Below are 57,671 nucleotides of genomic sequence, written 5' to 3' on the forward strand. Positions count from 1 at the left end.
ACCTATTTACCTTCAGTTGTAGCTTGCACTTCAAAACGATACACAGCTGGCTCAAATGGAGAATAAACTAATTGGCCATCTAATAAGTTGTAAATTTGGAATCCAACTTTGTTTGTACCAGCAAATTTTTCAATCAATTTTTGTAACTCCATAGCGCCAATTACATCTTGAATATGGAATGCTGAAATATCACCAAAATATAAAACCGGAACATCTGGTTTTCCTTTTACATCTGCCGCATCAGTAAAGTCCACAGGGTAGCCAATAAGCGTATTTCCAATACCACCTTCTACTTGTGTCATTGGACGTAGTAATGGGAATCCATCAGTTGTTTTCATTTTTTCAATTGCTGTTAATGCTGCGCGGTTAATAATCCAGCGCCCTTTTTTCATTACTTCCGTAACAGGTGTATTTTTCATTTCAACTAATGCATCATACATTAATTGTCCTGCATCTTTTGATTTTAAATCAACTGGATTAGAAGGCTTAAACGCTACCGCTTTTTTTGCTAACGCACCTGGGTTTTCATTACCTACATCATCGCCATTGAACATGTAGTTAATTTCTTTACGAACATAAGCCTTTTTCAGCTCGTCCACAACGATTTGCTCAATTGGAGCACCTGTCATTTTTAATAACTTTTTAGTAACAGTAGCAAGTGCATCAAACTCAGCTGGATCAAGTAACACTTCATCAAATTCAATATCTGTTGCTACGATTTCATCACTATCTTTACGTTCCTTCTTACGTACATTTGCATCTGCTTTCTTAACAAGAACAGGATATTTCATATCACCTGCTGTCTTATGAACTGAACCATATTTACGTAGTAAGTTCTCTTCTTGAGCATAAGTAATGATTTCGCTCGCAATAACTTCTGGCACAGTTACTGAACCATTACCAGCTTCAATACCAAGAGAACGCGCTTCAGCTTCTGTAATTTTCCCAACTACAAAGTTAGCAAATGCCGAACGAATTTCTTTCTCTTTCTTTTTAGTAGATTTATGGCCTCGAGTAGAAAGACCTGTTGCAATAGCTGCCATTGCTGCACTTCTTTGTTCAGGCGTTAATCCATTTCTATTTTCTCCACCTTCAGTATTGCTAGCACGCCCTTCTCCGCCTTCTCCAGAACCTTCAGTACCAGATCCCTCATCACCTTCTTCATTATCTTCGTTTCCTTCTTCACCTCCACCATCATCTTCAAGATTTGCTAAAGCATCCGCAACTTCTTGCAATTGCTTGTTAATTTCATCGATTTCTTCTTGAATTGCTGGTAAGTCTTCAGCACGTAATTCAGGATTCTCAACCTGTGTACGTAATTCCACTAATCTTTCATTGCTTCGTTTTTGTAATGCTAATAATAATTGTTTGTTCATTTTACTTTTCCCCCAAGATTTGATTTATTTGTTTAATCATTTTCATTCGTTGTTCTATTTCTTTACCAATCTCTTTACTGCGAACTAAAGATACTTCCGTATCGTCATAAGCTGGTATTGAAACAACCGATATTTCATAAAGTTCTACTTCTTTAATGGTCCTTAATGCTGGTTCAACACTGTAATCCCAATTCTCTTCTGTTATCCAAAATCCAAATGAGCATTGGTTAATATCTCCCCTGGACATACTTTCAGCTAAATCTCGACCAACAGATGTATTTGGTAATTCAATTTCGAATTTAAGTCCTTTTTCATCCTCTTCTAGTCTCAATGTACCGCTTTTTGTTCTCCCTAGGACATTATCCCAATTGTGATTGAATAACGCTCTAATATCACCATTCTCAGAAAGAGAACGAGCAAATGCACCAGGTTCAATAACTTCATCAAACCAGCCACCAATAGTTGTCTTTGAATTAAATACGGCTGCATAACCCGTTATCTTGGAAGGTTGTTCTTCCGTAGCATCCCTGGTACTTAATTTGGTGATGTCAAATGTCCGTGTTTCCTTTGTCTTTGCCATTTCCATCACCTCCCTTCAGTGAATCATCTGTAGCTTGTTTCTCACCAATTTTTGATAAGTCGTTTGAAATATAAATTGCTTTTGACTCAGGTGTATTTTGCATAGGGAATCCAAGCATATCCGCAACATTATCTGGCGATGTAATTCCTGTCCGAACAATGTTGTAAGCAATGTTTGTTTTCATGCTATAAGTAACAAAATCAAGGATATTTATCTTGAATTTAATACGTTTATCCGAATTTTTCCCGAAAAAAAGAAGACTCAAATGGTCTTCAAAATTTTTCATTATCGGTCTAACTGCCTTGTTATGCAAATACATCATTGCTTGCTCAAGGTCTTCCTTAATCAAGGCCGTATATGTGTCCACATTTACGCCTAAAAACTTACCTAAATCCTTTTTGTATACGTTTAGATAGGCCAGGGTCTTTTCATCGTCTAACGGGCTTTTAAGCGTCTCTATTGAATATCCTTTTCCGAGTGGAATCATTTTAACTGACCTTGCATCATCGATGGATTCCAATTGATCTAAAATCTTTTTAATTAATTTGGACTGCGCTCCATTTTGTGGATTAATATGAGCATCTAGCTTAAGTAAGAATGCTAATAAACCACCTTTTTTATACTTATCAGTTAAAGTTTTCTCAGCTGACATAACACCTTCAAGTGTATCCTTACCTAAATCAAGAATGCCTGTACCTTTTAGATGATCGGCACCAATATTCTTCACATGTCGAATCATAAATGATGAAATTTCTTCTCCATTCACTTTGAAATGTTCTATCAATCTATCATCCAATTCTGTATAAACATTAGATGCTAAATGTAATTGGTCACCATCCAACACTGGAAAGACTTCACCTTGAAGTAAATAGGTATTAGTCATTAACTTAATGAATTCAGACTGTGTAAGATAATTGTTTGGATTCTTTAAAACCTTAAGAGCTGAATCATTTTTAATTTCCTTACCGTCTTTTTCTTCCACAACAATCTCAGCCAACATCATTTGATTACTTATATCTTGTAGTAATTCATAAACATCACTAGATTCCAAGATATTATCATCGCCTGCATATCTACCACCATAGCGAACAACATTATTGAAAATGTCTTCGAATAAACCACGCTTTTCAGCTTGTTTAAGTAAAAAACTTGAAAATCTATCCTTTAAACCCAATTCCTCACCGCCTTTCTATCGATAAATATCATCTAAATATTCATCATAATTTTCATCTGGAACAGCATCTTCCATCATATTCAACGTTTCTTTATGACCAATTAACATGGCCACAAACCCATCGATATGCTCCGGTGATTTACGTTTAGATGGTGTTTTTAAATTATTAATGTTTGTAATTATTTTCGCATTACTTGCACAGAAAATAAGTAAAGGATTATCTGTTTTAATTCGATCCTGGAGTAATAATATTTCAAAGTCATCAAACGGTTCATTCATATGAGTTGGATACTGTGGAACTTCTACACATTGAATCCCTAGCATTTCCCACTTTTCAACGAGTTTTTCAGCAAGTGCTGGATCATAGTTTATTTGACGTAAATCAAAGTTCTCGAATACCCATTCCACATACTGATTTACCATTTCTTCATCAACTGTTTTTCCGGGACAAATTGTCACAAATTCTTTTTCAGCTAACGCTCTATACGGAACGTTTCTTTGCTGCTCTTTGTCTTCGATTCCAAACTCCGGAATAAAATACATTTGCTTAACGATTAATATTGCATTCCCTTCATCATCGTATGTTGGAATATTTATTGATACACAAGTTAAATCCGTGCGTCTTGATAAATCCACACCGACAACACAAGTTAATCCTTCAATATCATCTAAATAGTCCACAAGCATTTTATCCAGTTGGTCTTTATCGAAATATGTTTCAGCATAATTAACGAATACATCCAAATGCTTCGATAAGAACTCGGCCTTATTAAAGCTATTGTTTTGGGCTTCTTTAAATGCATTCTCAAGAAACTCCATGTTAACCGATACATCCATATTCGGATTAACCATTCGCCAAACATCACGGTCTGTCCAATCAAACTTTTTGTTCGGCTCATAGATCATCATGAACCAGGAATCATCTTTATCATCCTTCAAAACTTCTTTTGCATAAGTGTAAATTTGAGTTCCAAGCGAGCCGGTATTCTTTCCTGCTGTGGAAGTGATGATGTTGAGTGGTTCTTCTTGAGCGATTTGCGCTGAACGTAAGTTATCATATTGTTCACGGTCCATTTGAGCATGAACTTCATCAAAATAATTGATATATGGGTTTTTACCTTCGTTACCAGCGTTGTCTTTTGTAAGAACCTTAATTACATTTGCATATTTAATATCATCTTCCACAAATGTGTATTTAATTGATTTAATCGTATCTTCTTTACCTTTATAGATACGTGTATCCGGCCTTAAATCCGGACTATTTTCGATAGTTAAAGCTATTGGTCCGGCTGCATTTTGACATTGTTCAAAAGTATTAGCGGAAATATAACAATCAGCACCTTTTACACCTTCACCGTACATCGCATAAATGACTGGTGAACCGCCCATGATTGTTTTTCCGTTTTTCTTTGGAACCTGCAAATAAGCCGTACGAATTACTCGCACCGCTTTACCATCTTCATTATATTTTTGCCAACCATAAATATTAGCGAAGTAGAACTTTTGCCAGGACTCTAAAATTAACGGCTGCCCTGCCCATTTTCCTTTTGCATGTTTTAAGAATGTTTCAGTGAAATAAATCATTGCATTCGCTTTTTCAACATCGAACCAAATATCTTTTCGTTTCTTCCATTTCTTATATCGTTTGGTTGCTAACTTAATAGAATCAGGATATAAGTGTGGAGCTGCATCTACTTCAGAAACGAATATATCAGCGTAATTTGTTTCAAAATCAATCATCTATTTAACCTCTGCCTAAATTGTAATAATTTATTGCTATCACTAGGCTCGGTGGGCTCTTTTTCTATTTTTCCTTTTTCGAGAAGAACCCCACTTTTTTTGATTAAATCTTTGTTCTTTCCGTCTAGTCCTAATTGCCCCAAATATTTCGCTTTTTGCTTAGACCAAACTTCGACTTGTTGAGCCAATGGATGCTTTGATTCTTTCACATCACCATTTACATTCTTTGTTTTTTGGACTGTTGGAAAGTTAGAATTCTTCCACAATCCATATTTGACGCTGTATATCTCAACTGCATCAAGATAAACCTCAATCAATGGATCAAGCGCTGGCGAATAAGTTCCGGCTTCAACCAAAACATCCATAATACGCTGCGCTTCTAATTCTTTTTTCTTTTCAGCTTCAATTACGACCTTCGATTTTCTGGCCATTCCTTAAATCACCACCTAAAAAAACGAATTTTTTTCAAAAAACCATTTTGAGGTGCGCGTTTGCACCCCCACTCCCTATCCCCCCATAAGGCCAGCTTTTCTTTTTTCGATAGGGGGGCTTATAGTTTCCAGTCGAACTTTTTCTTTTCCTGGTATTTTTCATTTGTTTCTCTTTCTACAATCGGATGACACTTAGAACAAAGTGTATCAATATTATCTGAATCTAATCTTAATGAAGGATTGATTTTAATTGGAACAATATGATGATGATGTGCTTGCTTACCAAACACAAACCTTCCACATCGTTGACACAATCCTTTGTCTCTTTGATAACAGAATGACTTTAAATCTTGCCAGGCTTTTGTACGATAGAATGATCTGTTCTTTGAATACACAACTGTCTTCTTCTGTTTACGTTTATGATTGAGACAGTATCGTCCTTTATCAATTAATGTCTTGCAGCCTTGCTCAGCACAGTACTTCATGATAGTAACTTAATGATGTCTTCTCTCTTTTTAACATCCGCTGGAATCTCAACGTTAATCGATGCAGCATGATCACGTAATTCTTTTACTGTCATATCATCTAATTCAATTACTTTAACATCGACTACTTTATCGTCAGCAAACTTAGCAATCATACTCTTTGGATTTTTAGTTACTTCGAATTCTGGTTCTTCACCTGTAGGTACAAACAAACTTCTCTTTTCTTTTGTATCCCAATACTCTGTACCAGATATTGTTTTTCTAATTTCAGTAATCATTTACTTGCACTCTCCTTATCTAATGGAACTATTGTTGTATTATGCGTAACAGAATGAATACAACACTTTCCTTCTAACAAAATCCTTTTCCCTGTAATCGATGTTCCACAATCATTGCAAACCAATTCAACTATTTCGTTACCATCAGATTGTTTATTAATGACATCTACTTCTTCAACATACCAAATGCTGACATAATATCTGTTAGCCATTGGTAAAGTTTCGTTTTGTTGTACTACCTTTGTAATCACATACTTCTTGTTTAATGTTTCTAGTGCATCAATGACTTGATGGAGTTTTTCTACAGATTCAATACGCTCTTTATATTTGCTCATTTCATCTTGCTCCTTCTCATCCTTTATTGCTTTCAATTGTGCCATTTCCTTTTCGACCATCTTGTCTATTGGATCATGCAATACAATTAAAGTAGGTTTAATTTTTTCGTGATTAGTACCTTTGAATACTTGAATGGTTTGTTGAAAAAGAACAATCACATCATTCATAAACATTTTAAATATCCTAAACACACGAAACACCACCTATATAATTTTCACATAATAAAAGAGCAACCGTGCACCAGTTGCCCTTTCGTCAATTTCTTATGTTATTACTATAATCGATATTTTCAATGGTTTATATAATGATTACTTACCTTAAGTAAATGTTAAGTTCTATTTGAGTACTCAACCTTATCTCTCATAGCAGCATGTTTATTGTAAATATACTGTGGACTGTAGTTAAGTTCTTCAGCAATCTTCTCCAATGTCATGCCCTCCACATACTTAAGATATGCAATTTTATGTTCCAATCCTTTGAACGTATTAATTAATTTTTTCAGTTTATACATATCATTCATTTTGTACGCTAATTCATATTCAATTGCTTCAATACGTTCTTCTACCTTTGCGCCTTCCGATTCAGCAGTTAAACGTACTTCTCGCAAATCACCACTGACCCAGCGTTTTAATTCAGCTTTTGTTTTGTCTAAGTTGTAATCTAGATACGCAATATCCTGTTCTAATTCTTGATATACCTTCAGCCAGTTAAACAAATGATGATTCACCTACTTTCTATAAAAAACAATACATCTCATAAAACAAGTTTATTTTCCTTTCTGAGACGCTTTAAAACTTGTACATCTATTTGTATTCAGAAAGAAATAAAACTTCAAATCACTATGATTCTGACGGTCATTTTCATGTCGGAACATGTCGAATGGGTTAGATTTTCTTAATGTGTTAAGTCTGGTTCACCTTTTGTCACTAGATTCAGTAATTCATTCAGATTGATACCTGTTTGTACTTCAATTGCCGTTTGATATAAAGCAGATATTGCTGTATTAAAAGCATTGTCGTCCACATCTAAAGCAGCCATGATTAATACAATCAATTTTGCTAAATCCTCCGAATCATATTTGATACCAACAAATTCCTTTACAGCTTCTATAAATTTTGTTCCTTCTTTTGTTAATTCACAATCATTCGTAATCGCTTCAAAATCCTTATCAAATTTGTTAGACATTTTTTACTCCCCTATTCTACAGAATAATTTTTTATTTATTTTGTTTCCTGCATAATATTTTGATATTCGTTTATACTATAGTTGTAACTTTTGGTTACAGCATATATTAGCTACTTCTAAAATTTTTACAACAAAGCAGTTAGTTATGTCCGCTAGCTGTTTTGTTGTGCTGAATGATTTTTTTATTAACCTGTCACCATTTGATTAGACAAGCATCTACATATTATTGACATTATATTACCTCACTTATAGAAATTCTCCTTTTAAAGAGCACTTGTATACAGTGCTCTTTTTATTTATCATCAAAAATTTATTCAGCAATTGTTTCTCCGTCTACAATCTTTAATTGACCAGGAGCAACATCCGTTGTTCCATCTGGATTAACGTTGTATTCCATACCTTCATGCCGTTCTTCATAGAACTCATCAATAGACATTTGTGAAGGTTCTAGAGTAATAGAGACATTTTCACCAGCGAATGGATAAAGTTTATTAATTTTATCTTTCGTATCGCCTTTTACATTGAATTTAAGAACCGTTTTTTTGCTATCACGTTGAATAGAAACAAATTCAGCACCAATTGCTTTAACATCGCTTTTTTCCACAGTTAGATGCACAATAGTACCTGGCATTTTTAATAATTCATCAGCATGTGGTAATTCATCACTTAATACATGGAACATCAAAACTTCCTTTTTATCGTCCTTTTGCATTTTCTTGAATAATACGTTCAATTTTACCTTTGTCATTGTTCTGGCTCCTTTTGTATTAGATTGATATTACAACTAAAGTTTCTCTGTTACTTCTGTACGTTTCTGACCTTAGAAAGCTCCTGTTTTCAAGTAATGTTTTGCATGGTAATAAAGGACATGATATATCCAATTCCCAACAAACTTTTTATCTAAAAAGACAATTTCAAAGTCATATTTCACTTTAAAAGTATTGAGCCTACCGAGTAATGCTTTCGGGTTATATCTTGATTTATACTCACCTGTAAGTATTTTTTCGTAACCACGTTGGTCCTCCACAATTAAAGTGAATGGAATGTCCTTCGAACGGATCAATTCGTTTTCAAATCTTGTTTGTGTATCTTTTTGTAGGTTACTTGTAATTTCATCTATACTCGCCTTTCTTTCTATCCGACGATCTAAATAGATATCACGAGGTATTCCAAGCTCTTCATTTTTTGGAATCATACAGCCGTAATCACCCGTATCTAATTTTTGAACTTTTACTGGTATATCTTTTTGATGTAAGTAATCACGAATATGTTGGTTTTGTTGTTCTCTTGTATCAATCACGATTGTGAGTGTTTTAAGGATTTTTTCTATTTCTTTATCTGTATAGTGAAAGCGAATCATTCTTACGCCCCTTTCCTTGCATATAAAACAGCACGTTCATATATCTTTCTAGCCATTGCGTTTGATTCATCATTTTCAAATGACCGATAATCCTCATACATGTCTGTCCATCCGTTCTTTGCAAGAATGATTGTCCATTCATAAAACATTTGTAATGAATCCTCATCAGCAAGCAGCCATTCATTTAATTTTTGATTATGCTGCCATCCGCAAAACTGATGAAAAGTCTTCATTAGCGTAATTTTTTCCGAACTTTCATCTTTCCAAGATTTAAACCAATCATAAATAGCTTGATAGTTTTGTTCAGCAGCCTTCATAACTTCCGTTGGAATTAAATTTTGTTTTTTTATCGCAACTTGATTATCTTTTTCATCAAGATAGATATTTGCACCTGACTTCCAAATTAAACTTAAAATTAGTAGTACTTTCATTTTTCGAAGAAACTCCCTTCGGGTTATTAAAAAATGAAAAAGTTACTTAAAAACCCTCAATTGTTACTAAAGAATCTCTTTAATAACCCACTTGCCCCCTACAGCCACAAGGGATTACGCCAAAACTGTTATTAAAGTTATTGGTGTTTGGGTATTACTGCTCCTAATATATATATTTTTATTTTTTATTTTTTTATTTATATAGAATCCCAATAACAAAAATAACAAAATAACTATAAGATATAACCTAAACCCTTGATATGAATGGTTTTCCAGAGGGTTATTAAAAAGTTTAAAGGGTTATTTAAATAACAAAAAAGTTACTGAGTGACCTTAAAATTGCTATTTTCGTTGTTTTCAGTAACACCTTTAGTAACCGGCTTGCGTTCATTTAAGGTAATTCCTGTAAGAAACATTCTATTTTTGGAACCTTTTGTTTTTCCAAATCCTTTTGTTTCTAACATGCGATAAAATGACCTATTCCCTAAAGCTCTTTCGCCAGAATTAAAGCACCATCTTTCATAAACGTTATATAACTCTTTCGCTTCAATCTTGATTGCTTCATTTTCCGGTTCATCTATATAACAAACTTCATCAAGGAATGGAGCTAAAATATCCATATCCTCTTTGTATTGTCCTGTTGCTTCTGCTACGACCTTCGGTTCTTTTAATCTTCCCTGCTGCCACTTCATGCAGCCTTCGATTGCCCAATTCAAGATACCTGGCATTTCTAGTGATAACTTTTCAGGTAATCTTTTATCACGTTTATGAGATGGTAGATTCAAATTAAAAGGAATTAATTTAACACGTCGCCAAATTCCTTCATCAAGGCCACCAATTACTGGTTTATGATTTGTTGTGAAGAATACTTTAAATTCCGGAACAAACTCAAAATACTCTTGTCTCAAGAATCGTGCTAATACTGGTTCGCCACCTGTAATTTGTTTAACAAATGACTCAGAAAGCTTTTCTCCTTCTTCACTTTCAATGGCACTTACGAACCGAGCCCCAACAAGTCGAGCAATATCATTATTAGCTCCAGTATCTTTTTTCTTAATAAATGTATCTGACTTGGCTTGCTTTCCATATTCGCCAAGTAAGTCTTTGATAGTATTGATAAATGTTGATTTACCATTCGAACCACCACCAACTAAGAACATCATGATTTGCTCTGAAATATCACCTGTTAAGCTATAACCTATAAGCCTTTGCATATACTCCACTAGATCCTGGTCACCTAAGAATATTTGATCTAAGAATGCCAACCATGTTGGACATTTTGCGTTTTCATCAAATGAAACATTAGTAATTTTAGTTAAACCAAGTTCACGATCATGTTGCTGCAGCTTCCCTGTTTTCAAATCAACAATTCCGTTCTCAACATTGAATAAATATTTATACTTATCAAATTCCTCACGTTCTCCTGGTACTAACGGCATAAGGTCCTTAATGCTATTCATACGAATATTTCTCCGTTCACACATTCGAGCCCATTTTGTTTCTAATTCATCTTCTGATTTATAAAGACTTCTAAGTACTTTTGCTGTAATTCTTTCAATCTCTTTTTTCGTGTCCAACTTCCAGCGTTTACCGTCCCATATGTACCAGCCAATATCGCTAACATATTTGATTACATGGCCATATTCATATGCGATACGTTCAGCGTTTCCTAATTCGGTTAAACGGAATTTCTTTTTCGGTTTGTCCTCCACAACTTCAACCGCATCTTCATTAATAAAATCAAATGAAAATTCTTCGAATTGTTGTTTGTTATCTAAAATAGTTGTGGATGTCGATGAAATAGCCGTTGCAATCGTTCTTTCACCGTACGTTTCGTTTGTATCACTAAAATGGATAACATCCCATTTATCACGAATTAAGCTAGTCTCACGAAACATCGTATCCATTCGAGTTGCTGATTTACCTGTCCAAAAAGCTAAGTGATTACATAAAGCAAGATCAGTTGCCGAATGGTCATTATTTATTAAGTTGCCATTGTATAACGAACGAATTTCATCACCATTCTTACTTCTAAACATTCTTTCCCATAGAGCATCATTCGAAATTTTGATTTCATCTTTTTCAAACTCTGCTAAATTTACACGACCTTGAATGTCGCTATCATCAAAATATTTTTCAAATACTTCAGCTAGTTCATCCGTTCGCTCGTATACATCATTGGAATTCTCACGATTTCCAGTAAAGGTAAAGAAACGGCCGTATGAATAAATTTCTAAACCATGTTTTGTATTTTTCCGTCCAGTACCTAAAACAGATTGTGGAAGACCACCTCTGATAATGATGTGAATCCCATTTCCTGACGGCGAAAATTCTGTATAGCTATCTAATGTATCGATAATCTCTGTTGCAAAAGCATTTGTTTTTCCATCCACAACACACTTATCAATATCTATTCCGATGTAATTGTCCTGCCTGCTGAACACGAAACCTATTCCGTCATAGTCACCTTCTAAGTAAAATTTGACCGCTGTTGCAAATGTTGACCAAGTACGCCTGTTATTCGCTTGGGCCATTTCGCCAGTGACCTGACACGGAACCTTGGTTTGCTTTCCATTTCGTGTTTCAAACTTCCACAATATCCACTGAGGAAGGGCCTTTAACTCGGCAGGAATTTCATTAAAATTGTATGGATTCTTTTTCATTTCGCCCTCCGATTAGCCTTTTAGGGTATAAAAAAGAGAAGTCGGTTAAAACCAACCTCTCTATTAAGTTTTATTTAGAATGGTAAATCATCGTCACCTACAGCAATTGGTTTTCCAACTTGTACTGGAGAATCTACTTTTGATACATCGAAATATTTTGCTTTAGCATATTTCTTGGTTTTATCTTTTTTGTCCTCTTGATGTTTAACAGTAATTAATAGCGACTTATTAAAGAGTTGCTTTGCCATATCATCAGCACTATTAAAATCCGTTCCATTTGGGAATCCACAAGCTGCAATTAAGCTATTAATTCTTTTAATATTGTTTTCCTGGTATTCCGGATTATCATTGTGGAAGTAAAATGTGTTATATAGTATCTTCGCTCCTTGATGTGGTTGCGGGACATCTGAACGAATTTCAAAATCTAATTCTAAAGTCGGATGACCTTGAAAATCTTTTGCTGTTGCATTAATAATACTTGCTTCATATTTACCTTCTGCTACTAGTTCAAAACCTGTACTTACGTTTGTTTCATCAAATTTAAAGAATGACATTATTTATTTCCCCCTATTTATTGGTGTGTGGATGGCAAAAGAAAGATTTCTTCCTGTTTGCAACCTTTTCTATCGTCTAGCTGATTTTTGGCATAAATGCTGTTTGTACCTTCTAAAACAAATCCTCTTTCACCTTCGGTATTAATCATTAATCGACCAACAACATCACATAGACCTAATACATTATTTATAATTTTCGTATTGATCTGCGGATAAGAACGATTGTATTGTTGCCCTTCTGCTGTGGTATATAAATCTGTTGTTTCCCAAGCATTAAATACAATAATGTCCGCTAAATTTTTCATCCATCTAAATGAGTTAACTATACGGAACTGCATTTTTTGATAATCACCTTGTGACGGAACACCTTGGTTACGTCCGATAAAGCCTAAATGCGATAACAAACAGCGTTCTAGTTCTGATACATTATCGATTGCAATATTGTTGTATTTCCCTTTGATATCCTTGAGATGGGTCAATAATGCTTCCCAATACTCCCAAGTGTTTTGATTATCCACATAAATAATATCTATGTTTTTTTCTCCTTTGAGCACCTGTGATGTACGGTCAATATCCAGTACTAATGTTTTGCCTGGTAGATGACGTAATGTGTGTGTTTTTCCCATACCAGGGTTGGCGTATAACAAATATGTTTTTCCTTGTTTTACAACATCAATTGCACTTTTAGGATTAAAATCGAATTGCTGACCCATTTTTACACCTCCGCCATTTGCTTCAGAACAAAGATTGAAGCTTCAAAATCCTTGATTTTACTTTCAATGTCCTGAATATTTTGTTCAAGAATTGGCTTTCTTTCTATTACCCGCTCTAATTTCCGTTTACAATCGTTTAAATTTCCTTGTTCCACACTTAATGACTTTTCTAATTCTTCAATAGCAGCTTTCATTTCGTGTCACCCCAATCTAATTTAGATCCACAACCTGGACAGTAATTAAAATCATCTTGGAGATACGTTTCACATTCATCACAAAACGGTTCAGCTTCATCGCCGGTCGAATGATAACTTTGGAATGCAGGTGTCCATTGAACTTTTACCGTCTCTTTCACTTTACTCACCTGCCACTTTCTTTATGGAATGAGACTCTACATATTGTTTGATGCAATCTGTTTCATCGTGTATGTAATCACCATCAATATCGCGGCACTCTTCACCAATGTATATTTCCTTACCGCAACTTTGACAATAACCCATCACGTTATTGAATGAGGAGTCCTGATGGTTCCCGATTACCATTGAATTTTCGACCATTTGGTATCCCTCCAATTTTCTTTTCCATTCTTTCTTGAGTGTAGAGAGAGAAATAAATTACATGTTCACTAATAAACGAAACTTCATAAGGATAATCCTTTGATTCACGTTTTAGTATTAATGGTTTAACCTTTGATTCATCCAACAATGATTCCAATACTTCATTACTAAGATGAACCTCTTTTCCACGAACACTAATAATCCCATGTTCATTTCGAGCTTCTCGTATAGCTTGTACAGCCTTAGCAACTTCTTTAATACTCATTAATATGTAACCTCCTAATCTATAAGTTTGGAATTATACGAGTCTCACCAGTCGTCCGATGGACCAAATGCAATTCCTTATTTACTTTCTTAAAAATTAACCAATCCTGTGGATTTAAATCGTTTGATTGAATATGAATTTTTTCACGTTTGTTTGGCCTTTTGCCGTTTTTCATGCCTGCCCCTCCTTTACATGAGCTCAGTTCATGCTATAATGACCTCAACATGTGTTTTTATTAGACCGTCAGCCCCAACTGGCGGTTTCTCATATTTCTTCTTTTGCCCAAGAAAAATGACCTTAGGTTTAACGGTTTATAATTAGGATTGATTTTGAGAAATGCTGCATTTTTCTTTTTTTTCACTGTGGATTCACCCATCTCAAATTTCCTCGCGATTTCTCTTGTCGTATACCCCTCACCAACGTGTAGAATAATTGATTTTTCTTTTTCTCCCAGTACACTCGTTACTTCTTCAAATTCAACTGATAACAGCGCTTCTTCTTCCACATTTATAGGAGAAACTGCAAAAAAATCATTTTCTGTATCATCTTCTGTATGCAAATCAATGGAATGAAAACACAATTTATTTCTTTCTTCATAATCAACAGACCGTGGAATTTTGATTGTCATACCTTTTGTATGAACTTCATTTCTTATTTTCCACTTTAGTGTCATCATTACATATGCATTAAAAGTAGATTCTTTTTCAGGATCGTAATTCAAACATAATTCCCATAATTTGATTCTTCCTATTTGAACGAGATCATCAAAATCCATATAATTTTTCTTTGCAATTTTTTCTGCATTAGCATGACTATTAAATTGTTGCTTTATTGCAGCAAACACTAAATGTTGTTTCTCTTCGAACAACTTTTCAGGTGTCATTTTCTTTTACCATCCTTTCTTTAATTATTGAGCTTGATAGCATTCAACTTCGTATTCTTCCGTCAAATATTGTTTTAAATTCTGTTCAAGTACAACATCACAATCAAACACAAAGTAAGTTTCATCTTTCATAATTTCATTACCATAAAAATCTTCAATTGGATGATTAGGTTCCTTAATCTTTTCTTCTTCAGGAATGTCTTCCACAAATATTGCATCGATATTACTTAATCCAATGTGGAAGGGTAATTTCTCATTAGCACCTGTATACTCGATTTTTGTTAAAGCTCCAAATCCATTTTTAAATGTTGCAAATTCCTCAACTGTAAAACTTGCTGTTGCACCAGATTTAAAAATTACTGTTACTTCCTTCAATTAACTCTCTCCAATCTATTATTCTGGTATAATCCTCCATAGGAGGTGATATTTTGCTAACTTATAAAGAATGGTTATTAAAATTCAAAGGTGTAGATTTGCCTATCGGCGACATAGCAGTCGATGTGGAATTGGATGATAATTTCCCAAATACAAAGGACTATGAAAGCATTCGGAAATATTTAGAAACAAATCCTACATCAGATAGCTTTATGAGAGTTTTCGAATACTCATTTAAAATGTTTTACGAAAGTACTCAGAAATAAATTAATAGTCTTGATACTTTTTACGACCAGTAATTACATTCGCAAGACCATCTTGATAAGGTACATTTCTTTCTTTTAATCTTCGAGATGCTTCGTTCATTACTGCCGTCAACAGTTCTGAACGTTGTATCTCGTTTACATTGCATTCACGCATGCTATTTACCACTGCATATTGAACGGCTTCTTCAAAAGCTTGCTTTAAATTTGTAAATACATCGTTGCCATCCTTCAATTAACTCACCTCCCTTCGATTTGAAACCTTACGGTTCATTTCGTATAACTTACGTTTTGCTTCTGATTCCATAGCTTCTAATAATAAAGGGTTATTTCTTGCTTCTGCGCATTTTTTAACAACTTCATGCCCTTTCATAATTCTTGTTGCTAGTAGTACTCCATTCATGCTTTTCACTCTCCTTAAGATTTATTGATCTAATGGATATATGTAAGTTAACTTGCTTTTATTTACTCACAATCTGATTAAAATGCTTTTCAAGAAACTCTTGCATTCTATCAGCTATAAACAACCACTTTTTCCCTCTAGACTCTGGATAATAAACAAAACCACCGTTATTAATATCCAATATTTTTTTATAACAAGGTTTGTAAAGAATATTTTGTGTTAACCAACCATAGCTATATCCAGTAGCTTTTTTTAAATCTTTCATTTCCCACCATGTTTTTTCTTTTTCCACTTAAAACCCTCCCGAAATATTGAGATACTCGATATTAATCTATAAAAAAAAGATACTCAATTGGTAAGCCTAACTTTTTTTTAATAACTTGCATCTCATAATCCGAAAATGAAAATTTCCCTTTTTCCTTCGCAGAGTATGCGTCTCTATTGATCCCCAATGCAATTGCCATTTCTGCAATCGTGATATCACGTGCCATTCTTTCTCTTTTTAAAATTCGTTTGGGTTTTAAATATTTCTTTCTAATTTCTTCTTTAACAGTCATTGTGTCACCTCCGAATTATCCGATGACCAAATAATATCGCACATCTCGATATTATTCAAGCTATATACAGAAATAATATTATGTTACACAATATTATTATTGTATCACGCGTTATTTTAGAGTATACTATCCTTATCGTATCAATGGATGGAGGTCACTTGAAATTGAAAAAAAATATTCTGGGTCCAGCGATCAAATATTTACGTAAATACAGAAGAATGACTCAAAAAGATTTAGAAAAAATTACTGGTTATAAACAAAGCACCATATCTGGTCATGAAAATAGAAATAGCACACTTGATGAGTTAGATATACAAAATTATGCAAAGGCATTACAGGTAAGTCCCCAAAGTTTCTTTACGATAGCAGAAAAGCTGGAAAAAGGAGAAAGAATTACTGATGATGATGTATCAGGGATTATCACTATAAACAAGGATCAGGAAACAGAAGATGATCCTCATATGGTAATCGCAGCTCACATGGAAGATAATCTAAGCAAAGAAGAACTACAAGAGGTAATGGACTTCATTAATTTTGTTAAAAGTAAAAGAAAATAGGAGCATTTATATGAACAAGTTGGAAACACTTATAGCACAATATCCAGAAATAACTTTCAACTTTAATAATGAGATGCCTAATGGGTTAAGTGGACTTTGTGTTGGTAGTGAAATATATATCAATAATAATCTTAATCAAACCATTGCAGAAAAGTACGTAACAGTTAGTGAGGAAATAGCTCACTTTGAGAAAGGCATAGGTAATATAATTAGACAGGAAACTATTACCGAACGTCAGCAAGAATTCCAAGCCCGAAAAATAGGCTGCCTCCGAATTGTTACAATTGATGCTTTAATACTATGCTATGAAAAAGGCATCCAAACACCTTGGGATATAGCAGAAGAACTTGAAGTTACAACGGCCTGTGTTATAGATGCATTTGAATATATCCGGATGACAAAAGGAGTATCTTTTTATCATAAAAATTACTTAGTTCATTTTTTAACTGATACACATATAAACATTCAAAAGTTTTAGTGAATTTTATTTTGAATGGAGGAGAAAAACTTGGCAAGTTTTGAAAAAAGAGCAACTGGTTGGAGGTATCGCGTTTCTTATAAAGATGGAGATAAATACAAAACAAAAACTCAAGGTGGATTCTCGACCAAAAAAGAAGCAGCAATTGCAGCAAGTGAATTAGAAAAAAAAATAAGTCGTGGACATAATTTAAATGCAGAAGATAAACTATTCTCCGAGTATATGAGAGAATGGTTTGAGGTATATAAAAAAGGTAAACATAGTCTATCGCATGAGAAAAACCTTTTACAATCTGTAAAATTAGTCGAAGAGCATTTTATTGGTGTCCGTATGAAAGACTTAAATAGAGTTTTATATCAAAACTTTTTAAATGAATTATCTAAAAAACGTGCTAAAATGACCGTCAAGAAAAAACATAACTGTGTTAAAGCATGTATAAAATATGCAATTGAAGATGGAATTTTGCATAGAGACCCTACTTACAAAGCTATTATACATGGAGAGAATGAAACAAAATCAGAAGAATTAAAGTTTATCAATCAAGAAGAGATGAAAAAAATAGTGGATGAATTACGCGCAAATTTGACACCACAATACATTTCAAGATATATAATTCTTTTTGCCATAGCCACTGGGGCAAGATTTGGTGAAATAATGGGGATGACATGGGACTGTGTAGACTTAGAAGAAAGAACAGTTACAATCAATAAGACGTGGGATTATCGTGATAAGAATGACTTTGGTAACACTAAAAATTATCAATCTGTACGTACAATAACAATTGATAAGGAAACAGTGAGTATGTTAAAAGATTTACAAAAACACCAAAAAGAACATGCTCTGAAAACAGGTTTAAGGAATACTAAAAACTTGTGTTTTATTAATAACCAAATGGAAGTTATAACAAATAACGCTGTAAACAAAGTTCTTAAAAAGATTTGCGCAAGATGCAATGTTAAACCGATAACATGTCATTCATTACGCCATACACATGCATCTATACTCTTATACAATGGCGTTAATATAAAATACATTTCAAGAAGACTTGGCCACAAAGATATTGTAATTACACTACAAACATATTCACATGTCTTAGATGAAATGGAACAAAAGGAATCTAGAATCGTTGATCAAACTATGTTGAATTTGTTCCAATCAGTTATATAAAACGTGCAAAAATCGTGCAAAAAAAATTCTAAACGTATAAGTTTATTTGAAATAGATAGTTCCTACAAAATTATATAAACCCAGTTATATCAGGGTTTTAAGAAAAAACATGTAATTATTTAAAAATCTAAAAGCGCGCCCAGAGGGATTCGAACCCCCGGCAGACGTGGTACCGGAAACCACCGCTCTATCCGACTGAGCTATGGGCGCATGATTATAGAAAACACTTCATTTTCTTCTCATAATAATAGCAATAAAATCCATCTAAATCAATAAAAATATCCCTGTAATACCTTATGCATCTTAGCTAAAAGCATATAAAATCCATTCCACCCCTAAATTTTCCAATCATAAATTCTCCCCAACTCACAAATTATAATCTTTGAATTGATATTCCAAAGGGGGCTTCATTCAATGACTGTAATTACAAAATTAAAGCAAACTGTTTCTGGATTAAAAAGTGCCCAAGCTAGCTTAGAGGGATTCGCTCTTGATACGGATAACCAACAAGCTAAGCAACTTTTCCAAACAGCTGCGCAGCAAACACAAACGATTATCGATTCTTTAAACCCACGTGTTGAAGAAGTCCAACAAGAAGAACCACAATACTCACAGCAATAACGAACCAATCTTGCTGTGAAATAGAAAAAGGATGATATGCAGTCATCCTTTTTCTATCACATTACATATTGCAATAGAAATGGAATGATAATTATGCGAAAACTCGGCCTCATAACCGCATTATTTGCACTTCTATTTAGCTCTTTTACCGGATGTGATAATAGTCCTTTAGATAAAAAAGTGAAAGAAGAAGCAAAACGAACGGAGAAAGAAAAAGGTCCAAAGTTAACAAAGACGAGTACGGAATCCTTTAATCAATCTATATCACAAGGAGCGAAGAAAAGAGCTCTCGCTATGGATGAAATTATAAAAAGCACAGCAGTGAATTCAAATTTAGATCTCTACATAGCAGTTACACCTGAGCATCACGAAAGGTTTGGATTAAAGCCGTTGCGCAGCAAACTTCAAAAGCAACTAAGTGATGAGCACCCTACTCTCGATGTTCGTGTCAGTACAGATAAAAAAATCTTTATGTTACTCGAAAAACTCGAAAGAAAAATTAAGGAAAAAGAAGTATCTAAAGATGAAATTAATAAACAATTAAAATTCATTGGTAAAAAAATGGAGTCTAACACTTAACGCTTTTTAAAAGAAAAGGAAGGATTGCAATGTCTAGTAAAGATAAAAACTTAACCCCTGTACAACAGGAGTATAAAAAATTCGAACAAGAACGCGAACCGAAACGACCTGTCTTAAAAAATTGTATAAAAGCCTTTTTCGTCGGTGGTTTTATTTGCTTCATCGGACAACTCATTTCTACTTTTTACATCACATATTTTGATTTCACCGAACGCTCAGCAGGCAATCCAACAGTCGCAACGCTCATTTTCATCTCCATGTTACTAACTGGATTTGGTATATACGATCGTTTTGGACAGTTTGCCGGTGCTGGTACAGCTGTACCTGTTACTGGATTTGGTAACTCTGTTATTGCCGCATGTATTGAGCATCGAACGGAAGGATTTGTCCTTGGCGTTGGCGGCAATATGTTTAAACTAGCTGGTTCTGTTATTTTATTTGGTGTATTTTCCGCTTTCGTCATCGCACTTATTAAAACTATTCTCGTTCAATGGGGAGGGCTATAAATGTTACAAGGACACCGAACGTGGGTATTTGAAAACAAACCAGTCATTATCTCAACAGGGGTTGTCGGTGGACCATTTGAAGCAAAGGGGAACATCCCAGAAGACTTCGATATCCTTCATGAAGATTTATGGCTCGGACAAGATTCCTATGAAAAAGCACATAAGATTTTATTCGAAGAAGCTTGTAGTCGCGCTACTGAAAAAGCAGAGCTTCGTAAAGATGATATTCAATTCGTACTCGCAGGAGATTTAATTAATCAAATTACTCCAACAAGCTTTGCTTGCCGCACACTTGGGACTCCTTATCTCGGATTATTCGGGGCTTGCTCTACTTCTATGGAAGGTTTAGCACTTGGGGCAAGTATCGTAAATGCAAAAGGTGCAAAATATTTATTAACTGGAGCTTCAAGCCATAATACAGCTGTAGAAAAACAGTTCCGCTACCCTACCGAATACGGTGGACAAAAGCCGCCTACTGCACAGTGGACAGTAACCGGAGCAGGAGCCGCTATTTTAAGCGATACTGGACACGGTCCAAGAGTAACCTCTGCAACAATCGGCCGAGTGGTTGATATGGGATTAACGGATCCGTTTAATATGGGAGGCGCAATGGCTCCAGCTGCAGTTGATACAATTGAAGCCCATTTACGTGAACGTCAAATTGATGCCTCTTACTACGATTTAATCGTAACAGGCGATCTCGGACATGTAGGACGCGAAATTGCTTATGACTTACTACATAAACACGGAACGAAAGTAACGAGCGAACAATTTCAAGATTGCGGAATTATCATTTATAGAGAAGGACAACCTGTCATAGCTGGTGCTAGCGGACCTGGATGTTCCGCAACAGTCGTATACGGTCATTTATTAAACCGAATGAAAAGAGGAGAGTTCAAAAAAATACTTGTCGTTGCGACAGGCGCTTTACTATCTCCACTTACATTCCAACAAGAAGAAACGATTCCGTGTATCGCTCACGCCGTTTCGATTGAATTTGGAGGTGCAACGCAATGATTTTTTTCTGGGCTTTCGTCATTGGCGGACTTATATGTGTAATCGGCCAACTTATGTTTGATGTCGGCAAACTAACACCTGCTCATACAATGGCAACACTCGTTGTTGCTGGAGCTATATTAGATGGATTTAATTTGTATGAGCCATTAATTGATTTCGCTGGAGCCGGGGCAACTGTACCTATTACAAGCTTTGGTAATGCCCTCGTTCATGGCGCAATGGAAGAAGCTGCAAAACATGGCATCGTTGGCGTTATTACCGGCATGTTTAAAGTAACGAGCGCCGGTGTATCAGCGGCTATTATTTTCGGCTTCATTGGAGCATTGTTATTCAAACCGAAAGGATAAGAGGTGTTTATATGACTGTTATCGCTAGCGTAAAAACTTGCCTTGCTAGTGTAAGGGGCGCTCAAGCAAGTTTAAGCTCCCTTTCATTAAATTCACAAGACGAAGAATCAAAACGCGTATTTCATGAATGTATGTTAGAAATGGACAGCGTCATCGCTGATTTAAGGGATAGAATTTCAGTATTAGAACGTGAAGAACCTCAATATAAAGGGTTTTAAGTAGACTGGAGGAAACGACTATGTCTCACCTGCCGGAATGGACACTTGTCATTCTTCGCTCTGTATTCATATTAATTATTTTATTCGCTATTACGAAATGGTTAGGCAAAAGACAAATCTCTCAGCTTTCCTTTTTTGAATACATAGCCGGAATGACGATTGGTGACATCGCTGCCCAAGTATCTACAGGGCTCGATTCAAAATTTTTTCACGGCGTCTTTGCGATACTCATTTTCGCTGTGGTACCTTTTTTAACAGGAATCCTCTCTTTAAAGAACAAAACAGCTCGGGACTTCTTTGAAGGGAAATCTACCGTATTAATAAAAGACGGAAAGATACTCGAAGATAACTTAAAGAAAGAAAAATATACGAGTGACGAATTACTGGAACTTCTCCGCGGAAAAAGTGCGTTCAGCGTAGCTGAAGTCGAATTTGCTGTCTTAGAACCGAGCGGAGAATTAAATGTATTATTAAAGAAAGATTCCCAGCCACTTACAGCAAAAGACATCGGTTTAAAAGTACCAAACGAGAAAGAACCACAAACTGTTATTATGGATGGAAATGTACTAGATGAACCTCTTTCAGCAAGCGGACATAACCGCGCTTGGCTACATTCAGAATTAGAAAAACTCGGTGTTGTTATTGAAAATGTCTTCCTCGGTCAAGTGGATTCATACGGACAACTTACTATCGACATTTACAATGACAAACTCCAAATACCTTCTCCTCAAAACAAACCTTTATTATTAGCATCTTTAAAAAAATGTCATGCTGATCTTGAACTATTTTCCCTAGAAACAAAGTCGAAATCAGCAAGCGAAATGTATAGTAAAAACGCGAAACAAATCGAAAAGATTTTAAATAAAGTAACCTATCTTTTAAAAGACTAATTATCGAAAGAACGCTTCAGTTAAAAGGCGTTCTTTTCTTTTTTCTCCAGTTTTCATAACGTTTAAATTTATGTAATTCGGTTATGATGTTGAAGATACATAAGCAGGGAATTTCGAAAACATAGCGAATATTTCATGGTACAACTACATATTTTTTTGATTTAAAGTGGTTTCGTTTGACCTTTATTGACCATAATTGTATTATAAGACTAAGAAAGCTTTATAAGGAGGAAATAACAGATGAATTTAATTCCTACAGTAATTGAACAAACAAATCGTGGAGAACGCGCTTACGATATTTACTCTCGACTATTAAAAGACCGCATCATTATGCTTGGTAGTGCAATTGATGACAACGTAGCTAACTCAATCGTTTCCCAGCTTTTATTCTTGGAATCTCAAGATCCAGAAAAAGATATTCACATCTACATCAACAGCCCTGGTGGTTCTATCACAGCGGGTATGGCAATCTATGATACAATGCAGTTTATTAAACCACAAGTATCAACAATCTGTATCGGTATGGCAGCATCTATGGGTGCATTCTTACTTGCAGCAGGTGAAAAAGGAAAACGTTATGCACTTCCAAACAGTGAAGTAATGATTCACCAACCACTTGGTGGAGCACAAGGTCAAGCAACTGAAATCGAAATCGCTGCAAAACGTATCCTATTCTTACGTGAAAAACTAAACCAAATTCTTGCTGACCGCACTGGTCAACCACTTGAAGTACTACAACGCGACACAGACCGCGACAACTTCATGACAGCAGAAAAAGCTTTAGAATACGGTTTAATCGATAAAATCTTTACAAATCGTTAATTAATTTAAAGCGGAAGCGGCTCGTTCAGCTCTGACTGGCTAAGGTTCTTTCGCATAAAAGGTGCTTTTTGCCTTCTTATGCGGAAGGTTCTTAGACACGAAGAGCTAGCCGCTAGAGCTGGATATAACTAAAAGCGGAAGCGGCTCGTCCAGCTCTGACTGGCTAAGGTTCTTTCGCATAAAAGGCGCTTTTTGCCTTCTTATGCGGAAGAACCTTAGACACGAAGAGCTAGCCGATGGAGCTAGATACATAAAAAAGCGCCCTATTACAGGGCGCTTTTTTATTATCATGCACCTCCGTCTGGATACCCACCCTGGTATTCACCTAAATATATCAGCGATTTTTCAAATATATCGACCGTAACTCCGATTATATCGGCGATTATTTTAATATATCGACTTACCGACAATCCTCGACAAGCACATTCTCCTTAAATACCCCTCCCCGCTAATTCGCACAGACAACAAAACAAAAAAGCTATCGCATATACGCGATAGCTTTTTATTGTACATATGCAGCTAATGCTTCTAAAGCCTCTTCTGCATCTGAACCTTCTGTTGTAATTGTTATCATGCTTCCAGTTCCAATTGCTAAGCTCATAATCCCCATTATGCTCTTTGCATTTACTGTCTTTCCATCTTTCTCGATGAAGATATCTGCATGAAAGCGATTTGCCTCTTGTACAAACAACGCAGCCGGACGTGCTTGTAAACCGTTTTTTAATGAAACCTGAACTCTTTTTTGAACCACAGCTCCATTTCCCCTTTAACCTCTTATTTTTTTGCTACCGTTTCCCCCGCGCGTAATTTCTCTGCAATTTCATCGATTTTACGCAAACGATGATTAATACCCGACTTACTAATCTTCCCCCCGGATACCATCTCACCTAACTCTTTCAATGTTACATCTTGATAATCTCTTCGTAATTGTGCAATCTCTTGTAGTTTATCCGGCAATATATCAAGACCAACTGTCTCATCAATGTAACGAATATTTTCAATCTGCCTTAGTGCTGCACCAATTGTTTTATTTAAATTAGCTGTTTCGCAGTTCACTAAACGATTTACAGAATTACGCATATCACGTACGATTCGAATATCTTCAAATCTTAAAAGTGCATTATGAGCACCTATAATATTTAAAAACTCTGTAATTTTTTCTGCTTCTTTCAAATACGTAATGTACCCTTTTCTTCTCTCCAGCGTCTTACTATTTAAATCAAATCCGTTCATCAGTTCACATATAGCATCATTATGTTCCTTATATAACGAAAAGATTTCTAAATGATAAGATGATGTTTCTGGGTTATTTACTGAACCACCTGCTAAAAATGCTCCGCGTAAATACGATCGTTTACAACACTTCTTCTCAATCAATTCTTGTGATATATTTCGAATAAATGAAAAGTCATCTCGAACGATATGAAGATCAGCTAATATTTCGCGAGACTTCTCAACAAGCCGCACAATATATACATTATTTTTCTTCAATCGCATTTTTTTACGAACAAGTAATTCTACCGTCACGTCATATCCTTTTTTCAAAAGCGTATAAATCCTTCTTGCAATTGCCGCATTTTCCGTTTGAATATCGATAGATAGACGACGGTTTGAAAAAGAAAGCGACCCGTTCATTCGAAGTAGCGCTGATAATTCTGCTTTCTCACAGCATTCCTTCATCTCAAGATTCGTCAACTCTTTCTTTGTTTCTGATGCAAATGACACAGTCAACACCTCCTTATACGATTATTGCGGAACAAAATTCTTGTCCTATATGAATGAGGAGCGCTACCTCAAACGAGGCAACGCATATTTATAACAATGAATATAAAATCGAAGCTAACTTTAACGTATCATGCCTTACAACATGATCATCATACTTCGCTAATCCCTCTTGAATAACATCAATATTATTTTCAACAAAACGTTCTTCATCCACTACAACTGGTGTAGACATTTCTTCATCATATAACTTACGTAATTCACAAGGAATCTCACGGTTATTTACAATTGCAGTATTGATAAATGGTTGCCCTAAATGATCGTGTAACGCCTGCACATGATCAAAAGCAGTATATCCCATCGTTTCACCCGCTTGTGTCATAACGTTACATACATATACCTTCTTCGCCTTTGCAGCAAGAACAGCGTCTCCAATTTTGTTAACAACTAAATTGGGCAATATACTCGTATACAAACTGCCAGGACCGAAAACAAGTAAATCAGCTCGTTTAATCTCAGCCAACGTTTCATGCAATGGCTCTACATCTTCTGGAGTTAAAAAGACACGATTAATCTTCTTTCCGTAATAAGGAATCTTTGATTCACCTGTTACAATTTCCCCATCTTCAAGTTCCGCATGAAGTACCGCACTTTGATTCGCTGCTGGTAATACACGTCCTCTGACATTTAATACTTTACTTGTTTCTGTAATTGCATGGAAAAAGTCTCCTGTAATCGAGGTCATACCTGCCAATAATAGATTTCCTAACGCATGACCTTTCAGTCCGTCTCCTGTTGTGAAACGGTGCTGAAATAAAGCTTCCACCAGTGGCTCTACATCCGATAACGCAACAAGTACGTTACGGATGTCACCTGGAGGTGGAATTTCTAGCTCATCACGTAATCGACCCGAACTGCCACCATCATCAGCGATTGTAACAACTGCTGTAATATCAACAGGATATTGCTTTAATCCTCTTAATAAAACTGAGAGTCCAGTTCCGCCTCCCATGATGACAATTTTAGGTTTTCTCTCTTTTTTCATCCCTTAATGGCCCTTTCTCTTCTCCACATCACGATGAGATACATGAACACTATACTCTGGTTTCAAATGTTTCCCAAGGTATTCTGTAAGCGTAACAGAACGATGCTGTCCACCTGTACATCCAATTGCAATTACAAGTTGACTTTTGCCTTCTCTTTTATAATGAGGCAGCATGAAAGTAATCAGATCCGTCAACTTCTCTAAAAACTTATGTGTCTCATTAAATTTCAGTACATACGAAGAAACTTCTTCATCTAGTCCTGTTAATGGCTTCATGTGTGGAATGTAATATGGATTTGGTAAAAAACGAACATCAAATACTAAATCTGCATCAATTGGAATACCGTACTTAAATCCAAATGACATAACATTTACACGAAATGCTTGCTCAGTTTCTGTTGAGAACAAGTGAACAATTTTTTCACGTAATTCTTTTGGTTTTAAATCCGATGTATCAAGCACAATATTCGCTCGTGCTTTCATATCTGTTAATAAATTGCGCTCTGCTTCGATTCCCTTTAACGGCAAACCAGTTGGTGCAAGTGGATGCGAACGTCTCGTTTCTTTATAACGAGTTACAAGCGTACTATCTTTCGCATCTAAAAATAAAATATGAGGAATAATCCATGTACGTTCTGATAAATCATCAAGTGCTCCCCATAAATGTTCGAAAAATTCGCGGCCACGTAAATCAATACCAAGTGCCACTTTATTCATTTTCCCTTTTGAATCCGCCATAAGCTCAATAAACTTTGGCAATAACATCGGTGGTAAATTATCTACACAAAAATATCCTAAATCTTCAAAACTTTGTAAAGCTACTGTTTTTCCAGCTCCAGACATCCCTGTAATAATTACCATTTTTATATCATTATTCTCTGTCATCGTATCCTCTCCTTGACGGTTTAACTCGGATCTAATCGATATGAAAGCAACTCAAAATCTGGGGTATATACAAATGTACCGTAGATTATGCCATTTCCTTTAATTAAATAATCAATAATGTGATAATCTCCTGGCGCCATTGCTAAATCATCAATTTTATCAAATGTATGCCAACCAATGATGCCTTCTTCGCTCTCTAGTTTGTTTTCTCCTGCAAAATCTGTCGCTAAAAAGGAGAACATCATCCATTCAGAAACAACTTTATCACCTTCTTGGATGACAAAGGTGAAGACCCCCTTTAACGCTGGGTTTTTCAAATAAATACCTGTTTCTTCGCGATATTCGCGAACAACGGAATCTCTTACAGTCTCACCACGCTCCATTTTCCCGCCTGGTGCAACCCACCAATTCCGGCGAGGTTTTTGGAGTAAGAGTACTTCATTATCTCTAATTAACACACAGTTTGTCACTCTTTGCATGTTTCTTCACCTCAGCTACTTGCAGTAAAATTCCTCACTGCATACTTCTTTCATTATACTATCAAAAACAGTTTGCTACAACGAAGGAGCCAGTCCTCTTTCGCTAAGCATATGCTACTCAGCAATTTTAAAAAAGCTTTCTATAACAAGCAATGTAAATGCTTAGACTTTTAATGAATAGCATGAAAAATCCCCTTAACGCTTTTTATCGCCAAGGGGATTAAAGTACTTATTTCTTACCGAAATAAGTAACAATCGCAAATCCTAAAATAAAGGTAATGATTGAACTTATAATTGAAAATCCACCAGTCGGAATCCCAGGGAATACAATTACAATCGAACCGATTACAAGTCCAATAATTGCCGCAAATGTCATACTTTTATAACGATCTAATAAAAAACTAATACCTTTACTACTTACAACAAATCCAACCATAACACCAGCACCGATAACCACGATTAAAGGTAAGTTAAGTGTAGTTAAAGCGTTAATTGCTGTTGGATACACACCAATAATTAATAAAATAAACGATCCACTAATCCCAGGAAGCAGCATTGCCATACTAGCCATCCATCCTGCGAAAAATAAACCAATTGCATTTAAAATTGTTAAAGTCGTAATTGGATCTGCTGCCTTATCTGGTTTAAAGAAAGCTGTAATCGCAACAAGAATTGCTGCAACTATTAATAAAACGATGTGCTTACCTTTAAACGACGACTTTGCATCAGCTTCCCTCATTAACATCGGTAATATACTAATAATTAAACCGAGGAAGAAAAATTGAGTCGGTTCATAATGATTTGCAAGTAAATATTTAATAACGTGACTTAACGTTAAAAATGCCGCTGCCACACCAGCTGCAAGGGGAATTAAAAATCCTAAATGTTTTTTCCATTCACGACTAAAGAATCCACTAATTGCCGCAAGCAATTGTTCATAAATCCCTAACACAACAGCGATTGTACCGCCGCTCACACCAGGAATTAAATCACTAACGCCCATACAAAATCCACGATATATATTACGCCATTCCATACTGAATAAATTCCTCATTTCTTATAGTGATTTTTTCCGTAAAGTCCAGTATATCAATAAGAAAGCTTATAATCCTTATATTTTTTGACAAAAATTTGACATTTTCACACAAAAAAAAAAGAAAGCTCCTGTCGGTAGCTTTCTTCTCACAAGGTATATTATCCCTTATTTTTCTGATACAGTTTTTAATTCCTCTAATAATTCTTCTACGTAATGTTGTGCACTTTGCGCTGCAATACTACCGTCACCTGTTGCAGTTACAATTTGACGAAGCATTTTTTCACGAACATCACCAGCTGCGAAAATACCAGGGATTTTCGTTTCCATACGCTCGTTCGTTTCAAGGTAACCATTTTCATTTGTAATACCTAGTTCAACAAATGGTTTTGATAAAGGTAACATACCGATGTATACAAATACGCCGTCAGTTTTGACTTCTTTCTCTTCTCCACTATTTACGTCCACAAGTGTTACACTTCCTACTTTACCACTTGCTTCGTTGATTTCTTTTATAGTGTGATTCCAAATGAAATCTACTTTTTCGTTTTGGAAAGCACGGTCTTGTAAAATTTTCTGTGCACGAAGCGTGTCACGACGGTGAACGATCGTTACTTTTGATGCGAAGCGTGTTAAGAACACACCCTCTTCAACAGCAGAATCTCCGCCACCAATTACGATAAGCTCTTTTCCTTTAAAGAATGCTCCGTCACATACTGCACAATATGATACACCGCGGCCGCCAAGTTCTGTTTCACCCGGTACACCAATTTTTTTATACTCTGCACCGCTTGCAACGATAATTGCACGTGCTTTATATTCTTTTTTACCAGCAATAATTGTTTTGTATTCTTTACCATCGATGACTTTTTTCACATCACCGTATGCATATTCAGCACCAAATTTCTTCGCATGCTCAAACATTTTATTTGATAAATCTGGTCCTAAAATAGACTCATAACCTGGGTAGTTTTCTACATCTTCCGTGTTTGCCATTTGGCCACCTGGAATACCTCGCTCAAGCATTAATGTGCTTAAATTTGCACGAGATGTATATACTGCAGCTGTCATACCAGCTGGTCCTGCACCAATAATAACGACATCATAAATTTTTTCTTCTGACACACTATTCACTCCTATCCATTCCTACACAATTAAGTTACCCTCATTATACTGTTAGCATCATTTTTTTCCCAATGATTTGCTTATCTTATGTGTGCGTACGCTTAACAGCTTGCACATACTTTCGGACAGTCGCTACAGATACATTATATACATCTTCAAGCTCCGACTGTGTCATTTTATTTCCTTGTTCGCCGCGTACAATGTATTCAATCGCAGCTGACCAGCCGTACACATTTGTAAATATGTCTCCAGATGTATATAAACGTATGAACGTACAAAACCAAAAGTGTAAACACTCTTCGATTAATTCATCATCTTTTTTCGTATAATTGTATAATGCATCCGCAATTCTCGCGCACTGCTCAAATTGCTGTAAATCAGCTGGAATACTCTTATGACTATTAAGTAAAAAGAAGTACTTTGCAAGTTGCGATACGATGGGAACACCGTTCTTCGCTTGCGTTATATCAAAGAAGAATCCAACCTTCTCCGGCGTTGACAATTCATTCATTAAATATAAAGCTAGCATTTGTTCTTCTAGCGTCGCACTTTGCTGAAATGATTTTCGTAATTCTTCAAATAACACATTTTGCCCTTCATCTGCTAAATTCAGCGCATTCCACGGTTCTTTTCCCTTTTTATCAGGATGTAATTCCACGACATATTGCCACATTTTTTCAGCTAGTTGCTGGTCTTTCACCATATACGCAGAATATGCAAACCAATAATAAAAACTAACGTCTCCCTCATATCCTTGACGCTTTAATAGTTTGAACCACTTATATGCATGCTCGAAATAACCAATTGTTGCGAGTGTAGTTCCCAGTTTCAAACGATGTTCAAATGAAATCGGATATACCGAAACTAGCTGTCCCGCTAATGCCTCTACTTGTTTATGCTCTCCAATTGAATATAGAAAAATAAGCGTATTACAAAGCGCATGTATATTACCAGGGTTTTTCTCTAAAATCATTTCTGTTAACTTCAGTGCTTTGTCTACATTACCAGATTGAAAATGTGCAATGGCTAAATTATTATGACCTGACCAAAATTCCGGATAATCTTTCGTAACAATTTCTAATGTAGCAATTGCTTCTTCCAATTGTCCATTACGAATATAGCGATTCGCTTCTTCCTGCATAACAATTAAATCATCTTCATCTTCAATCTCTTCCGCACCCATTGCTTCTTCTTCCATAATCTCAAGAAGTTCTAATGTATCTTCTACGAATTCCTTCTCTTTTGCAACTTCTAAATAACGATCTGCATATTTCTTCGCCTGTTGAAATAACCCCATATATGCATAATTATTTGCAATAAAATAATAGCACTGTTCAAGTTCTGGATTAGATCTAACTAACTTTAAGAAGATTTGATTCGATTCTTGATATTCACCAGCCTCAGATAATACTGATGCTAATTGACATAAAATAAACGGCTCCTTCTCACTTTGTGCCGCTCTTCGAAAATATTTAATTGCATCTTGCAATTTTTGTCCTTTGTAAGCTCTCATCCCTTTTTTATAAAAGAAGTCCGCTAATTGATTAAAAGAGATAACTTGTCCGTTCTCCTTATATATCCTTTGATTTTTCCCCATATATCCTCCAGTTTTTTGTTTTCTTCGTTCACACATTCTTCTATCTATAAGTATAAACGATTCCGTAAAAAACAAAACAGTATATTATACTCAATTATTTCCTTTTTATTCATAAAAAAAGAGGAGAAATGTTACATTTTCACCATGAACCTTCTCTTGCGGTCATTTGCTCTTTCGTATAAATAATACGCATTGGATTTCCACCTACGAAAGCACCGCTCGGTACATCTCTATGAACAAGTGTGCCAGCTGAGACAGTCGCACCGTCTCCAATGTTCACACCTGGTAATATTGTTACATTCGCTCCAATCATTACTTCATTTCCAATGACGATTTCGCCAAGTCGATATTCACGAATTAAATATTCATGTGCTAAAAGCGTTGTGTTATAGCCAATAATCGAATTCTCTCCCACAGTTATCTTTTCTGGGAACATAATATCCGGCATTACCATAAGCGCAAATGATGTTTTCTTTCCTACTTTCATCCGTAAAAAAGTGCGGTACAACCAATTTTTTACGGATAAAAATGGCGTGTAACGCGCAATTTGGATAATAATAAAGTTTTTCATTACCTTCCAAAAAGACACTGTTTTATACACATTCCATAACGAATTTTCTCCTGAAACAGGATAGCGCGTTGTCCGTCGCACTTAGCTCGCTCCTCTACTAACTTACTTGGACCTTTATGAACGGTTCATGTTAGACAAAATCGGTAGCAAATCACTCATTTTATCTAGCATAAAGTCCGGCTTGTAAGCCTCTAAATACGCTCTACCTTTCAACGTCCATGAAACCGCAGCTGTTTTCGTCCCCGCATTTTGACCACCGACAATATCATGATGATTATCCCCAACCATCAATGCCTCTTCTGGTTTTGCATCTAATAATTCAAGCGCTTTTTGAAGTGGCTCCGGATGTGGTTTCACATGCTCTACATCATCAATTGTCACGACAACATCAAAAAATTCATCAAGCTTTGACAACTGTAATCCCATCTCAACGGTTTGTCTCGCTTTCGTTGTAACAATACCAACTTTATAACCTTGCTTCTTCAACTCTCGAACTGTTTCATATACAGTTTCATATTCTTCTACTAATTCATCATGATGATCATGGTTAAATTTCCGATAGCTAGTAATCATCTCTTCAACCTTACTTTCATCAATCTTGCTGAAAGTATCATGCAAAGATGGACCGATAAATGGCAACACATCTTCACGCTTATATTGATTTGGATAATATGTATTTAAAGTATGTAAAAACGAAGAAATAATAAGTTCATTTGTATTAATTAAAGTTCCATCTAAATCAAATAACACGGTATTTATTCTCATCGCCTTAGTCCTTTCGCCTTCCTGAATATGAAAGAAGCAGCATCTTATAATAAGATGCTACTTGTCTCTAATTTTCTAAATATCTTTTATCAGCTTGCCCCATTTTTCGTCTCACAATAATGAAAATAATAGAAATAACAACAAGTCCAATTGACATTACTTGTGCAATACGAAGTGGTCCTAGCATTAAACTATCTGTACGTAAGCCTTCTACGAAGAAGCGTCCTACTGAATACCAAATTAAATATGTGAAGAATAACTCCCCGCGACGTAAATTCACTTTTCTTAATGCAAGTAGTAAAATTACGCCTGCAAAATTCCATAATGATTCATATAAAAACGTCGGATGATAGTACACACCCTCAATATACATTTGATTAATAATGAAATCCGGTAAATGAAGACCTTCTAAAAACTGTCTCGTTACTTCATCACCATGCGCCTCTTGGTTCATAAAGTTTCCCCATCGGCCAATTGCTTGTCCTAGTAAAATACTTGGTGCAGCAATATCAGCCAACTTCCAGAAGGAAACCCCGCGGCGCTTCGCAAAAAGAATTCCGGTAATAACAGCTCCGATTAAACCACCATGAATCGCCAAACCGCCTTGACGAATATTAATAATTTGACTCGGATTTTGTGCGTAATATTCCCATTCAAAAATAACATAGTACATTCTCGCAAAAAGAATAGCGATCGGTACTGCAATTAATACAAGGTCAACAAATGTATCTTTTGGAATACCTAGCCTTTCTCCCTCGCGAGTTGCCAGCCAAAGACCTAATAGCACACCTGTACCGATAATAATCCCGTACCAATACACAGGAAACGGCCCAAGTTGGATAGCTACACGGTCAAGCTGTGGTACAGAAGCTAACAGCATATGTATATGACCTCCCTCTCCAAAGTTTACTCCTGATTTCCTAACTCAATTGCACTCATTAATCGTTCAGAGAACTGCTGTGCTGCATTGACTCCCATACGTTTCAAACGGAAGTTCATCGCTGCTACTTCAATAATAACAGCCAAGTTTCGACCAGGACGAACTGGAAGTGTAATCTTCGTAAGTTCTGTATCAATAATTTTCATCTTCTCTTCATCAAGACCTAAGCGATCGTAATTTTTCTTTTGATCCCAAATTTCAAGATTAATAACAAGTGTAATACGCTTATAATTTCGTACTGCCCCTGCACCGAATAACGTCATAACGTTAATAATACCTAGACCGCGAATTTCTAATAAATGCTCGATTAAATCTGGTGAACTTCCGACTAACATATCTTCATCTTCTTGACGAATTTCTACACTATCATCCGCAACAAGACGGTGACCACGCTTTACAAGCTCAAGAGCTGTCTCACTTTTACCAACACCACTTTGACCTGTAATTAAAACACCAACGCCGTAAATATCTACTAACACACCATGAACAGCTGTTGTTGGTGCTAACTTACCTTCTAAATAGTTTGTTAAACGACTTGATAATCTCGTTGTCGTTTGAGAAGAACGTAATAAAGGCATACCTGATTCACGTGATGCTTGTAATAACTCATCTGGTACATCTTGATTACGAGTTACAATAATACATGGCGTCTCCTCAGTACAAAGCGCTTTCATTCTCTCTTGTTTTTGCTCTGACGTTAACGTGTCAAAGAAAGTAAGCTCCGTTTTACCAAGAAGCTGCACACGATCTGCTGGATAGTATGTAAAAAATCCTGCCATTTCAATTCCAGGTCGTGATAAATCACTTGTATCAATTGGACGATGAATACCTTCTTCACCACTGATTAACTCCAATTGAAATTGTTCAATTAAATCTTTTGTCCTTACTTTCGGCATATGTATAAACCTCCACTCCGCTGCGGGTTCAGTCTCGTTTGATGTAAAATTCCATTCTATCGGATATTGTACCATTTTTTTCTGAAAACAAGAAATACGGTTTCTAATAAATAGAAAAAAACATTTCATACGAATAATGAAATGTTTTTCTTTTTGTCACTTTCTCTTTTTTTCATATAGAGGCTCAACAATTGCCTTTTCAATTATCATATTAAAAATTGAAATACAAATTGCCGCAACAATCGCTACACCAAATCCTGATATATTAAAAGCATCTCCTAATAATGAATCTGCTATTTTTAACGTAATCGCATTAATAACAATTAAGAAGAAGCCGAAAGTTACAACAGTAATTGGTAGCGTAATTAAAATTAAAAATGGCTTTACGAACACATTTAAAACCGCCAATATAATACTCGCAATAATTGCAGTTTGTATATTTGCTACGTAAAATGCATCTGGTGCAATCCCTTTTAAAAGTCCCGATACAGCGATTAACACAACGCTATTTACAAGAAGTGATACAATCCATCTCATTTCGTTACACATCCTTTTAAACATATATATTTCATCATACGCTAATAGATAAGAAACGCAAGTATGATACGAACACTTATATCAACTTATTCTATCTTTCATGCTTGTATACCTACTAACATTTCTTAGTAAAATAAGGGCCGCACCATCTATGTTCATGAGTTTTTACAAAAGTCCAAGTGAACTCCTTATCTACAATATAGATATCACCCTTATACATATCGTCCCTCTCACACAATATATCATCCATATGTAACAAACTCGCATCCTTTATTAACAGTACCTCATCACAGTGTTGGTAGAAAATGTAGCAATCCTTTTTCACTTCATTATGAAACGCGTTCTTTGCTTCTTTACCCTCTAAACACTTCTTTTTCTCATAACTAAATATGTGCCAAAGATACCCACATCCATACTTATCTCCATAAAGAAAAATGTCTTCTTTTTCTTCATCACTTAAATGATTTGCAAAGTGATCCTCCCAGCGCTTTCGAAAATATACACCCCAACTTCGAAACTCTCTTACTTTCATATTTTTCTTCCTTAACACCTCTAAAAACTTCATCTTCTCCCCCTATACAATAAAAACCGAGCGTCATTTCCACCCGGTTTTCATCAATAAACTTATTGCGATAATTCTACTTCTTTTATTTTCTCTTTCATTCTTGCTTTATCACGATTTAAAATCTCTTTTAAATATTTACCTGTGTACGAGCGCTCTTCTTTCACTACTTGCTCTGGCGTTCCGGAAGCAACGATTTGTCCACCTTTATCTCCACCCTCTGGTCCAAGGTCAACTATATAATCAGCTGTTTTTATCACATCTAAATTATGTTCAATTACAAGTACCGTCTCACCGCTCTCAACAAGACGTTGCAGCACTTCTAGAAGACGTGCAATATCATGCGCATGCAAACCAGTCGTTGGTTCATCTAAAATGTATAACGTACGTCCTGTAGAACGACGGTGTAATTCAGAGGCTAATTTCACACGCTGTGCTTCCCCACCAGATAATGTTGTTGCTGGTTGACCTAATTTCATATAACCAAGCCCAACGTCTACAAGCGTTTGAAGTTTACGCTTAATTTTTGGGATATTAGCGAAGAACTCTACTCCATCTTCAATTGTCATCCCTAACACTTCAGAAATATTCTTATCTTTATATTTCACTTCTAACGTTTCACGGTTGTAACGTTTACCATGACAAACTTCACACGGAACGTATACGTCTGGTAAGAAGTGCATTTCGATTTTAATAATTCCATCACCACGGCACGCTTCACAACGTCCACCTTTTACATTAAAGCTGAAACGTCCTTTTTGATATCCGCGCACTTTCGCTTCATTCGTTTGTGCAAACACATCACGAATATCATCGAATACACCTGTATACGTCGCTGGATTAGAACGTGGTGTACGACCGATTGGTGATTGATCAATATCAATTACCTTATCTAAATGTTCAAGACCTTTAATCTCTTTATGAGTACCTGGCTTCGCTTTCGCTTTATATAACTTTTGAGCTAGCGATTTATATAGTACTTCATTAATCATCGTACTTTTACCAGAACCAGATACCCCTGTTACCGCTACAAACGTACCAAGCGGGAATGACATTTTCGCATTCTTTAAGTTATTCTCTTTTGCGCCGACAATCTCTACTTTACGTCCATCACCTTTACGTCTTTCAAGTGGAACTGGAATAAACTCTTTACCGCTTAAATACTTCCCTGTTAATGAATTATCATCTTGCATAACTTCAGCCGGCGTCCCTGCTGAAACGACCTGTCCACCGTGAATACCTGCACCAGGCCCTATATCAAGTAAATAGTCAGCAGCCATCATCGTATCTTCATCATGTTCAACAACAATTAACGTATTACCTAAATCGCGCATTTCTTGCAATGTACGAATAAGACGATCGTTATCACGCTGGTGTAAACCAATTGAAGGTTCATCAAGAATATAAAGTACGCCAGTTAGACGAGAACCAATTTGCGTCGCTAAACGAATACGCTGCGCCTCACCACCTGATAAAGTTCCTGCGGCACGACTTAACGTTAAATAATCTAAACCAACGTTCACTAAGAACCCAACGCGCTCCTGAATTTCTCTTAAAATTAAATGAGCTATTTTTTGTTGCTTCTCCGTTAGCTCTACATTCGAGAAGAATTCTTGTACTTCTTGAACTGAATACTTCGTTACGTCAGCAATCGTTTTATTGCCAACAAATACAGCTAAGCTCTCAGGCTTTAAGCGTCCACCTTTACACTTCGGACAAGCTTGTTCTGCCATATACTTTTCCATTTGCTCACGAATGTAATCGGAGCTCGTTTCACGATAACGACGTTCAATGTTTGGAATAACACCTTCAAATAAAATCTCATTTTCCTTTACTTGACCAAATTCATTTACATAGCGGAAATAAACCTTCTCTTCCCCGCTTCCGTACAACACTTTATCAAATAAATCTTTCGGTATATTTTTCACAGGCACATCCATATCAACGCCGTAGTGATTACATACAGATTGTAAAAGTTGCGGGTAATATTGTGAACTTGTCGGTTCCCAAGGTGTAATTGCATGTTCATTTAATGATAAATCCCAGTTCGGGATAACAAGCTCTAAATCTACCTCTAGCTTTGAACCAAGTCCATCACAAGAAGGACATGCTCCGAACGGACTATTGAATGAGAACATACGCGGCTCTAATTCTCCGATTGAAAAACCACAATGCGGACAAGCATGATGTTCACTAAATAGAAGTTCCTCTTCTCCCATTACATCAATTAACACTCGGCCTCCGCCAAGCTTTAATGCACTTTCAAGTGAATCAGCAAGACGGCTTGCGATTCCTTCTTTTACAACAATACGGTCAATTACAACTTCAATGGAATGCTTCTTATTTTTATCTAACGTAATATCTTCAGATACATCAAGCATTTCACCATCAACACGTACACGAACATATCCTTGCTTCTTAATATCTTCAAGTACTTTCACATGTGCACCTTTACGCCCCGACACGATAGGAGCTAACACTTGTAATTTCGTACGTTCAGGATATTCAAGAACACGATCTACCATCTGCTCTACTGTTTGTGATGTAATTTCAATCCCATGATTTGGACAAATTGGCGTACCAATTCGCGCAAATAATAAACGTAAATAATCATAAATCTCCGTTACCGTTCCGACAGTTGAACGCGGATTACGACTCGTCGTTTTTTGATCGATTGAAATCGCTGGTGACAATCCTTCAATCGTGTCCACATCCGGCTTATCCATTTGTCCTAAAAACTGGCGCGCATACGCAGATAACGATTCTACGTATCTGCGCTGCCCTTCTGCATAAATCGTATCAAATGCTAATGATGATTTCCCAGAACCAGACAATCCCGTTACAACGACAAGCTGATTTCTCGGAATGGTTACATCAATATTTTTTAAGTTATGTGCTCTAGCACCTTTTACAACGATAAAATCCTTGCTCTTACTCACTTTTTTCACCCTTCCGCTTTTAATTCTAATAGTAAATCTCTTAGTTCAGCTGCACGCTCGAAGTCTAACGCTTTTGCTGCTTCTTTCATCTCTGCTTCTATCTTCGCAATTGTCTTTTCGCGCTCTTTTTTCGTCATTTTCTTAGAAGGAGTTGCTTCGTATGTTTCTGTCTCTTCAGCAGCTGTCGTTGCACGGATAACATCACGAACGCCTTTTTGAATCGTTTTCGGCGTAATACCATGTTCTTCATTGTAAGCTTCTTGTATACTACGACGACGCTTCGTTTCTTCAATCGCAATTCCCATAGATTTCGTTATACGATCTGCATACATAATAACACGGCCGTTTTCATTACGCGCGGCACGACCGATTGTTTGAATTAATGAACGTTCTGAACGCAAGAACCCTTCCTTATCAGCATCTAAAATAGCTACAAGTGATACTTCCGGAATATCTAATCCTTCTCGTAATAAGTTAATGCCGACAAGTACATCAAATTTACCGAGGCGAAGATCACGGATAATTTCAATACGTTCTAACGTTTTAATTTCAGAGTGAAGATAGTTAACTTTAATCCCTACATCTTTTAAGTAATCCGTTAAATCCTCTGACATTTTCTTCGTTAAAGTCGTAATTAATACACGTTCATTTTTTGCAATGCGATCTTGAATCTCTCCTAATAAATCGTCAATTTGCCCTTCAATTGGTCGTATATCAATTGGCGGATCTAAAAGTCCTGTTGGACGAATAATTTGTTCTATTACTTCTGGTGACTGCTCTAACTCGTACGGTCCTGGCGTTGCTGAAACATAAATAACTTGATTTGTTTTCTCTTCAAACTCATCAAACATAAGCGGTCTATTATCTAGAGCCGATGGCAGACGGAATCCATGATCCACAAGCACTTGTTTACGTGCTTGGTCACCGTTATACATCGCTCTTACTTGCGGTACTGATACGTGCGACTCATCCATAACGATTAAGAAATCTTTCGGGAAATAGTCTAATAACGTATACGGCGTTGCCCCCGCTGGACGAAGTGTTAAATGACGGGAGTAGTTTTCAATACCTGAACAAAAGCCCATCTCGCGCATCATTTCTAAATCATAACGTGTACGTTGCTCTATACGCTGCGCTTCTAACAACTTACCGTTATCGTTTAACTCCTTTAAACGCTCTTCTAATTCTTTTTCGATATTTTCAATAGCGACCTTCATTTTCTCTTCACGTGTAACGAAGTGAGATGCTGGGAAGATTGCTACATGATCACGTTCTGCTAATACTTCACCTGTTAACGCATTTACTTCACGAATACGATCGATTTCATCACCGAAAAATTCAATTCGAATACAATGCTCATCAAGTGATGCCGGGAAGATTTCAACTACATCTCCGCGTACACGGAATGTACCACGCTTGAAATCAATATCATTACGTCCATACTGTACATCAACAAGTTCACGAAGCAATTGATTGCGGTCTTTTTCCATACCAACTCGAAGCGAAACAACTAGCTCGCGGTATTCTTCTGGAGAACCTAAGCCATATATACACGAAACACTCGCAACGATAATTACATCGTCCCGTTCAAATAATGCAGACGTTGCCGAGTGACGCAATTTATCAATTTCATCATTAATCTGCGCATCTTTTTCAATAAACGTATCTGTTTGTGGCACATATGCTTCTGGCTGATAATAATCGTAGTAACTAACAAAATATTCAACTGCATTATTCGGGAAAAAGTCTTTCAACTCACTATACAACTGCCCTGCTAACGTTTTATTATGAGCCATAACAAGTGTTGGCTTTTGCACTTCTTTAATAACATTTGAAATCGTAAATGTCTTACCCGTTCCTGTCGCTCCAAGCAACACTTGCTTTTTCTTTCCACTATTAATTCCCTCTACAAGCTTCTCTATAGCTACCGGCTGATCACCTTGCGGGGAATACGCTGAGACAATTTCAAATTGACGTTCCAAGAAAATCCGACCTCCTCATAAAAATCTGTATTATTATTTTACCACGAATACCTATAAAAAACCTAAAAAAACGAACAGATATTCGGTAAAGTTTTCGACAATATACACATAAAAAAAGGAAGGAGTAAATACCTCCTTCCTCTACTAGTTCTATTTTTTAGATACATATACTAAGTCATATCCATTGCGCCCAGCTTCATTCATACAATCTATTAGCCGATAAGTACTTTCTGATTCGCGCTGCTCTTTAATAATACTTTTACAACTATCTTTATATAACCCTTTATCCTTCCCAGCAAATTTGTCTTTTCTATTATCTGACACATAAAATATATCGTTCCCACTATACTCTAACGTTTGAAAAATCGGATCCCCTTCAAGGGTATACTGTACAATTCTTATTTTATCAACTTCCCTTTGCTCGACATTCAAAACGAACTTTTCAAATTTATCTAGATTGAGAATTCCTGCTCCCTTTACAATGACATCATTCTTCTTATCAATTGTAGTGCTAGATGGTGAACATGCTACTAAACTAAAGAGAAATAGACTTATAAAACTGGTTCTTTTTCCTATTGTCATCCCCTCCTATAAAAATTATTTGTATACTAGAAAAGCTACTTTCAACTATGAAAGTAGCTTTTCTTTTCCTTTCTCCTTCTTCGGAAAAATCACATATGAAAATGAAATCGCTGTATCAACTAAAAATATAATCGCCCACACTTGACTCACGCGACTTGCAGCTTTATTTAAAACGATTCCCGATTCTAACCAATTACCCCATTGTTCAAATGGAATAAATCCATACACGAAGAAAAAGAATATGTGCACACCAACGAATAAAACAAGATGTAATACCCAATTTTTTATTTCCTGCTTTGCATAGGCCATACCTGTTAATTCTACCTGTCCTTCAATAATAGGCGCCGGTTCATTACGCCATTTCGCAACTGATTTTTGTACAAATATATCAAGCTTCTTTAAATCCTTTTTCCCGTAGAAAACTGCATACAATAAAATGATTACAGTAATAATCTGAAAGTTAGAGAACTTTCCTGTTTGATAATAGTCCACTACCCCTAAAGTTAAAATAAACACTTCATTTATGAGTAGTACAATCCCCATAATAAAGCTTGCCTTCTTCAAACGGAATCCGTAACGGAGTAAAAAGAAACCGATAGCTGATAACCAAAATACAATTTCTGCCCCAATTAAAAAATACCAACGATATTCTGCAAGTATACTCATTTATCCTTCTCCCTTTCATCATAAATACGAAAAGCCTCATCCATATATACTAAAAGTTCTTCTTCAATTGGATACATGCTCATTTTCTGTGAATCTTCCTTCGATTTTCTAACTTCCCATAACTTATCTAAAAATGCTTCATCACCATTGGCCATTTCTAAACACTTCTGCATTAATCTCTTCGTTGCCCGTTGTACCTCATCATTTGCAGTTTCTTTACAATCTTTCATAAAAGTGCGAAATTGCTTTAATAAATCTACCCACTCTAAAACATTCGGATCTTCTTCACTCATATTTGGCAAATTATGAAGCAATTTTTGTTCTTCCTTTGAAAATACATCATTTTGAAATATTTCACGTATACGAGAAGACTGTTTCGAAAGCTGGATTAGTTCAAACATAACTTTCCAATCGAGCTCTCCCTCCACATCTACCGAATAAACAACTGCTTGTAAAACGCGCTCCATTCGATTGAATTTCTTTTGTTCTTCCTGTACAAATCGAAGTTGTTTTTCAAGCGAATCCTTTAAGTTAAGCTCACCTTTTACTAACATATTCGCAGACTCTTTTAATGAAAATCCCATTTCCTTTAAAAATAAAATTTGTTGGAGACGTATTACGTCAGCTTCACTATATAAACGATGACCGCCTTCTGTTTTCCCGCTCGGCTTTAATAAATCTATTTGATCATAATAACGTAATGTACGTACTGTTACCCCTGTTTCTTTCGTCAATCGTCGTATTGAAATCACTACCATCACCTCTTCCCCTTCATTATAAAAGATGACGTAACGTCACTTTCAATACTTTTGTTAAAAAAATACAAAAAGCTGTTTATACTCTTCGTATAAACAGCTTTTACGGAAGTAATCCTTTTTGTACAGCGCGCCCACAAAATAAAATAAGTGCTCCAACGACAACACTCGTTGCTGTTTTATGATAATGAGCTGACACTAATAAATAATATGATAAACCTACAGTGCCAACCATAATACAAATACTCGGTACTGGATTACGAGAGAAGTTCTGCATTCCCCAAAACAAAGCAAAAATAGCCGTAGCGACACATAATACCGGTAATCCCATCCCAGTTCCCCTTTTTCTATCTATTATTCTTTGTTGCTAATACGCTCGTTGATGCGATACTAATTAATAAATCAAAACCAATCCTTATATATTTAAACGTTTACTCTAATTGAAATCTCTCAAACTTATCGTTCATTTTCTCTCCCCTTGCTCCAACGTAAAGATTTCCTCCACCTTCACTCCAAAATACTTGGCGATTTTTAAAGATAACTCTAGACTCGGATTGTAATGATGGTTTTCAATCGCCACTATCGTCTGCCGCGTCACTTGCATCGCCTTTGCCATTTCAACTTGCGTTATATGATTTTGCTTTCTTAACTCTTTTATTTTATTTTTTACACCCATAGGCTCCACCTTCAAAAGTAAAGATATCTTTACTTAAATTATAAATATTTTCCAGTTACAAGTAAAGATATCCTTACAAATTTTAGAAAAATGTTTCATTAAACATCTACTCTAACGAAGTACAAGAGTAATTCAATTTATATCAGCGATTTTTTTAATATATCAGCGCAACTTAAATTATATCGGCGATTTCCCAAATATATCAGCGCAACTCCATTTATATCGGCGATTTTTTTAATATATCGACTTACCGACAAATATCGACATCCGTAGCGCTACTATAATCATAAGAAAAAGCTGTCCCCAAATACCTTCGGGAACAGCTTTCTCCTCTACTACATAAATCCTAACGCATATACAAGAACGTATCCAAGAACCGATAAGCAAACCGAGCCAATCAGCCCCGCCACGAACGCTTTGCTTCCTAACTTACGGAACGTTTTAAACTCTACATTTAAACCAAGTCCTGCCATCGCCATTGCGATTAGCATATAAGCAATGACAACAATGTATCCCGCAACAACTTCTGGAATAATCCCGAGCGAATGCACTGCACTCATCGCTAAAAATCCGAAAATGAACCACGGAATCGGAAGATCACGCCACGATCTTTTTTCCTTGCTTCCTTCACTCTTTCCAAACCATAATCCAATTAAAATTGCTACTGGTACGAGCATTGCAACGCGCGTTAACTTCACGATAACTGCGATGTCTACAGCTGTACTTCCTCCTGGCGCCGCAGCTGCGATAACATGAGCAATTTCATGCAGCGTGGCCCCTGAGAATACACCGTAACCATATGGAGATAGGCCAAGCACTGGATATAATAACGTATAAATAAGCGTAAATATCGTACCTAAAATAGCAATAATTGCAGCCCCAACTGCCGTTTCATCATCTTTTGCTTTCACTTGCGGCGCAATTGCCACGACCGCTGCCGCCCCGCAAATTGCTGTACCACATGCTGTTAAAATCCCAAGTTTCTTTTCTACCTTAAATACTTTCGTTAGTCCATATACAACGAAAATCGTAAATGTAATAACAACCGCTGCGATGACCAATACTTTCGGCCCTGCCTTCGCAATATCAACAAGATTTAATCGCATTCCAAGTAAGATGATTCCAAAGCGCAGCAACTTCTTACTCGCAAAGTTCGTCCCTGCAATCGCATCTTGAGGGACTCCAATTGCCGCACGCCAAACCATCCCAATTAGAATAGCAATTACTAATTGTCCCATAATATTTAAAAATGGAAGCTCTGCTAAATATTTCGCGGCAATTGCGATTAATAATGTAATCCCAATTCCTTGCGAAAATCCAAAACGCTTCTTCTTTTGTATAACAAGTGTTTGTTCCATTTTGAACCACTCCAATAATCGTATTGGAACATGCATGTTCTTTCTACTTACATTATAAGAGAGTTTCTATAATAAGTTTAATACCAATACCAAATCTCTATCATTAAAAATACTTATGATAAGATAATAGAAAAAGAAAGGAGCCCATTATATGAACGTAGACATTTTAAAAATTTTTGTTACTGTCGTTGAACAGAAACACTTCTCCCGTGCAGCAGAATTATTAAACCTTTCACAGCCTGGAGTAAGTATGCATATACGCAACTTAGAAAACGAATTTGGCACTACACTTATTCAACGCTCCCCGAAGCACGTCCAAGTTACTGAAGCTGGAAACATATTATATATACATGCAAAGCAAATGCTCTCTCTTTACGAAGATGCGAAACAAGAAATTAATGAACTACATAACGTTGTAACAGGAACACTTCGCATTGGTGCTAGTTTTACAATTGGCGAATACTTACTTCCAAAAATACTGGCTAACTATGCGAATGAAAATCCACACGTCGAAGTTCATACTTTCATCTCAAATACAGAAGACGTTTTGCAAAGCCTTCGCTCTAATCAAATTGATATCGGCCTAGTGGAAGGACAAGTCGTATACGCCGACGTAGATGTTGAAACATTTATGCAAGATGAAATGAAGCTCGTCGTCCCGCCAAATCATCCATTACTCCGCACAAATGAAATAAATGAAAGTACACTCCAAGATCAAGTATGGGTATTAAGAGAAAGCGGTTCTGGTACACGCGCTTATAGTGACCGCTTTATTCATCAACACCATTTAAAAATGAAACGATTCTTTACATTCAGTAGTATCCAAAGCGTAAAGGAAGCTGTTAGTGCTGGGCTTGGCATCGCTATCCTTTCTGATTGGACTGTACGGAAAGAGCTACTAGCAAAAGAACTATTCCACGTCGAAGTTCCAAATGAACAACTAATCCGTCCGTTCTCCATCGTGCGCGGTAAATATTTCATTCCATCTAAAGCCATTCAAGTGTTCTTAAATCATGTAGATTCTTTTGCAAAAAAACAGAGTTGACCTTCACATTAGTGTGAAGGTTTACAATACATGTAAAAGGAGTGAAATACATTGCGAATTGGAGAATTATCAAAAGAAACTGGCGTTAGTGAAAGATCACTAAGACATTACGAAGAAAAGGGCTTACTCCCTTCTAAGCGCCTTGCAAATGGTTACCGTGATTTTGATGAAAGTGCCATCGAAAAAGTGGAGCTTATTCAAATGTACTTACAAATTGGCTTAAATTTAGAAGAGACGGCAAGGATGCTGCGCTGCCTTGAAATTGAACCGCACCTGTACGACAATCCGTGCAGCAGTATCCTTACGCTTTACGAAGATAAACTCAATGAAGTAACAAAGCAAATCTCATTGCTTTCCAACATCCAAACGAATTTGCAAAAACACGTTTCACTCCTAAAACATGCAAAAGAAAAGGGATGATTACATGTTTGTTATACATGGCAGTTCAAGACAAAACGGAAATACAGAAGCTTTAACACATATGATGATAGAGGACATTGAAACAGAACAAATTTATTTGCGTGATCATACCGTCTATCCTATTACAGACCAACGTCATGATGCAGAAGGATTCCAACCTGTAAATGATGACTATAAGCAGTTAACCAACCGCATGCTAGAGCACGACACGATTATCTTTGCTACACCATTATATTGGTACGGAATGAGTGGACATATGAAAAATTTTGTTGATCGCTGGTCACAAAGCTTGCGCGATACATCTCTTCATTTCAAAGAAAAAATGAAAGGCAAAAAAATGTATGTTGTCATCGTTGGCGGGGACAACCCAAAGGTAAAAGCATTACCGCTTATTGCTCAATTCCAATATATCTTTGATTTTGTTGGCTCTTCATTTGAAGGTTATGTTATTGGGAATGCGAATGGACTGGATGAAATTAAAAACGATGCTGAGGCGCTGGCAAAAGCACAATTGTATAATGATACATTCAAAAATAGCGAACAGAAATAAGTTTGACAAACCCTTTTGTATGCGCATACAATAAAAGTAATATTATGAAAGGAAGGTACTTTGACCAATGAAGTTCTAATTCTCTTATTTATTTCATCCATCACAAATAGTGAACAAAAATGATGAAAACTAGCAGGGGATTAGTCTGTCCATTTGTCGATACTTTCTTTCGAAACAATCATGTAAAAAATCGTTTATTTATGTACGATTTTTTACATACAAGGGCGACGTTTATCCTCTCTAGTGAAACTAGGGAGGTTTTTTTATGACTATTTTATTCGCAAGTAATATTGAAAAGAGCTTTGGTGATCGCACACTATTTACATTACCATCACTGGAAATTCAAGCACAGGATCGCATAGGAATTGTCGGAGTCAACGGAGCTGGTAAATCTACGTTATTACAAATATTAAGTAAAGAAATAGAAGCTGACAGAGGCATAGTAACTCATCATAGTTCTATCAGCATCATTCCTCAGCTTAGCGAAGAACTACCGGAAACCGCTTCTTCTCTTGCAAAAGGAAAATGGAGTATTTCAAACGTTACCGACGCAATGAGCGGCGGTGAACGAATGCGGCTAAAGATTGCCCATGCTCTCGAACAAAATGCAGGCATTTTATTCGCTGATGAACCAACAAGCCACTTAGATATGGTCGGTACAGAGCAATTAGAAAAGGCACTTTCTTCTTATAAAGGAGCACTTGTTTTAATATCGCATGATCGTGAATTTCTAGATAATATATGTACCAAAATTATTGAAATTGAAGACGGTACTATTCAAGAATACAAAGGGAATTATTCAAACTATCGAAAACAAAAAGAACGTGAACGAATACAAAAACAAGCAGAATATGAGCAATATGTACAAGAAAAAAATCGTTTAGAACAGTCCATTCTACAAAGAAAGCAACGTGCTTCTAACATGACAAAAGTCCCAACACGGTTCAGTTCATCTGAATCTAGACTTTATAGGTTAAGTGGGGCTCACGGCCAAGAACAGGTTAGCAAAGCAGCGAAAGCATTAGAGACACGTCTCGAAAAACTAGAAAAGAAGGAAAAGCCAAAGGATCTTTCTCAAGCTCAATTTGACGCGCAATACCATACCCCCATTCATAGTAAGGTGGCAGTACAATTCAATAAAGCAACAAAGAAAATAGACGATCGCACACTATTTAAAAATATGAATGGAACTATTGCCCCTGGTGCAAAGCTTGCCGTTTTAGGGGCAAATGGAAGCGGCAAAACCACTTTGTTCAACATGCTTCTCACAAACGAGCGTGGCATGCAACTATCGAAAAGTTGTAAAATTGGATACTTCGAACAAACATTATCTATTTTAAAAACAGATAAAACCATTTTAGAAAATGTTCTAGAAGAAACAAACTATACAGAAGCATTCGTTCGAACAATACTTGCACGACTTCTATTCCGCCGTGAGGATGTTCATAAACCTGTGCACGTTCTAAGCGGGGGTGAACGAATGAAGGTTGCACTCGCAAAAGTATTTTTAGGAAACTATAATATGCTTCTGCTAGATGAACCGACAAACTATTTAGACTTAGCAACGCAAGAAGAATTAGAAACCATGTTACAAGAATATCCTGGCACAATACTTTTCATTAGCCATGACCGTGCCTTTATTCGCTCTGTTGCAGACCATATTCTACAAGTAGATGAGAGTGAACCAAGAATCTTCCACGGTAATTACGAGCAATACACAAAAAGAACCACCGGAGCTTCTGTAAACGTTACTGAGCAAGAATTGTTACGATTACAAACAAAATTAACAGAAGTCATCGGCCGGATTTCCATTCCAAATCATCACGATGACATCACATCTCTCGAACAAGAATACGCAAAATTATTAACTCAAATTCAAAAATGTAAAGAAGCGCTCTAATGTCTTCCCTATATATCGACGGGGCCTTCCACATTTCCCAAGAAATATTAAAACTTCGACATACAAAGTAAAAAGCCGTGCATCAGCACGGCTTTTTACTTTATATGCGGACAGCAGTCCCGCTCACCGCAACCATTAACATACCTTCGCGAACTACTTCGTAATCCACGTCGATACCAACAATTGCATTTGCATTTTTTTGTCTTGCGAAAGTTTTCATCTCTTCCATTGCGATGTCGCGTGCTTCTTTTAATTTACTTTCATAAGCGCCAGCACGACCGCCGACAACGTCACGAACAGAAGCGAAAAGGTCACGAACGATATTCGCGCCCATAATCGCTTCTCCATTGACGATATCGATATACTCAATAATTTCTTTTCCTTGAATTGTAGACGTTGTTGTTACAATCATACTTTATAGCCTCCCATATGAGATTTTTACCTACTTATGGTGCACTAATTCAGTACAAATTATATTTACGAACTAAACTGAGCTTCGTATAACCTACTGTATCCTCCGCCTTGCTCAATTAATTCATTATGTGAACCTTGTTCTGCAATGCCATCTTTATTTACAACGACGATGCGATCTGCATTTTTAATCGTTGCAAGTCTGTGAGCGATAACTAATGTTGTACGACCAACAGATAGTTCAGCAAGCGATTTTTGAATCGCAAGTTCCGTCTCTGTATCTAGTGCAGAAGTTGCTTCATCCAATATTAAAATTGGTGGGTTTTTTAAGAACATACGAGCAATAGCTAGACGCTGCTTTTGTCCACCTGAAAGTTTCACACCGCGCTCACCGATAACAGTATCTAAACCGTCCGGCTGTGAGTAAATTAAATCTTCTAACTGCGCACGTTTTACTGCCTGCCAAATTTCAGCCTCTGATGCCTTTAAATTTCCGTAAGCGATATTTTCACGAATTGTTCCTGAAAATAAGAACACGTCTTGCTGCACAATTCCAATTTGCTTACGAAGTGAAGATAATGTCATATCTTTCGTATCAATCCCATCAATTTGAATTGATCCAGATGATTGCTCATAAAAACGTGGTAATAGGCTACATAACGTCGTTTTCCCAGCTCCTGATGGTCCAACGAACGCAACCGTTTCACCTGCATGTATTTTCAAACTAATGTCATTTAAAATTGGTTCTTTATTTTCATATCCGAACGTAATGTTGTTATATTGAATATCACCATGTACATGTTTAACTTCCATTGCATCTTTAGAGTCTACAATGTCAGGCTCTGTTTCAAGAAGCTCTACATATCTTTTAAAACCGGCGATTCCCTTCGGATAGCTTTCGATTACCGCGTTAATTTTTTCAATTGGGCGGAAGAAAATATTCGTTAATAGAACGAATCCGATAAATCCACCGTACGTTAATTCTCCTTGCAGAACAAACCATGTACCGCATATTAAGACGAAGAGCGTTACGAGCCGCATGAGCATATAACTAATCGATGAATTTAACGCCATAATTTTATACGCCATTAATTTCGTTGTACGGAAACGAGCGTTGTTGACAGCAAATTGCTCTTTCTCAAACTTTTCATTTCCGAATGCTTGTACAACACGAATTCCCCCAACATTGTTCTCAATGCATGCATTAAAATCAGCAACGTCTGAGAATAAACGTCTAAATGTACCTGTCATTTTTTTATTAAAGTAAAGTGCTAACCATAATAGGAATGGAATGACGAAGAACGTTAATAACGCTAACTTCCAGTTGATCATCATCATAAATGAGAATGCCCCAACTAAAGTCATTACGGCGATAAATAGATCTTCTGGTCCATGGTGAGCAATTTCCCCAATTTCCATTAAATCGTTTGTAAGGCGTGAAATTAAATGACCAGTTTTATTATTATCAAAAAATCTGAATGATAGCTTTTGAATATGATCAAATAATTTCTGCCTCATATCTGTTTCAATGTTAACACCAAGCATATGTCCCCAATATGTAACGACATATTGTAAGCCTGCATTTAACATATAAACTGCGAGTAAACCGAAACAAGCCCATAAAATAAGCGTCCAGTTTTGCCCTGGCAATAACTTATCAATAAATTGATTTACGATAAGCGGGAAGCCGAGTTCTAATAATCCTGCGACAACCGCACAAGAAAAGTCGAGTATAAATAAACCTTTATACGGTTTATAGTACGAGAAAAATTTACGCAGCATATCTTACCTCCATTTTCCAAAATTAAAAAGACTCCCTAAATGATAACCATTATCAAATAATTATTCAAGTTATCCGTCTATGAAACTGAAAATAAGCTTTGCGATAGTTGTCGTTTTTTGCTGGAAAGTCGATATATTCGAATAATCGCCGATATATTTCGAGTTGCGCTGATATATTTGCAAAATCGCCGATATATTTCAAGTTGCGCTGATATATTCGGATAATCGCCGATATAAATTTCATTTACTAACTACTCTCCCCTCCCCCAAAAATAAAAAAGGTACCACCACAAGGTGATACCATTCCTTCTATTACATCGCTTCCGAATCCCACTCATGCTCCTGTTCAACGAATACAATACCTAATTCGTGATGTCCACCAGCATATAATGCAGTTTGTGCAAGACGAAGCTCACCATTTGTATCTAATACTTCTAATTTACAAAATGCTCCTGTCGTCTTCGTTTGAAGCGCATCATAAAATTCCTCGGCGCTTTTTGGAATGACTCCATTTACTTTCGTAATAATTTCTCCAGGCAGTAATTTTAGCTCTGCTCCAATTGTATTTGGAATTGTATCTAGTACAACGAGCCCATCATTGCGTGCAGCAAAATATGCTGGTCTTGTTTCATCGGCAATTTTCTCTTGCATCGAGATTGTGAAACGCCCAAGCATTGCGACTCCCATCGCGATAATTGCAAGTACGTGCCACCAATAACTTGCGATTCCTAAAACGAGCACAAATCCTGCTAATCCATAAACACGTCTTCCTGTAAATAATAAAGCTTCCGTCGGCTCATAACTTTTAATCTTTCTCATAAATCCAATTAAAAATGGAACGAGGAATAGAGAATATGTATTTGAACCGATTGAAACGACAGGCCACCATGAAATAAACTGCGTTACCGCATCACCCGGTACAAGAATAAAAATAGGAACGATCCATAAACGCTTTGATTCGTGTAAACCAATCTTTAATCCACGCTTCCCCTTCCTAATCCTCGGCGTCGAATATCCTACTGCGTTTTTAGAAATCAATAAGCCTTCTACAATAAGCATAACGCCTAGTAAAATAACAAGGGATACAATGGTACTCTCTTCACCTTCTCGAAGCTGTAAAAAGGAAACTGGTAGCTTAGAAGATAATAGAACACATACAATCGCAATGCTAAATGTATAAGCTGCCGATAAATATCGATACATAGCCGTTAATCCAAATAGTAACGTCCAAATTAAAATGGCCCATAAGCTCGCTTTAGAAACAACAAGTCCAAGCCCAATCGTAACAATAGATACTACTAATCCGTATCCAATCCCTGCAAATAGAGAGGTTCGCAGTTCAAACCAAATATCATAAACTTTAAAAGAAAAATCTTTTCGTTCTCTTAACATACGTAAGTATCCAACGAAGATACTACTTATTACAAATATATAGACAGCAGGGTGTAAGAAAAAACGTCCAACTGCCCGCATTATTTCAAAAATCCACGCCTCCATGAACTCATTCACCACCATTTATATCATTCTTTCTTTTTATATTATCATAACTAAACAAACGTTTGTTTAACACAAAAAAATACAGGCAGCAAACTGCCTGTATTTCTTCTTATTTTGCCATTAATTTTAATGCTGACTGTAATTGTAGATCATTTTCTCCAGAACGAATTTTTTCGATAATTTTAGTTTGAATCGCTTCAGCTGTCTTTTTATCAAGCTGTCCTGTCGCTTCCATCTCATTTGCATTTTGGAATGCTTTCAGAGCCGATTCTGTCTCTTTACTAAAGTATCCATCTTCACGACCTGGTACATACCCTAAGCTCTTAAGCATTTCTTGAGCATGTTTTACTTGTACATCATTTGAATTGTATGAAAGTGTTTTTTCAATTTGAATTGGTGTCGCATGATAATAATTTGGTTGCTTCACTTCTACTGTTGGCGCGATTCCTTTTTTATGAATCCAGTTCCCATCCGGTGTTAACCATTTAAACATCGTTAATTTAATGTTGCTGCCGTCTTTAAATGGAACAGCTTGCTGGACAGTACCTTTACCAAATGTCTTTTCACCAATTAAATCGTATCCTTCTCCTTCTTTTAGCGCACCCGCTAAAATCTCTGAAGCAGAAGCACTTCCATTATCAATTAATACTGAAATTGGATATGGTTTTCTCTCTTTCAGTTCCGTAGAGAATTTCTTCTTCTCACCATTTCGCTGCTCTACTTGTAGCATCGGCTTTTTATTCGTCATAATTTCCCCTAGTATATCTTCTACACTATTTAAATAGCCACCAGGATTACCACGCACGTCAATAACTAAGCCTTTTATATTTTTCTTCTCTAACTCTTTTAACTGATCCTTAAATTCTTTCGCTGTATTTTCAGCAAAAGAAGTGATTTGCATATAACCGATATCTTTTCCACTCTCTTGCTTCACAGAACTAAATACTGTAAAGATTGGAATCTTTTCACGCTTAATTTTAAATACGATCGGATCAGTTACTCCCGCACGTTTAATTTCAATTGCGACAGTCGTTCCCTTTTTACCACGAATTTTTAATACTGCTTCTTCACGTGATAAGTCTTTCACACTGTTTCCATCTACAGATAAAATTTGGTCATTCGGTTTAATTCCTATCTTTTCTGCTGGTGAACCTTTAATTGGCGATACGATAATAAGCTTACCGTCCGTCTTGTTCACCTCAGCCCCAATCCCCTCTAATTCGGGATCAAGCGATTCACTAAACTGTTTGGCTGTTTCTTTATCCATATACGTGGAATAAGGGTCCTTCAGCGTAGACAACATACCTTGTATTGCACCTTCAACTAACTTTTCATCTTTCACGTCTTCCACATAACGTGAATCAATTAGTGCATACGCCTCATTAATTTTTGCCAAATTCCCTTGCGCAGTGCTAGCATTCCCACTCGAAATTGTTTGCGTTACTTCTGATGGGTTAACCCCAAATACAGACATGCCTGCAAACATTCCGCCAGCACCAATTAAAAATGCAACAACCATTCCAATAATTGCAACTCTACGTTTCAATGCGGAATTCCCCTTTCCAAAACACACAGGTGGTGTAGCAAAAGGCATCACACAGTGTGTGATGCCTTTACCTATTTCTACTATATGATAAGCTTGTACGAATTATGTTTGCAACTTTTTATACTTTTAAGAAGCGACGAATTGACATTACACTTCCCCACATACCGATTAAAGCACCGATTAACACTAGTAAACCAGCTAATTGGAATACGAACGGACTGTATGGTAGAAGCTCGAAAATTGTTCCGCCAAGTTTTTCATTAAACACACCTTGCAACGAATTATACGTAATTAGAATTAGGCCAATTGGAATAATTGATCCTAATACTCCTAAGAATAATCCCTCTAGCAAGAATGGCCAACGAATAAACCAGTTTGTTGCACCAACAAGTTTCATAATTTCAATTTCTGTACTACGAGCATAAATTGTAATTTTAATTGTATTAGAGATTAAGAACATCGCTGTGAATAAAAGGCCAGCAATTAACGCAATCCCAATGTTACGACCAGTTTTTACAGTATCAAATAATCGTTCAACTTGCCCTTTTCCGTACTGAACATTACTAACAAACTGCATTTTTTCAACCTTCTTCGCGATTGTCGCTGTATCGGTTGGTTCTTTTGCTTTTACAACGAATACGTTTTTAAGTGGGTTATCTTGTTCAAATAACTCAAACGTTTTTCCACTATCACCTAAGCTTTTAATTAAACGTTTTAACTCTTCTTCTTTAGAAGAATATTTAATAGAATCTACTTTTGCAATCTTACTCATATCTTCTTCTAATTTCTTTTGATCCGCTTCTTTTGCAGCTGGATCAATGTGTACACGAATCTCTACATCTTGCTCTACTTTCGTCGCAAAATGGTTCATATTCATAATCGCTGTTAAAAAGACACCTACAAGTAATAATGTAACTGTTACTGCACTAACAGAAGCAAATGTCATCCATCCGTTACGTGATAGATTCTTTACACCTTCTCGCAAATGTCGACTAAGGGTCTTAGCCTTCATATCCGTATCCTCCCTCAATCTCATCTCGAACAATTTTTCCGCCTTCAATCGCGATTACACGATGACGGATTGTATTTACGATATCTGCATTATGCGTCGCCATAACGATCGTTGTGCCGCGCTCATTAATGCGAGTAAAAATATTCATAATATCAAGAGCTGTTTCAATATCTAAGTTACCTGTTGGCTCATCGGCAATTACAACCTTTGGTCTATTTACAATTGCTCTTGCAATAGCCACACGTTGTTGCTCCCCACCTGAAAGCTCACTTGGAAGTGCGTCTGCACGATCTTCAAGACCTACAAGACCTAGCACTTCTGTTACACGCTCACGAATTGCATCCGGTTCTTCTTCAATTACTTCTAAAGCAAACGAAACATTCTCATATACCGTTAATTTAGGTAGCAATTTAAAATCTTGGAAAATTACGCCTAATTGACGACGAAAATACGGAACGTCTCTTTCTGCCAATGTTTCGATAGTAAGTCCATTTACATTAATAGATCCTGTAGATGGTTTCTCTTCACGATACATCATTTTAATAAATGTAGATTTCCCGGCTCCACTCGGTCCAACTACGTATACGAATTCACCTTGTTTAATGTTAACTGTAAGACCAGCAATGGCTTTCATACCATTCGGGTACTCCTTATAAACATTCGTCATTTTTATCATTATTTATCACCCAATACTTAATGATTTTTTTCGAAATACTTTTCTGTACATCTGAAAATAAAAGACATCCTTCATTTTCATTTAGTCATCCTTGTTGAAGGTAGTTTACTTATGCTTTCTCATAAGCAATACCACTCTATGTAATATATTTCAGCAAAATTCTACAAACCCCATTGTAACATCAAACGGTTTCCAATTTGGATACATTTTTGTTACAGTTATGTTACATACCAGAAAAAAGGAAAACGAGCTGACTATATTATCAACTCGCCCATTTCACCTTTTTATTTATGTTCAGCTAACCATTCAGATACTTTTTTCGCATCTTCACCTTGAATAAGTCCTGGTGACATTGAACCACGGCCTTTTTTAATAATCTCTTCAATATCTGCAGCGTCGTACTTACCGCCTACTTTTCTTAAATCAGGTCCAGTTGCCCCTGATAAATCTGTTGCGTGACATCCCGCACAACTTCTTTGGAAAATTTGTTCTGCGCTGTCTGTGCTTGCAGACTGTTTCGAAGACTTACTCTCTTCTTTATTTCCGCATGCTCCTAAAGCAAAAACAACCGATGTCCCTAGCGCAATAGCCAACAATTTCTTTTTCACTTCTATCGCTCCCCATTGTTGATATTCTTTTTATTCCTAACACACTCATTTTCATTATAAGCATTATCTTTATATAGAAAAACTAAGGTGTATTTCATATTCCTCAAAAATACAGTGAGAACCTTGATAAAATAAAGCTTTCATAAGTTGTTTCAATTCTGTGAACAACTTAAAAAACTTCTATAAAGTATCCTTTTTAAAAGAAAAATTAGAAAAGTTCTATATAAATCTTTACCCTATTACCGCTCTATTTTATTATTCTCTACTTTTTACAAAACAATATACAGCATTGTAATCTACATATAATCCCATCAAAAAGAGAAGTTGTCGTTTCCAACTTCTCTTCCTCTTTACTTCATCTATAAAAATAGAATCAAATTCTTTATATCCTCTATTGTCCTCAGCATGCGCCAACAATTTCGTTGGCTTTTTTTACGCTTATTAGATGCGAGAACGTAAGTAAGCATCAATAAATGGATCAATCTCTCCATCCATAACAGCTTGTACGTTACCAACCTCCGTATTTGTACGATGGTCTTTTACAAGAGAATACGGGTGGAATACGTAAGAACGGATTTGGCTACCCCATCCGATTTCTTTTTGCTCTCCGCGAATTTCATCTAATTCTGCTTGTTGCTCTTCTAGTTTCTTTTGATATAATTTCGCTTTTAACATTTTCATCGCATGCTCACGGTTTTTAATTTGAGAACGCTCCGACTGACATGTTACAACCGTATTTGTCGGTGTATGTGTAATACGAACTGCTGAATCTGTCGTATTTACGTGCTGCCCACCAGCTCCACTTGCTCGGTACGTATCAATTTTTAAGTCTTCTGTACGTACTTCGATTTCAACTTCATCATTGAACTCTGGTACAACTTCACAAGATACGAAAGATGTATGACGGCGCCCTGAAGAATCGAATGGTGAAATACGTACAAGACGATGTACACCTTTCTCTGCTTTTAAGTAACCGTAAGCGTTATGACCTTTAATTAATAAAGTTACACTCTTAATACCAGCTTCATCACCTGGTAAATAATCAACCGTTTCTACTTTGAATCCGCGTTTTTCAGCCCAGCGTGTGTACATACGTAATAACATAGAACCCCAGTCTTGTGACTCAGTTCCACCTGCACCTGGATGTAATTCTAAAATCGCATTATTTTTATCATAAGGATCACTTAATAGTAACTGAAGCTCATACTCATTCATTTCTTGAATTAAGCCTTTTACTTCTGATTCTAATTCCTCATGTAAATCTTCATCATACTCTTCTTTTAAAAGCTCATGCGTGA

At 36.3% G+C, this 57,671-nt stretch carries 73 protein-coding genes and 1 tRNA gene (1 of these 74 running past the window's edge); 16 read left to right on the plus strand and 58 right to left on the minus strand.

Annotation, left to right across the window (positions count from 1 at the left end; genetic code table 11):
* Positions 1-2 precede the first annotated feature (2 nt).
* From ACQGS6_RS00005 to ACQGS6_RS00115, 23 genes are all read right to left on the minus strand, one after another.
* Positions 3-1,376, minus strand: a complete 1,374-nt coding sequence (locus ACQGS6_RS00005) for a phage major capsid protein (protein ID WP_426964792.1) — start codon at positions 1,374-1,376, stop codon at positions 3-5.
* Position 1,377: 1 nt separating this feature from the next.
* Positions 1,378-1,956, minus strand: a complete 579-nt coding sequence (locus tag ACQGS6_RS00010; protein WP_001140505.1) for an HK97 family phage prohead protease — start codon at positions 1,954-1,956, stop codon at positions 1,378-1,380.
* The gene (locus ACQGS6_RS00015; protein WP_000523160.1) at positions 1,925-3,130 is read right to left on the minus strand and encodes a phage portal protein; all 1,206 of its coding nucleotides are present in this window, start codon (positions 3,128-3,130) and stop codon (positions 1,925-1,927) included. The genes ACQGS6_RS00010 and ACQGS6_RS00015 overlap by 32 nt, the downstream gene beginning before the upstream one ends.
* Before the next feature lie 15 nt (positions 3,131-3,145).
* Complete coding sequence (locus tag ACQGS6_RS00020; protein ID WP_426964793.1) at positions 3,146-4,870, minus strand: terminase large subunit; 1,725 nt, start codon at positions 4,868-4,870, stop codon at positions 3,146-3,148.
* Positions 4,867-5,301, minus strand: a complete 435-nt coding sequence (locus ACQGS6_RS00025; protein ID WP_098434445.1) for a P27 family phage terminase small subunit — start codon at positions 5,299-5,301, stop codon at positions 4,867-4,869. The genes ACQGS6_RS00020 and ACQGS6_RS00025 overlap by 4 nt, the downstream gene beginning before the upstream one ends.
* Positions 5,302-5,420: 119 nt before the next feature.
* The gene (locus ACQGS6_RS00030; RefSeq protein ID WP_000872543.1) at positions 5,421-5,786 is read right to left on the minus strand and encodes an HNH endonuclease; all 366 of its coding nucleotides are present in this window, start codon (positions 5,784-5,786) and stop codon (positions 5,421-5,423) included.
* Complete coding sequence (locus ACQGS6_RS00035; RefSeq protein ID WP_426964794.1) at positions 5,783-6,064, minus strand: hypothetical protein; 282 nt, start codon at positions 6,062-6,064, stop codon at positions 5,783-5,785. Before ACQGS6_RS00035 ends, ACQGS6_RS00030 begins: the two co-directional genes overlap by 4 nt.
* The gene (locus tag ACQGS6_RS00040) at positions 6,061-6,591 is read right to left on the minus strand and encodes a hypothetical protein (RefSeq protein ID WP_426964795.1); all 531 of its coding nucleotides are present in this window, start codon (positions 6,589-6,591) and stop codon (positions 6,061-6,063) included. Before ACQGS6_RS00040 ends, ACQGS6_RS00035 begins: the two co-directional genes overlap by 4 nt.
* Before the next feature lie 137 nt (positions 6,592-6,728).
* The gene (locus tag ACQGS6_RS00045; protein WP_088069370.1) at positions 6,729-7,115 is read right to left on the minus strand and encodes a hypothetical protein; all 387 of its coding nucleotides are present in this window, start codon (positions 7,113-7,115) and stop codon (positions 6,729-6,731) included.
* Between the two features lie 179 nt (positions 7,116-7,294).
* On the minus strand, positions 7,295-7,585 hold the full coding sequence (locus ACQGS6_RS00050) for a hypothetical protein (RefSeq protein ID WP_426964796.1): 291 nt from the start codon (positions 7,583-7,585) through the stop codon (positions 7,295-7,297).
* A 310-nt stretch (positions 7,586-7,895) separates the two neighbouring features.
* A complete protein-coding gene (locus tag ACQGS6_RS00055; protein WP_426964797.1) occupies positions 7,896-8,333 on the minus strand; it encodes a hypothetical protein in 438 nt (145 codons plus the stop codon).
* Between the two features lie 72 nt (positions 8,334-8,405).
* Positions 8,406-8,945 (minus strand): ERCC4 domain-containing protein, encoded by a 540-nt coding sequence (locus tag ACQGS6_RS00060; protein WP_426964798.1) that lies wholly within the window; start codon positions 8,943-8,945, stop codon positions 8,406-8,408.
* Positions 8,946-8,947: 2 nt separating this feature from the next.
* A complete protein-coding gene (locus ACQGS6_RS00065) occupies positions 8,948-9,376 on the minus strand; it encodes a hypothetical protein (protein WP_426964799.1) in 429 nt (142 codons plus the stop codon).
* Positions 9,377-9,696: 320 nt separating this feature from the next.
* Positions 9,697-12,039: a phage/plasmid primase, P4 family gene (locus ACQGS6_RS00070; protein WP_426964800.1), complete on the minus strand. Its 2,343-nt coding sequence runs from the start codon at positions 12,037-12,039 to the stop codon at positions 9,697-9,699.
* 74 nt (positions 12,040-12,113) lie between these two features.
* Positions 12,114-12,593 (minus strand): DUF669 domain-containing protein, encoded by a 480-nt coding sequence (locus ACQGS6_RS00075; protein WP_426964801.1) that lies wholly within the window; start codon positions 12,591-12,593, stop codon positions 12,114-12,116.
* Positions 12,594-12,610: 17 nt separating this feature from the next.
* The gene (locus ACQGS6_RS00080; protein WP_426964802.1) at positions 12,611-13,306 is read right to left on the minus strand and encodes an AAA family ATPase; all 696 of its coding nucleotides are present in this window, start codon (positions 13,304-13,306) and stop codon (positions 12,611-12,613) included.
* 2 nt (positions 13,307-13,308) lie between these two features.
* A complete protein-coding gene (locus ACQGS6_RS00085) occupies positions 13,309-13,500 on the minus strand; it encodes a hypothetical protein (protein ID WP_042596422.1) in 192 nt (63 codons plus the stop codon).
* Positions 13,497-13,661, minus strand: a complete 165-nt coding sequence (locus ACQGS6_RS00090) for a hypothetical protein (protein WP_426964803.1) — start codon at positions 13,659-13,661, stop codon at positions 13,497-13,499. Before ACQGS6_RS00090 ends, ACQGS6_RS00085 begins: the two co-directional genes overlap by 4 nt.
* 1 nt (position 13,662) lies before the next feature.
* A complete protein-coding gene (locus ACQGS6_RS00095) occupies positions 13,663-13,806 on the minus strand; it encodes a hypothetical protein (protein WP_426964805.1) in 144 nt (47 codons plus the stop codon).
* 4 nt (positions 13,807-13,810) lie between these two features.
* Positions 13,811-14,128, minus strand: coding sequence for a hypothetical protein (locus ACQGS6_RS00100; RefSeq protein ID WP_426964806.1), 318 nt, complete (start codon positions 14,126-14,128; stop codon positions 13,811-13,813).
* Positions 14,129-14,147: 19 nt separating this feature from the next.
* Positions 14,148-14,303 carry a DUF6906 family protein gene (locus tag ACQGS6_RS00105; protein WP_426964807.1) on the minus strand — a complete coding sequence of 52 codons (156 nt, stop codon included), beginning with the start codon at positions 14,301-14,303 and terminating at the stop codon, positions 14,148-14,150.
* A gap of 60 nt (positions 14,304-14,363) precedes the next feature.
* A complete protein-coding gene (locus tag ACQGS6_RS00110) occupies positions 14,364-15,011 on the minus strand; it encodes a sigma-70 family RNA polymerase sigma factor (protein WP_256427804.1) in 648 nt (215 codons plus the stop codon).
* 24 nt (positions 15,012-15,035) lie between these two features.
* Positions 15,036-15,386 carry a YqaI family protein gene (locus tag ACQGS6_RS00115; protein WP_426964808.1) on the minus strand — a complete coding sequence of 117 codons (351 nt, stop codon included), beginning with the start codon at positions 15,384-15,386 and terminating at the stop codon, positions 15,036-15,038.
* A gap of 53 nt (positions 15,387-15,439) precedes the next feature.
* Here ACQGS6_RS00115 and ACQGS6_RS00120 point away from each other — a divergent pair, with 53 nt between their 5' ends.
* Positions 15,440-15,652, plus strand: a complete 213-nt coding sequence (locus ACQGS6_RS00120; RefSeq protein ID WP_426964809.1) for a YozE family protein — start codon at positions 15,440-15,442, stop codon at positions 15,650-15,652.
* Between the two features lies 1 nt (position 15,653).
* Here the strand turns inward: ACQGS6_RS00120 and ACQGS6_RS00125 are convergent, their stop codons facing one another.
* Genes ACQGS6_RS00125 through ACQGS6_RS00140 form a run of 4 tightly spaced genes read right to left on the minus strand, consistent with a single transcriptional unit; the run spans position 15,654 to position 16,609 of the window.
* The gene (locus ACQGS6_RS00125) at positions 15,654-15,884 is read right to left on the minus strand and encodes a hypothetical protein (RefSeq protein WP_000651465.1); all 231 of its coding nucleotides are present in this window, start codon (positions 15,882-15,884) and stop codon (positions 15,654-15,656) included.
* Positions 15,885-16,052, minus strand: a complete 168-nt coding sequence (locus tag ACQGS6_RS00130; RefSeq protein WP_001014678.1) for a hypothetical protein — start codon at positions 16,050-16,052, stop codon at positions 15,885-15,887.
* A 58-nt stretch (positions 16,053-16,110) separates the two neighbouring features.
* Entirely contained in the window at positions 16,111-16,344 is a 234-nt protein-coding gene (locus tag ACQGS6_RS00135; RefSeq protein WP_023523446.1) for a DUF771 domain-containing protein, read from the minus strand.
* A 34-nt stretch (positions 16,345-16,378) separates the two neighbouring features.
* The gene (locus tag ACQGS6_RS00140) at positions 16,379-16,609 is read right to left on the minus strand and encodes a helix-turn-helix transcriptional regulator (protein WP_000216290.1); all 231 of its coding nucleotides are present in this window, start codon (positions 16,607-16,609) and stop codon (positions 16,379-16,381) included.
* 164 nt (positions 16,610-16,773) lie between these two features.
* Here ACQGS6_RS00140 and ACQGS6_RS00145 point away from each other — a divergent pair, with 164 nt between their 5' ends.
* Genes ACQGS6_RS00145 through ACQGS6_RS00155 form a run of 3 tightly spaced genes read left to right on the plus strand, consistent with a single transcriptional unit; the run spans position 16,774 to position 18,811 of the window.
* Positions 16,774-17,166, plus strand: a complete 393-nt coding sequence (locus tag ACQGS6_RS00145) for a helix-turn-helix domain-containing protein (protein WP_023523448.1) — start codon at positions 16,774-16,776, stop codon at positions 17,164-17,166.
* Between the two features lie 10 nt (positions 17,167-17,176).
* Positions 17,177-17,644 carry a hypothetical protein gene (locus ACQGS6_RS00150; protein WP_038413877.1) on the plus strand — a complete coding sequence of 156 codons (468 nt, stop codon included), beginning with the start codon at positions 17,177-17,179 and terminating at the stop codon, positions 17,642-17,644.
* A 30-nt stretch (positions 17,645-17,674) separates the two neighbouring features.
* On the plus strand, positions 17,675-18,811 hold the full coding sequence (locus ACQGS6_RS00155) for a tyrosine-type recombinase/integrase (protein ID WP_426964810.1): 1,137 nt from the start codon (positions 17,675-17,677) through the stop codon (positions 18,809-18,811).
* Between the two features lie 134 nt (positions 18,812-18,945).
* On the opposite strand, the gene ACQGS6_RS00160 is transcribed toward ACQGS6_RS00155, so the two are convergent.
* Positions 18,946-19,021: transfer RNA gene (locus tag ACQGS6_RS00160), tRNA-Arg, on the minus strand.
* 204 nt (positions 19,022-19,225) lie between these two features.
* Between ACQGS6_RS00160 and ACQGS6_RS00165 the strand changes: the two genes are divergently transcribed.
* The 8 genes from ACQGS6_RS00165 to clpP all read left to right on the plus strand — a co-directional run bounded on the left by ACQGS6_RS00165 (position 19,226) and on the right by clpP (position 23,811).
* A complete protein-coding gene (locus ACQGS6_RS00165; RefSeq protein WP_000216166.1) occupies positions 19,226-19,432 on the plus strand; it encodes a DUF1657 domain-containing protein in 207 nt (68 codons plus the stop codon).
* 93 nt (positions 19,433-19,525) lie between these two features.
* Positions 19,526-20,011 carry a hypothetical protein gene (locus tag ACQGS6_RS00170; protein WP_426964811.1) on the plus strand — a complete coding sequence of 162 codons (486 nt, stop codon included), beginning with the start codon at positions 19,526-19,528 and terminating at the stop codon, positions 20,009-20,011.
* 29 nt (positions 20,012-20,040) lie between these two features.
* Positions 20,041-20,517 carry a stage V sporulation protein AC gene (gene spoVAC / locus ACQGS6_RS00175; protein WP_000095399.1) on the plus strand — a complete coding sequence of 159 codons (477 nt, stop codon included), beginning with the start codon at positions 20,041-20,043 and terminating at the stop codon, positions 20,515-20,517.
* The gene (gene spoVAD / locus ACQGS6_RS00180; RefSeq protein WP_000938972.1) at positions 20,518-21,534 is read left to right on the plus strand and encodes a stage V sporulation protein AD; all 1,017 of its coding nucleotides are present in this window, start codon (positions 20,518-20,520) and stop codon (positions 21,532-21,534) included. It abuts the gene before it with no gap.
* Positions 21,531-21,881: a stage V sporulation protein AE gene (spoVAE, locus tag ACQGS6_RS00185; RefSeq protein ID WP_000575919.1), complete on the plus strand. Its 351-nt coding sequence runs from the start codon at positions 21,531-21,533 to the stop codon at positions 21,879-21,881. Before spoVAD ends, spoVAE begins: the two co-directional genes overlap by 4 nt.
* Positions 21,882-21,892: 11 nt before the next feature.
* Positions 21,893-22,099, plus strand: a complete 207-nt coding sequence (locus ACQGS6_RS00190; protein ID WP_426964812.1) for a DUF1657 domain-containing protein — start codon at positions 21,893-21,895, stop codon at positions 22,097-22,099.
* Between the two features lie 20 nt (positions 22,100-22,119).
* Entirely contained in the window at positions 22,120-22,989 is an 870-nt protein-coding gene (locus ACQGS6_RS00195; protein WP_426964813.1) for a DUF421 domain-containing protein, read from the plus strand.
* Between the two features lie 240 nt (positions 22,990-23,229).
* Positions 23,230-23,811, plus strand: a complete 582-nt coding sequence (gene clpP, locus ACQGS6_RS00200) for an ATP-dependent Clp endopeptidase proteolytic subunit ClpP (RefSeq protein WP_001049162.1) — start codon at positions 23,230-23,232, stop codon at positions 23,809-23,811.
* Between the two features lie 502 nt (positions 23,812-24,313).
* On the opposite strand, the gene ACQGS6_RS00205 is transcribed toward clpP, so the two are convergent.
* The 22 genes from ACQGS6_RS00205 to ACQGS6_RS00310 all read right to left on the minus strand — a co-directional run bounded on the left by ACQGS6_RS00205 (position 24,314) and on the right by ACQGS6_RS00310 (position 44,926).
* On the minus strand, positions 24,314-24,562 hold the full coding sequence (locus ACQGS6_RS00205; protein ID WP_000250307.1) for an HPr family phosphocarrier protein: 249 nt from the start codon (positions 24,560-24,562) through the stop codon (positions 24,314-24,316).
* A gap of 23 nt (positions 24,563-24,585) precedes the next feature.
* Positions 24,586-25,536, minus strand: coding sequence for a DNA-binding protein WhiA (whiA, locus tag ACQGS6_RS00210; protein WP_000006560.1), 951 nt, complete (start codon positions 25,534-25,536; stop codon positions 24,586-24,588).
* An 88-nt stretch (positions 25,537-25,624) separates the two neighbouring features.
* Entirely contained in the window at positions 25,625-26,578 is a 954-nt protein-coding gene (locus ACQGS6_RS00215) for a gluconeogenesis factor YvcK family protein (RefSeq protein ID WP_000712186.1), read from the minus strand.
* 3 nt (positions 26,579-26,581) lie between these two features.
* A complete protein-coding gene (rapZ, locus tag ACQGS6_RS00220; RefSeq protein ID WP_000138459.1) occupies positions 26,582-27,463 on the minus strand; it encodes an RNase adapter RapZ in 882 nt (293 codons plus the stop codon).
* Between the two features lie 20 nt (positions 27,464-27,483).
* A complete protein-coding gene (locus ACQGS6_RS00225; RefSeq protein WP_001190080.1) occupies positions 27,484-27,942 on the minus strand; it encodes an NUDIX hydrolase in 459 nt (152 codons plus the stop codon).
* 229 nt (positions 27,943-28,171) lie between these two features.
* Positions 28,172-28,978: a DUF368 domain-containing protein gene (locus ACQGS6_RS00230; protein WP_000455196.1), complete on the minus strand. Its 807-nt coding sequence runs from the start codon at positions 28,976-28,978 to the stop codon at positions 28,172-28,174.
* Positions 28,979-29,143: 165 nt separating this feature from the next.
* Positions 29,144-30,100 (minus strand): thioredoxin-disulfide reductase, encoded by a 957-nt coding sequence (gene trxB, locus ACQGS6_RS00235; RefSeq protein ID WP_001288079.1) that lies wholly within the window; start codon positions 30,098-30,100, stop codon positions 29,144-29,146.
* Between the two features lie 85 nt (positions 30,101-30,185).
* On the minus strand, positions 30,186-31,697 hold the full coding sequence (locus ACQGS6_RS00240; protein WP_426964814.1) for a tetratricopeptide repeat protein: 1,512 nt from the start codon (positions 31,695-31,697) through the stop codon (positions 30,186-30,188).
* A gap of 139 nt (positions 31,698-31,836) precedes the next feature.
* Positions 31,837-32,349, minus strand: coding sequence for an acyltransferase (locus tag ACQGS6_RS00245; RefSeq protein ID WP_001255073.1), 513 nt, complete (start codon positions 32,347-32,349; stop codon positions 31,837-31,839).
* Positions 32,350-32,382: 33 nt separating this feature from the next.
* Entirely contained in the window at positions 32,383-33,033 is a 651-nt protein-coding gene (ppaX, locus tag ACQGS6_RS00250) for a pyrophosphatase PpaX (protein WP_002097946.1), read from the minus strand.
* A 67-nt stretch (positions 33,034-33,100) separates the two neighbouring features.
* Complete coding sequence (gene lgt / locus ACQGS6_RS00255; RefSeq protein ID WP_000922848.1) at positions 33,101-33,913, minus strand: prolipoprotein diacylglyceryl transferase; 813 nt, start codon at positions 33,911-33,913, stop codon at positions 33,101-33,103.
* Between the two features lie 26 nt (positions 33,914-33,939).
* Entirely contained in the window at positions 33,940-34,869 is a 930-nt protein-coding gene (gene hprK, locus ACQGS6_RS00260; RefSeq protein ID WP_001127250.1) for an HPr(Ser) kinase/phosphatase, read from the minus strand.
* 156 nt (positions 34,870-35,025) lie between these two features.
* A complete protein-coding gene (locus ACQGS6_RS00265) occupies positions 35,026-35,406 on the minus strand; it encodes a phage holin family protein (protein WP_001267308.1) in 381 nt (126 codons plus the stop codon).
* Between the two features lie 115 nt (positions 35,407-35,521).
* Positions 35,522-35,971 carry a DUF4275 family protein gene (locus ACQGS6_RS00270; protein ID WP_000670208.1) on the minus strand — a complete coding sequence of 150 codons (450 nt, stop codon included), beginning with the start codon at positions 35,969-35,971 and terminating at the stop codon, positions 35,522-35,524.
* A gap of 59 nt (positions 35,972-36,030) precedes the next feature.
* Positions 36,031-38,907 (minus strand): excinuclease ABC subunit UvrA, encoded by a 2,877-nt coding sequence (gene uvrA, locus ACQGS6_RS00275; RefSeq protein WP_326318562.1) that lies wholly within the window; start codon positions 38,905-38,907, stop codon positions 36,031-36,033.
* Between the two features lie 5 nt (positions 38,908-38,912).
* On the minus strand, positions 38,913-40,889 hold the full coding sequence (gene uvrB, locus ACQGS6_RS00280; RefSeq protein ID WP_098940219.1) for an excinuclease ABC subunit B: 1,977 nt from the start codon (positions 40,887-40,889) through the stop codon (positions 38,913-38,915).
* Between the two features lie 150 nt (positions 40,890-41,039).
* A complete protein-coding gene (locus tag ACQGS6_RS00285) occupies positions 41,040-41,471 on the minus strand; it encodes a DUF4362 domain-containing protein (protein ID WP_326318561.1) in 432 nt (143 codons plus the stop codon).
* Between the two features lie 45 nt (positions 41,472-41,516).
* The gene (locus tag ACQGS6_RS00290; RefSeq protein WP_242785248.1) at positions 41,517-42,137 is read right to left on the minus strand and encodes a hypothetical protein; all 621 of its coding nucleotides are present in this window, start codon (positions 42,135-42,137) and stop codon (positions 41,517-41,519) included.
* Positions 42,134-42,895 (minus strand): MerR family transcriptional regulator, encoded by a 762-nt coding sequence (locus ACQGS6_RS00295; RefSeq protein WP_000260375.1) that lies wholly within the window; start codon positions 42,893-42,895, stop codon positions 42,134-42,136. Before ACQGS6_RS00295 ends, ACQGS6_RS00290 begins: the two co-directional genes overlap by 4 nt.
* Positions 42,896-42,995: 100 nt before the next feature.
* Positions 42,996-43,223: a hypothetical protein gene (locus tag ACQGS6_RS00300; protein WP_426964815.1), complete on the minus strand. Its 228-nt coding sequence runs from the start codon at positions 43,221-43,223 to the stop codon at positions 42,996-42,998.
* A gap of 132 nt (positions 43,224-43,355) precedes the next feature.
* Positions 43,356-43,568, minus strand: a complete 213-nt coding sequence (locus ACQGS6_RS00305; protein ID WP_000538365.1) for a helix-turn-helix transcriptional regulator — start codon at positions 43,566-43,568, stop codon at positions 43,356-43,358.
* A gap of 335 nt (positions 43,569-43,903) precedes the next feature.
* Positions 43,904-44,926 carry a YeiH family protein gene (locus ACQGS6_RS00310; protein WP_000438439.1) on the minus strand — a complete coding sequence of 341 codons (1,023 nt, stop codon included), beginning with the start codon at positions 44,924-44,926 and terminating at the stop codon, positions 43,904-43,906.
* 151 nt (positions 44,927-45,077) lie between these two features.
* Between ACQGS6_RS00310 and ACQGS6_RS00315 the strand changes: the two genes are divergently transcribed.
* The 4 genes from ACQGS6_RS00315 to abc-f all read left to right on the plus strand — a co-directional run bounded on the left by ACQGS6_RS00315 (position 45,078) and on the right by abc-f (position 48,841).
* Positions 45,078-45,971, plus strand: a complete 894-nt coding sequence (locus tag ACQGS6_RS00315; RefSeq protein ID WP_001099987.1) for a LysR family transcriptional regulator — start codon at positions 45,078-45,080, stop codon at positions 45,969-45,971.
* 51 nt (positions 45,972-46,022) lie between these two features.
* Positions 46,023-46,391 (plus strand): MerR family transcriptional regulator, encoded by a 369-nt coding sequence (locus ACQGS6_RS00320; protein WP_001219199.1) that lies wholly within the window; start codon positions 46,023-46,025, stop codon positions 46,389-46,391.
* A gap of 4 nt (positions 46,392-46,395) precedes the next feature.
* Entirely contained in the window at positions 46,396-46,941 is a 546-nt protein-coding gene (locus ACQGS6_RS00325) for a flavodoxin family protein (protein ID WP_030029315.1), read from the plus strand.
* Positions 46,942-47,206: 265 nt separating this feature from the next.
* The gene (abc-f, locus tag ACQGS6_RS00330; RefSeq protein WP_000153782.1) at positions 47,207-48,841 is read left to right on the plus strand and encodes a ribosomal protection-like ABC-F family protein; all 1,635 of its coding nucleotides are present in this window, start codon (positions 47,207-47,209) and stop codon (positions 48,839-48,841) included.
* Between the two features lie 100 nt (positions 48,842-48,941).
* Here the strand turns inward: abc-f and ACQGS6_RS00335 are convergent, their stop codons facing one another.
* The 8 genes from ACQGS6_RS00335 to prfB form a co-directional block, all read right to left on the minus strand.
* Positions 48,942-49,253, minus strand: a complete 312-nt coding sequence (locus tag ACQGS6_RS00335) for a heavy metal-binding domain-containing protein (RefSeq protein WP_000637523.1) — start codon at positions 49,251-49,253, stop codon at positions 48,942-48,944.
* Positions 49,254-49,318: 65 nt separating this feature from the next.
* A complete protein-coding gene (locus ACQGS6_RS00340; RefSeq protein ID WP_000944620.1) occupies positions 49,319-51,034 on the minus strand; it encodes an ABC transporter ATP-binding protein in 1,716 nt (571 codons plus the stop codon).
* Between the two features lie 312 nt (positions 51,035-51,346).
* The gene (locus tag ACQGS6_RS00345) at positions 51,347-52,531 is read right to left on the minus strand and encodes a PDZ domain-containing protein (RefSeq protein WP_000388613.1); all 1,185 of its coding nucleotides are present in this window, start codon (positions 52,529-52,531) and stop codon (positions 51,347-51,349) included.
* Between the two features lie 109 nt (positions 52,532-52,640).
* Positions 52,641-54,125 carry a S41 family peptidase gene (locus ACQGS6_RS00350; protein ID WP_002005957.1) on the minus strand — a complete coding sequence of 495 codons (1,485 nt, stop codon included), beginning with the start codon at positions 54,123-54,125 and terminating at the stop codon, positions 52,641-52,643.
* Positions 54,126-54,195: 70 nt separating this feature from the next.
* Positions 54,196-55,089 (minus strand): permease-like cell division protein FtsX, encoded by an 894-nt coding sequence (gene ftsX, locus ACQGS6_RS00355; protein WP_000645027.1) that lies wholly within the window; start codon positions 55,087-55,089, stop codon positions 54,196-54,198.
* Complete coding sequence (ftsE, locus tag ACQGS6_RS00360) at positions 55,079-55,765, minus strand: cell division ATP-binding protein FtsE (protein WP_000594321.1); 687 nt, start codon at positions 55,763-55,765, stop codon at positions 55,079-55,081. Before ftsE ends, ftsX begins: the two co-directional genes overlap by 11 nt.
* A gap of 284 nt (positions 55,766-56,049) precedes the next feature.
* Positions 56,050-56,373 carry a cytochrome c551 gene (gene cccB / locus ACQGS6_RS00365; RefSeq protein ID WP_000727971.1) on the minus strand — a complete coding sequence of 108 codons (324 nt, stop codon included), beginning with the start codon at positions 56,371-56,373 and terminating at the stop codon, positions 56,050-56,052.
* Positions 56,374-56,814: 441 nt separating this feature from the next.
* The gene (gene prfB / locus ACQGS6_RS00370; protein WP_096001716.1) for a peptide chain release factor 2 occupies positions 56,815-57,671 on the minus strand; it runs 242 nt beyond the window's last position. Within the gene, positions 56,815-57,671 belong to an annotated coding region that runs on past the window's edge; the region does not span the whole gene.

This window comes from Bacillus sp. GMs2/2, assembly GCF_050172095.1.
Lineage (GTDB): Bacteria > Bacillota > Bacilli > Bacillales > Bacillaceae_G > Bacillus_A > Bacillus_A cereus.

Coding starts and splice junctions, on each gene's coding strand:
- ACQGS6_RS00340 (WP_000944620.1), bottom strand. CDS start 51,034: ATGCTGCGTAAATTTTTCTCGTACTATAAACCGTATAAAGGTTTATTT.
- ACQGS6_RS00295 (WP_000260375.1), bottom strand. CDS start 42,895: ATGGTAGTGATTTCAATACGACGATTGACGAAAGAAACAGGGGTAACA.
- ACQGS6_RS00215 (WP_000712186.1), bottom strand. CDS start 26,578: ATGAAAAAAGAGAGAAAACCTAAAATTGTCATCATGGGAGGCGGAACT.
- ACQGS6_RS00010 (WP_001140505.1), bottom strand. CDS start 1,956: ATGGCAAAGACAAAGGAAACACGGACATTTGACATCACCAAATTAAGT.
- ACQGS6_RS00300 (WP_426964815.1), bottom strand. CDS start 43,223: ATGGGATTACCGGTATTATGTGTCGCTACGGCTATTTTTGCTTTGTTT.
- ACQGS6_RS00095 (WP_426964805.1), bottom strand. CDS start 13,806: ATGGGTTATTGTCAAAGTTGCGGTAAGGAAATATACATTGGTGAAGAG.
- ACQGS6_RS00305 (WP_000538365.1), bottom strand. CDS start 43,568: ATGGGTGTAAAAAATAAAATAAAAGAGTTAAGAAAGCAAAATCATATA.
- ACQGS6_RS00225 (WP_001190080.1), bottom strand. CDS start 27,942: ATGCAAAGAGTGACAAACTGTGTGTTAATTAGAGATAATGAAGTACTC.
- ppaX (WP_002097946.1), bottom strand. CDS start 33,033: ATGAGAATAAATACCGTGTTATTTGATTTAGATGGAACTTTAATTAAT.
- ACQGS6_RS00020 (WP_426964793.1), bottom strand. CDS start 4,870: ATGATTGATTTTGAAACAAATTACGCTGATATATTCGTTTCTGAAGTA.
- hprK (WP_001127250.1), bottom strand. CDS start 34,869: ATGCCGAAAGTAAGGACAAAAGATTTAATTGAACAATTTCAATTGGAG.
- ACQGS6_RS00140 (WP_000216290.1), bottom strand. CDS start 16,609: ATGACTGTTAAAGAAGAAATTAGAAAGAAATATTTAAAACCCAAACGA.
- abc-f (WP_000153782.1), top strand. CDS start 47,207: ATGACTATTTTATTCGCAAGTAATATTGAAAAGAGCTTTGGTGATCGC.
- ACQGS6_RS00070 (WP_426964800.1), bottom strand. CDS start 12,039: ATGAAAAAGAATCCATACAATTTTAATGAAATTCCTGCCGAGTTAAAG.
- ftsE (WP_000594321.1), bottom strand. CDS start 55,765: ATGATAAAAATGACGAATGTTTATAAGGAGTACCCGAATGGTATGAAA.
- lgt (WP_000922848.1), bottom strand. CDS start 33,913: ATGCTGTTAGCTTCTGTACCACAGCTTGACCGTGTAGCTATCCAACTT.
- ACQGS6_RS00195 (WP_426964813.1), top strand. CDS start 22,120: ATGTCTCACCTGCCGGAATGGACACTTGTCATTCTTCGCTCTGTATTC.
- ACQGS6_RS00345 (WP_000388613.1), bottom strand. CDS start 52,531: ATGGAGGCGTGGATTTTTGAAATAATGCGGGCAGTTGGACGTTTTTTC.
- clpP (WP_001049162.1), top strand. CDS start 23,230: ATGAATTTAATTCCTACAGTAATTGAACAAACAAATCGTGGAGAACGC.
- ACQGS6_RS00100 (WP_426964806.1), bottom strand. CDS start 14,128: ATGAGTATTAAAGAAGTTGCTAAGGCTGTACAAGCTATACGAGAAGCT.
- ACQGS6_RS00270 (WP_000670208.1), bottom strand. CDS start 35,971: ATGAAGTTTTTAGAGGTGTTAAGGAAGAAAAATATGAAAGTAAGAGAG.
- ACQGS6_RS00230 (WP_000455196.1), bottom strand. CDS start 28,978: ATGGAATGGCGTAATATATATCGTGGATTTTGTATGGGCGTTAGTGAT.
- ACQGS6_RS00110 (WP_256427804.1), bottom strand. CDS start 15,011: ATGACACCTGAAAAGTTGTTCGAAGAGAAACAACATTTAGTGTTTGCT.
- spoVAD (WP_000938972.1), top strand. CDS start 20,518: ATGTTACAAGGACACCGAACGTGGGTATTTGAAAACAAACCAGTCATT.
- ACQGS6_RS00335 (WP_000637523.1), bottom strand. CDS start 49,253: ATGATTGTAACAACAACGTCTACAATTCAAGGAAAAGAAATTATTGAG.
- ACQGS6_RS00075 (WP_426964801.1), bottom strand. CDS start 12,593: ATGTCATTCTTTAAATTTGATGAAACAAACGTAAGTACAGGTTTTGAA.
- ACQGS6_RS00325 (WP_030029315.1), top strand. CDS start 46,396: ATGTTTGTTATACATGGCAGTTCAAGACAAAACGGAAATACAGAAGCT.
- ACQGS6_RS00290 (WP_242785248.1), bottom strand. CDS start 42,137: ATGAGTATACTTGCAGAATATCGTTGGTATTTTTTAATTGGGGCAGAA.
- ACQGS6_RS00085 (WP_042596422.1), bottom strand. CDS start 13,500: ATGAAAGCTGCTATTGAAGAATTAGAAAAGTCATTAAGTGTGGAACAA.
- rapZ (WP_000138459.1), bottom strand. CDS start 27,463: ATGACAGAGAATAATGATATAAAAATGGTAATTATTACAGGGATGTCT.
- ACQGS6_RS00315 (WP_001099987.1), top strand. CDS start 45,078: ATGAACGTAGACATTTTAAAAATTTTTGTTACTGTCGTTGAACAGAAA.
- spoVAC (WP_000095399.1), top strand. CDS start 20,041: ATGTCTAGTAAAGATAAAAACTTAACCCCTGTACAACAGGAGTATAAA.
- ACQGS6_RS00150 (WP_038413877.1), top strand. CDS start 17,177: ATGAACAAGTTGGAAACACTTATAGCACAATATCCAGAAATAACTTTC.
- ACQGS6_RS00240 (WP_426964814.1), bottom strand. CDS start 31,697: ATGGGGAAAAATCAAAGGATATATAAGGAGAACGGACAAGTTATCTCT.
- ACQGS6_RS00005 (WP_426964792.1), bottom strand. CDS start 1,376: ATGAACAAACAATTATTATTAGCATTACAAAAACGAAGCAATGAAAGA.
- ACQGS6_RS00050 (WP_426964796.1), bottom strand. CDS start 7,585: ATGTCTAACAAATTTGATAAGGATTTTGAAGCGATTACGAATGATTGT.
- ACQGS6_RS00350 (WP_002005957.1), bottom strand. CDS start 54,125: ATGCCTTTTGCTACACCACCTGTGTGTTTTGGAAAGGGGAATTCCGCA.
- ACQGS6_RS00190 (WP_426964812.1), top strand. CDS start 21,893: ATGACTGTTATCGCTAGCGTAAAAACTTGCCTTGCTAGTGTAAGGGGC.
- ACQGS6_RS00055 (WP_426964797.1), bottom strand. CDS start 8,333: ATGACAAAGGTAAAATTGAACGTATTATTCAAGAAAATGCAAAAGGAC.
- ACQGS6_RS00065 (WP_426964799.1), bottom strand. CDS start 9,376: ATGAAAGTACTACTAATTTTAAGTTTAATTTGGAAGTCAGGTGCAAAT.
- ACQGS6_RS00080 (WP_426964802.1), bottom strand. CDS start 13,306: ATGGGTCAGCAATTCGATTTTAATCCTAAAAGTGCAATTGATGTTGTA.
- ACQGS6_RS00265 (WP_001267308.1), bottom strand. CDS start 35,406: ATGAGATGGATTGTATCACTTCTTGTAAATAGCGTTGTGTTAATCGCT.
- spoVAE (WP_000575919.1), top strand. CDS start 21,531: ATGATTTTTTTCTGGGCTTTCGTCATTGGCGGACTTATATGTGTAATC.
- ACQGS6_RS00310 (WP_000438439.1), bottom strand. CDS start 44,926: ATGGAACAAACACTTGTTATACAAAAGAAGAAGCGTTTTGGATTTTCG.
- ACQGS6_RS00165 (WP_000216166.1), top strand. CDS start 19,226: ATGACTGTAATTACAAAATTAAAGCAAACTGTTTCTGGATTAAAAAGT.
- ACQGS6_RS00130 (WP_001014678.1), bottom strand. CDS start 16,052: ATGAATGGAGTACTACTAGCAACAAGAATTATGAAAGGGCATGAAGTT.
- ACQGS6_RS00285 (WP_326318561.1), bottom strand. CDS start 41,471: ATGACAATAGGAAAAAGAACCAGTTTTATAAGTCTATTTCTCTTTAGT.
- ACQGS6_RS00030 (WP_000872543.1), bottom strand. CDS start 5,786: ATGAAGTACTGTGCTGAGCAAGGCTGCAAGACATTAATTGATAAAGGA.
- ACQGS6_RS00105 (WP_426964807.1), bottom strand. CDS start 14,303: ATGAAAAACGGCAAAAGGCCAAACAAACGTGAAAAAATTCATATTCAA.
- ACQGS6_RS00060 (WP_426964798.1), bottom strand. CDS start 8,945: ATGATTCGCTTTCACTATACAGATAAAGAAATAGAAAAAATCCTTAAA.
- ACQGS6_RS00025 (WP_098434445.1), bottom strand. CDS start 5,301: ATGGCCAGAAAATCGAAGGTCGTAATTGAAGCTGAAAAGAAAAAAGAA.
- ACQGS6_RS00170 (WP_426964811.1), top strand. CDS start 19,526: ATGCGAAAACTCGGCCTCATAACCGCATTATTTGCACTTCTATTTAGC.
- ACQGS6_RS00035 (WP_426964794.1), bottom strand. CDS start 6,064: ATGATTACTGAAATTAGAAAAACAATATCTGGTACAGAGTATTGGGAT.
- ftsX (WP_000645027.1), bottom strand. CDS start 55,089: ATGAAGGCTAAGACCCTTAGTCGACATTTGCGAGAAGGTGTAAAGAAT.